General features: G+C 73.2%; 54 protein-coding genes and 1 pseudogene (1 of these 55 cut by a window edge). 29 read left to right on the top strand and 26 right to left on the bottom strand.

Features of this window, described 5'->3' with window-relative positions; all coding sequences use genetic code 11:
* The 3 genes from ACIRRH_RS06445 to ACIRRH_RS06435 all read left to right on the top strand — a co-directional run.
* Positions 1 to 1259 carry the 3' portion of an ABC transporter permease gene (locus tag ACIRRH_RS06445; RefSeq protein WP_403062624.1) on the top strand. It extends 7 nt beyond the left edge of the window, so 1259 of the gene's 1266 nt are visible here — the last part of the coding sequence; its start codon lies off the left edge, out of view; its stop codon occupies positions 1257 to 1259.
* Positions 1256 to 1666, top strand: a complete 411-nt coding sequence (locus ACIRRH_RS06440; protein WP_403062621.1) for a cytidine deaminase — start codon at positions 1256 to 1258, stop codon at positions 1664 to 1666. The genes ACIRRH_RS06445 and ACIRRH_RS06440 overlap by 4 nt, the downstream gene beginning before the upstream one ends.
* A gap of 96 nt (positions 1667 to 1762) precedes the next feature.
* Entirely contained in the window at positions 1763 to 3040 is a 1278-nt protein-coding gene (locus ACIRRH_RS06435; protein WP_403062618.1) for a thymidine phosphorylase, read from the top strand.
* Between the two features lie 30 nt (positions 3041 to 3070).
* Here ACIRRH_RS06435 and ACIRRH_RS06430 read toward each other — a convergent pair whose 3' ends face one another.
* Both ACIRRH_RS06430 and ACIRRH_RS06425 read right to left on the bottom strand, forming a co-directional pair.
* Positions 3071 to 3625, bottom strand: coding sequence for a Uma2 family endonuclease (locus ACIRRH_RS06430; RefSeq protein ID WP_403062615.1), 555 nt, complete (start codon positions 3623 to 3625; stop codon positions 3071 to 3073).
* A 26-nt stretch (positions 3626 to 3651) separates the two neighbouring features.
* Positions 3652 to 4938, bottom strand: coding sequence for an MFS transporter (locus ACIRRH_RS06425; RefSeq protein WP_403062612.1), 1287 nt, complete (start codon positions 4936 to 4938; stop codon positions 3652 to 3654).
* Between the two features lie 92 nt (positions 4939 to 5030).
* Between ACIRRH_RS06425 and ACIRRH_RS06420 the strand changes: the two genes are divergently transcribed.
* From ACIRRH_RS06420 to ACIRRH_RS06410, 3 genes are all read left to right on the top strand, one after another.
* Positions 5031 to 5999, top strand: coding sequence for a LysR family transcriptional regulator (locus ACIRRH_RS06420; protein ID WP_403062609.1), 969 nt, complete (start codon positions 5031 to 5033; stop codon positions 5997 to 5999).
* 130 nt (positions 6000 to 6129) lie between these two features.
* Positions 6130 to 7287: an adenosine deaminase gene (locus tag ACIRRH_RS06415; RefSeq protein WP_403062606.1), complete on the top strand. Its 1158-nt coding sequence runs from the start codon at positions 6130 to 6132 to the stop codon at positions 7285 to 7287.
* A gap of 229 nt (positions 7288 to 7516) precedes the next feature.
* Positions 7517 to 7888: an ATP-binding protein gene (locus ACIRRH_RS06410; protein WP_403062603.1), complete on the top strand. Its 372-nt coding sequence runs from the start codon at positions 7517 to 7519 to the stop codon at positions 7886 to 7888.
* A gap of 86 nt (positions 7889 to 7974) precedes the next feature.
* Here ACIRRH_RS06410 and ACIRRH_RS06405 read toward each other — a convergent pair whose 3' ends face one another.
* Positions 7975 to 8160 carry a PspC domain-containing protein gene (locus ACIRRH_RS06405; RefSeq protein ID WP_224285307.1) on the bottom strand — a complete coding sequence of 62 codons (186 nt, stop codon included), beginning with the start codon at positions 8158 to 8160 and terminating at the stop codon, positions 7975 to 7977.
* Between the two features lie 358 nt (positions 8161 to 8518).
* Between ACIRRH_RS06405 and ACIRRH_RS06400 the strand changes: the two genes are divergently transcribed.
* A complete protein-coding gene (locus tag ACIRRH_RS06400; protein WP_403062600.1) occupies positions 8519 to 9889 on the top strand; it encodes a hypothetical protein in 1371 nt (456 codons plus the stop codon).
* Positions 9890 to 10121: 232 nt separating this feature from the next.
* On the top strand, positions 10122 to 10802 hold the full coding sequence (locus tag ACIRRH_RS06395; protein WP_403062597.1) for a PhzF family phenazine biosynthesis protein: 681 nt from the start codon (positions 10122 to 10124) through the stop codon (positions 10800 to 10802).
* On the opposite strand, the gene ACIRRH_RS06390 is transcribed toward ACIRRH_RS06395, so the two are convergent.
* From ACIRRH_RS06390 to ACIRRH_RS06375, 4 genes are all read right to left on the bottom strand, one after another.
* Complete coding sequence (locus tag ACIRRH_RS06390) at positions 10772 to 11398, bottom strand: VanZ family protein (protein ID WP_403062594.1); 627 nt, start codon at positions 11396 to 11398, stop codon at positions 10772 to 10774. The genes ACIRRH_RS06395 and ACIRRH_RS06390 overlap by 31 nt on opposite strands.
* Before the next feature lie 87 nt (positions 11399 to 11485).
* Complete coding sequence (locus ACIRRH_RS06385; RefSeq protein ID WP_403062591.1) at positions 11486 to 11812, bottom strand: hypothetical protein; 327 nt, start codon at positions 11810 to 11812, stop codon at positions 11486 to 11488.
* Positions 11809 to 13350, bottom strand: a complete 1542-nt coding sequence (locus tag ACIRRH_RS06380) for an ATP-binding protein (RefSeq protein WP_403062588.1) — start codon at positions 13348 to 13350, stop codon at positions 11809 to 11811. The genes ACIRRH_RS06385 and ACIRRH_RS06380 overlap by 4 nt, the downstream gene beginning before the upstream one ends.
* Before the next feature lie 64 nt (positions 13351 to 13414).
* Positions 13415 to 14092 carry a response regulator transcription factor gene (locus tag ACIRRH_RS06375; RefSeq protein WP_030257458.1) on the bottom strand — a complete coding sequence of 226 codons (678 nt, stop codon included), beginning with the start codon at positions 14090 to 14092 and terminating at the stop codon, positions 13415 to 13417.
* A gap of 278 nt (positions 14093 to 14370) precedes the next feature.
* On the opposite strand from ACIRRH_RS06375, the gene ACIRRH_RS06370 reads away from it, so the two are divergent.
* On the top strand, positions 14371 to 15345 hold the full coding sequence (locus ACIRRH_RS06370) for a SigE family RNA polymerase sigma factor (protein ID WP_403062585.1): 975 nt from the start codon (positions 14371 to 14373) through the stop codon (positions 15343 to 15345).
* 230 nt (positions 15346 to 15575) lie between these two features.
* On the opposite strand, the gene ACIRRH_RS06365 is transcribed toward ACIRRH_RS06370, so the two are convergent.
* The 5 genes from ACIRRH_RS06365 to deoC form a co-directional block, all read right to left on the bottom strand.
* A complete protein-coding gene (locus ACIRRH_RS06365) occupies positions 15576 to 16214 on the bottom strand; it encodes an ATP-binding protein (protein WP_403062582.1) in 639 nt (212 codons plus the stop codon).
* A gap of 47 nt (positions 16215 to 16261) precedes the next feature.
* The gene (locus tag ACIRRH_RS06360) at positions 16262 to 16666 is read right to left on the bottom strand and encodes a hypothetical protein (RefSeq protein ID WP_403062579.1); all 405 of its coding nucleotides are present in this window, start codon (positions 16664 to 16666) and stop codon (positions 16262 to 16264) included.
* A 222-nt stretch (positions 16667 to 16888) separates the two neighbouring features.
* Entirely contained in the window at positions 16889 to 17791 is a 903-nt protein-coding gene (locus ACIRRH_RS06355; protein WP_224281480.1) for an aldehyde dehydrogenase family protein, read from the bottom strand.
* On the bottom strand, positions 17784 to 19280 hold the full coding sequence (locus ACIRRH_RS06350; protein WP_403062576.1) for an aldehyde dehydrogenase family protein: 1497 nt from the start codon (positions 19278 to 19280) through the stop codon (positions 17784 to 17786). The genes ACIRRH_RS06355 and ACIRRH_RS06350 overlap by 8 nt, the downstream gene beginning before the upstream one ends.
* 5 nt (positions 19281 to 19285) lie before the next feature.
* Positions 19286 to 20272, bottom strand: a complete 987-nt coding sequence (gene deoC / locus ACIRRH_RS06345; RefSeq protein WP_403062573.1) for a deoxyribose-phosphate aldolase — start codon at positions 20270 to 20272, stop codon at positions 19286 to 19288.
* A gap of 106 nt (positions 20273 to 20378) precedes the next feature.
* Between deoC and ACIRRH_RS06340 the strand changes: the two genes are divergently transcribed.
* Positions 20379 to 21059 carry a PH domain-containing protein gene (locus ACIRRH_RS06340; RefSeq protein ID WP_403062571.1) on the top strand — a complete coding sequence of 227 codons (681 nt, stop codon included), beginning with the start codon at positions 20379 to 20381 and terminating at the stop codon, positions 21057 to 21059.
* A gap of 59 nt (positions 21060 to 21118) precedes the next feature.
* Here the strand turns inward: ACIRRH_RS06340 and ACIRRH_RS06335 are convergent, their stop codons facing one another.
* Both ACIRRH_RS06335 and ACIRRH_RS06330 read right to left on the bottom strand, forming a co-directional pair.
* The gene (locus tag ACIRRH_RS06335) at positions 21119 to 22843 is read right to left on the bottom strand and encodes a phospho-sugar mutase (RefSeq protein ID WP_403062568.1); all 1725 of its coding nucleotides are present in this window, start codon (positions 22841 to 22843) and stop codon (positions 21119 to 21121) included.
* A 190-nt stretch (positions 22844 to 23033) separates the two neighbouring features.
* Positions 23034 to 23855, bottom strand: a complete 822-nt coding sequence (locus ACIRRH_RS06330; RefSeq protein ID WP_403062565.1) for a purine-nucleoside phosphorylase — start codon at positions 23853 to 23855, stop codon at positions 23034 to 23036.
* A 310-nt stretch (positions 23856 to 24165) separates the two neighbouring features.
* On the opposite strand from ACIRRH_RS06330, the gene ACIRRH_RS06325 reads away from it, so the two are divergent.
* Positions 24166 to 25035 carry a hypothetical protein gene (locus ACIRRH_RS06325; protein WP_403062562.1) on the top strand — a complete coding sequence of 290 codons (870 nt, stop codon included), beginning with the start codon at positions 24166 to 24168 and terminating at the stop codon, positions 25033 to 25035.
* Here ACIRRH_RS06325 and ACIRRH_RS06320 read toward each other — a convergent pair.
* Positions 25032 to 25469 carry a gamma-glutamylcyclotransferase gene (locus tag ACIRRH_RS06320; RefSeq protein WP_403062559.1) on the bottom strand — a complete coding sequence of 146 codons (438 nt, stop codon included), beginning with the start codon at positions 25467 to 25469 and terminating at the stop codon, positions 25032 to 25034. The genes ACIRRH_RS06325 and ACIRRH_RS06320 overlap by 4 nt on opposite strands.
* Before the next feature lie 99 nt (positions 25470 to 25568).
* On the opposite strand from ACIRRH_RS06320, the gene ACIRRH_RS06315 reads away from it, so the two are divergent.
* Together ACIRRH_RS06315 and ACIRRH_RS06310 are read left to right on the top strand one after the other, a co-directional pair.
* Positions 25569 to 27023, top strand: coding sequence for an NAD(P)H-quinone dehydrogenase (locus ACIRRH_RS06315; RefSeq protein WP_403062556.1), 1455 nt, complete (start codon positions 25569 to 25571; stop codon positions 27021 to 27023).
* A gap of 236 nt (positions 27024 to 27259) precedes the next feature.
* Positions 27260 to 28216: a DeoR/GlpR family DNA-binding transcription regulator gene (locus tag ACIRRH_RS06310; RefSeq protein WP_403063656.1), complete on the top strand. Its 957-nt coding sequence runs from the start codon at positions 27260 to 27262 to the stop codon at positions 28214 to 28216.
* Between the two features lie 93 nt (positions 28217 to 28309).
* On the opposite strand, the gene ACIRRH_RS06305 is transcribed toward ACIRRH_RS06310, so the two are convergent.
* From ACIRRH_RS06305 to ACIRRH_RS06280, 6 genes are all read right to left on the bottom strand, one after another.
* On the bottom strand, positions 28310 to 30085 hold the full coding sequence (locus tag ACIRRH_RS06305; RefSeq protein WP_403062554.1) for an acetyl/propionyl/methylcrotonyl-CoA carboxylase subunit alpha: 1776 nt from the start codon (positions 30083 to 30085) through the stop codon (positions 28310 to 28312).
* Positions 30086 to 30321: 236 nt separating this feature from the next.
* A complete protein-coding gene (locus tag ACIRRH_RS06300; protein WP_403062551.1) occupies positions 30322 to 31056 on the bottom strand; it encodes a hypothetical protein in 735 nt (244 codons plus the stop codon).
* A gap of 89 nt (positions 31057 to 31145) precedes the next feature.
* Positions 31146 to 31748: a nucleoside triphosphate pyrophosphatase gene (locus ACIRRH_RS06295; RefSeq protein WP_380767252.1), complete on the bottom strand. Its 603-nt coding sequence runs from the start codon at positions 31746 to 31748 to the stop codon at positions 31146 to 31148.
* A gap of 47 nt (positions 31749 to 31795) precedes the next feature.
* Positions 31796 to 31936: a morphogenic membrane protein MmpB gene (mmpB, locus tag ACIRRH_RS06290; protein ID WP_403062548.1), complete on the bottom strand. Its 141-nt coding sequence runs from the start codon at positions 31934 to 31936 to the stop codon at positions 31796 to 31798.
* A 130-nt stretch (positions 31937 to 32066) separates the two neighbouring features.
* A complete protein-coding gene (locus tag ACIRRH_RS06285) occupies positions 32067 to 32288 on the bottom strand; it encodes an acyl-CoA carboxylase epsilon subunit (RefSeq protein WP_224282709.1) in 222 nt (73 codons plus the stop codon).
* A gap of 29 nt (positions 32289 to 32317) precedes the next feature.
* On the bottom strand, positions 32318 to 33907 hold the full coding sequence (locus ACIRRH_RS06280; RefSeq protein ID WP_403062545.1) for an acyl-CoA carboxylase subunit beta: 1590 nt from the start codon (positions 33905 to 33907) through the stop codon (positions 32318 to 32320).
* Between the two features lie 233 nt (positions 33908 to 34140).
* Between ACIRRH_RS06280 and ACIRRH_RS06275 the strand changes: the two genes are divergently transcribed.
* The 4 genes and pseudogenes from ACIRRH_RS06275 (at position 34141) to ACIRRH_RS06260 (ending at position 38909) form a co-directional block, all read left to right on the top strand.
* Complete coding sequence (locus ACIRRH_RS06275) at positions 34141 to 35034, top strand: biotin--[acetyl-CoA-carboxylase] ligase (protein WP_403062542.1); 894 nt, start codon at positions 34141 to 34143, stop codon at positions 35032 to 35034.
* Between the two features lie 173 nt (positions 35035 to 35207).
* Positions 35208 to 36332 carry an adenylate/guanylate cyclase domain-containing protein gene (locus ACIRRH_RS06270; RefSeq protein WP_403062539.1) on the top strand — a complete coding sequence of 375 codons (1125 nt, stop codon included), beginning with the start codon at positions 35208 to 35210 and terminating at the stop codon, positions 36330 to 36332.
* Between the two features lie 339 nt (positions 36333 to 36671).
* Positions 36672 to 37829: pseudogene (locus ACIRRH_RS06265) on the top strand (diguanylate cyclase domain-containing protein); the annotation flags it as partial.
* A 750-nt stretch (positions 37830 to 38579) separates the two neighbouring features.
* Positions 38580 to 38909 (top strand): hypothetical protein, encoded by a 330-nt coding sequence (locus ACIRRH_RS06260; RefSeq protein ID WP_403062536.1) that lies wholly within the window; start codon positions 38580 to 38582, stop codon positions 38907 to 38909.
* On the opposite strand, the gene ACIRRH_RS06255 is transcribed toward ACIRRH_RS06260, so the two are convergent.
* Positions 38887 to 39510: a TetR/AcrR family transcriptional regulator gene (locus ACIRRH_RS06255; protein ID WP_403062533.1), complete on the bottom strand. Its 624-nt coding sequence runs from the start codon at positions 39508 to 39510 to the stop codon at positions 38887 to 38889. The genes ACIRRH_RS06260 and ACIRRH_RS06255 overlap by 23 nt on opposite strands.
* Before the next feature lie 123 nt (positions 39511 to 39633).
* Between ACIRRH_RS06255 and ACIRRH_RS06250 the strand changes: the two genes are divergently transcribed.
* Positions 39634 to 40800 (top strand): macrolide family glycosyltransferase, encoded by a 1167-nt coding sequence (locus ACIRRH_RS06250; RefSeq protein WP_403063653.1) that lies wholly within the window; start codon positions 39634 to 39636, stop codon positions 40798 to 40800.
* 118 nt (positions 40801 to 40918) lie between these two features.
* On the top strand, positions 40919 to 42496 hold the full coding sequence (hutH, locus tag ACIRRH_RS06245; protein ID WP_403062530.1) for a histidine ammonia-lyase: 1578 nt from the start codon (positions 40919 to 40921) through the stop codon (positions 42494 to 42496).
* A 28-nt stretch (positions 42497 to 42524) separates the two neighbouring features.
* Here hutH and ACIRRH_RS06240 read toward each other — a convergent pair whose 3' ends face one another.
* Entirely contained in the window at positions 42525 to 42950 is a 426-nt protein-coding gene (locus ACIRRH_RS06240) for a hypothetical protein (RefSeq protein ID WP_403062527.1), read from the bottom strand.
* 277 nt (positions 42951 to 43227) lie between these two features.
* Between ACIRRH_RS06240 and ACIRRH_RS06235 the strand changes: the two genes are divergently transcribed.
* Both ACIRRH_RS06235 and ACIRRH_RS06230 read left to right on the top strand, forming a co-directional pair.
* Positions 43228 to 44097 (top strand): MurR/RpiR family transcriptional regulator, encoded by an 870-nt coding sequence (locus ACIRRH_RS06235; RefSeq protein ID WP_224278798.1) that lies wholly within the window; start codon positions 43228 to 43230, stop codon positions 44095 to 44097.
* A gap of 73 nt (positions 44098 to 44170) precedes the next feature.
* Positions 44171 to 44491 carry a hypothetical protein gene (locus ACIRRH_RS06230; protein WP_359906104.1) on the top strand — a complete coding sequence of 107 codons (321 nt, stop codon included), beginning with the start codon at positions 44171 to 44173 and terminating at the stop codon, positions 44489 to 44491.
* Between the two features lies 1 nt (position 44492).
* Here ACIRRH_RS06230 and ACIRRH_RS06225 read toward each other — a convergent pair whose 3' ends face one another.
* A complete protein-coding gene (locus tag ACIRRH_RS06225) occupies positions 44493 to 45065 on the bottom strand; it encodes a Uma2 family endonuclease (RefSeq protein WP_403062522.1) in 573 nt (190 codons plus the stop codon).
* Positions 45066 to 45247: 182 nt separating this feature from the next.
* On the opposite strand from ACIRRH_RS06225, the gene hutU reads away from it, so the two are divergent.
* From hutU to hutI, 4 genes are read left to right on the top strand one after another with little or no spacing between them, the layout of a single operon-like run.
* A complete protein-coding gene (gene hutU, locus ACIRRH_RS06220) occupies positions 45248 to 46918 on the top strand; it encodes a urocanate hydratase (protein WP_403062520.1) in 1671 nt (556 codons plus the stop codon).
* 17 nt (positions 46919 to 46935) lie between these two features.
* Positions 46936 to 48117, top strand: coding sequence for an allantoate amidohydrolase (locus tag ACIRRH_RS06215; RefSeq protein ID WP_403063650.1), 1182 nt, complete (start codon positions 46936 to 46938; stop codon positions 48115 to 48117).
* Positions 48108 to 49484, top strand: coding sequence for a formimidoylglutamate deiminase (locus ACIRRH_RS06210; RefSeq protein WP_403062517.1), 1377 nt, complete (start codon positions 48108 to 48110; stop codon positions 49482 to 49484). The genes ACIRRH_RS06215 and ACIRRH_RS06210 overlap by 10 nt, the downstream gene beginning before the upstream one ends.
* A gap of 37 nt (positions 49485 to 49521) precedes the next feature.
* Positions 49522 to 50697, top strand: coding sequence for an imidazolonepropionase (gene hutI, locus ACIRRH_RS06205; protein WP_403062514.1), 1176 nt, complete (start codon positions 49522 to 49524; stop codon positions 50695 to 50697).
* A 61-nt stretch (positions 50698 to 50758) separates the two neighbouring features.
* Here hutI and ACIRRH_RS06200 read toward each other — a convergent pair whose 3' ends face one another.
* A complete protein-coding gene (locus ACIRRH_RS06200; protein ID WP_403062511.1) occupies positions 50759 to 50953 on the bottom strand; it encodes a DUF397 domain-containing protein in 195 nt (64 codons plus the stop codon).
* Positions 50946 to 51806, bottom strand: coding sequence for a helix-turn-helix domain-containing protein (locus ACIRRH_RS06195; protein WP_403062509.1), 861 nt, complete (start codon positions 51804 to 51806; stop codon positions 50946 to 50948). The genes ACIRRH_RS06200 and ACIRRH_RS06195 overlap by 8 nt, the downstream gene beginning before the upstream one ends.
* Before the next feature lie 294 nt (positions 51807 to 52100).
* Between ACIRRH_RS06195 and ACIRRH_RS06190 the strand changes: the two genes are divergently transcribed.
* From ACIRRH_RS06190 to ACIRRH_RS06175, 4 genes are all read left to right on the top strand, one after another.
* Entirely contained in the window at positions 52101 to 52463 is a 363-nt protein-coding gene (locus ACIRRH_RS06190) for an ATP-binding protein (protein WP_403062506.1), read from the top strand.
* The gene (locus ACIRRH_RS06185; protein ID WP_403062504.1) at positions 52460 to 52711 is read left to right on the top strand and encodes a hypothetical protein; all 252 of its coding nucleotides are present in this window, start codon (positions 52460 to 52462) and stop codon (positions 52709 to 52711) included. The genes ACIRRH_RS06190 and ACIRRH_RS06185 overlap by 4 nt, the downstream gene beginning before the upstream one ends.
* Entirely contained in the window at positions 52708 to 52830 is a 123-nt protein-coding gene (locus ACIRRH_RS06180) for a hypothetical protein (protein ID WP_403062502.1), read from the top strand. The genes ACIRRH_RS06185 and ACIRRH_RS06180 overlap by 4 nt, the downstream gene beginning before the upstream one ends.
* Before the next feature lie 278 nt (positions 52831 to 53108).
* On the top strand, positions 53109 to 54578 hold the full coding sequence (locus ACIRRH_RS06175) for a PKD domain-containing protein (protein ID WP_403062500.1): 1470 nt from the start codon (positions 53109 to 53111) through the stop codon (positions 54576 to 54578).
* Positions 54579 to 54760 lie beyond the last annotated feature (182 nt).

Here is a 54760-nt window from a genome sequence, read left to right as displayed (position 1 = left end):
CGGCCACCGCTGCCCGTCCGAAGGCGTCGGGCGCGCCCGCGAAGAAGTACAAGCTGTCCTGGCCGGTGGTGCTGCTGCTGATCGCGGGCGCCCTGGTGCTGTTCTCCGCCGTGGGCATGGCCACCGGCAACCACTCGCTGACCTCCTCCGGGCAGGTCACCGCCGCGCTCGGCGCCGCCGTGCCGATCGGCATGGCCGGTCTGGGCGGTCTCTGGTCCGAGCGGGCCGGTGTGGTCAACATCGGCCTCGAAGGCATGATGGTCGCCGGCACCTTCTGCGGTGCGTGGGCCGGTTACCTGGTCAACCCGTGGGTCGGCCTGCTGGCCGGCATGCTGGGCGGCGCGCTCGGCGGTCTGCTGCACGCGGTCGTCACCGTCACCTTCGGCGTCGACCACATCGTCTCCGGCGTCGGCATCAACCTGCTGATCCCCGGCATCTGCGCGTACGTCAACCGGATCTACTACAAGGACTACGTCGCGTTCGGTGCCGGCCAGAACCAGTCCCCGCCGGCGGACCCGCTGCCCTACATCACCGTCCCCGGGCTGTCCTCCGGGCTGAAGAGCATCGAGGGCCACCACTGGTTCTTCGTCTCGGACGTCGCGGGCGTGCTCGGCGGCCTGGTCACCAACATCTCGGTGGTCGTGCTGCTGGCCGGTGCGCTGATCGTGGTCAGCTACTTCGCGCTCTGGCGCACGGTGTTCGGCCTGCGGCTGCGCTCCTGCGGTGAGAACCCCACCGCTGCCGAGTCGTTGGGCGTCAACGTCTACAAGTACAAGTACCTCGCGGTCGTCGCCTCCGGTGCCTTCGCCGGCCTCGGCGGTGCGTACCTCTCGCTGGTCGCGGCGCACTTCTACAAGGACGGCCAGACGGCGGGCCGCGGCTTCATCGGCCTCGCCGCGATGATCTTCGGCAACTGGATGCCCGGCGGCCTCGCCATGGGCGCGGGCCTGTTCGGCTTCACCGACAGCCTCCAGCTGCGCGACCCGGAGTCGGTGCACGTGCTGATCCTGATCGTCGGCATCGCGCTGATCCTGCTCGCGCTCTGGCACCTGTACCGCCGCAAGTACCTCTCGACGGTGCTCACCGTCGCGGCGGCCGCGGGCCTGCTCTGCTGGTACGCGTTCACCGACGAGGTGCAGCGCCCGCTGATCGTCGCCACGCCGTACCTGATCACCCTGGTGGTGCTCTCGCTGGCCTCGCAACGACTGCGGATGCCGAAGGCGGACGGCCAGATCTACCGCAAGGGCCAGGGCAAGTGACCGCGCCCGTTCCTCCGGCGCCGTCCGCGATCGACTGGGAGCTGCTGCGCACGGCGGCGCGCGAGGCCATGGGCCACGCGTACGCGCCGTACAGCAGGTTCCCGGTCGGCGCGGCCGCGCTGGTGGACGACGGCCGGGTGGTCACCGGCTGCAACGTCGAGAACGCCTCGTACGGGCTGGGGCTGTGCGCCGAGTGCGGGCTGGTGTCCGCGCTGCACGCCTCCGGCGGCGGCCGGCTGGTCGCCTTCACCTGCGTGGACGGCGCCGGCGAACTGCTGATGCCGTGCGGGCGCTGCCGCCAGCTGCTGTACGAGCACGGCGGGCCGGGGCTGCTGATCGAACTGGCCTCGGGCGTGAAGCCGATGAGCGAGGTCCTGCCCGACGCGTTCGGGCCGGAGCGGCTCTAGCCTCTCTGTTTGTTACGCGCGTAGAGTGTCGCGAGTGGGCCGGAACCCGGTCATCTCGCGACACTCTTCGCTTTTGAAACCCCTCTTGGAGCACGCATGGACGCCATCTCCGTCATCAGGACCAAGCGCGATCGCGGAGAGCTGAGCGACGCTCAGATCGACTGGGTCATCGACGCCTACACCCGCGGTGAGGTCGCCGACGAGCAGATGTCCGCGCTGGCGATGGCGATCCTGCTGAACGGGATGCGGCCGCGCGAGATCAGCCGCTGGACCGACGCCATGATCCGCTCCGGCGTCCGGATGGACTTCTCCTCGCTGCCGCTGCCCACCAGCGACAAGCACTCCACCGGCGGCGTCGGCGACAAGATCACCCTGCCGCTCGCCCCGCTGGTCGCCGCCTGCGGCGCCGCCGTCCCGCAGCTGTCCGGCCGCGGCCTCGGCCACACCGGCGGCACCCTGGACAAGCTGGAGTCCATCCCCGGCTGGCGCGCCCTGCTCTCCAACGAGGAGATGATGGACGTGCTGCGCGGCGCCGGCGCGGTGATCTGCGCGGCGGGCGACGGCCTCGCGCCGGCCGACAAGAAGCTGTACGCGCTGCGCGACGTCACCGGCACCGTCGAGGCCATCCCGCTGATCGCCTCCTCGATCATGTCGAAGAAGATCGCCGAGGGCACCGGCGCGCTGGTCCTGGACGTCAAGGTCGGCTCCGGGGCGTTCATGAAGAACCTGGACGACGCCCGCGAACTCGCCCGCACCATGGTCGGCCTGGGCACCACCGCCGGGGTCAACACCGTCGCCCTGCTCACCGACATGTCCACCCCGCTCGGCCTCACCGCGGGCAACGCGCTGGAGGTCCGGGAGTCCCTGGAGGTGCTCGCCGGCGGCGGCCCGGCCGACGTCGTGGAGCTGACCCTCGCGCTCGCCCGCGAGATGCTCGCCGCGGCCGGCGTGCAGGGCAAGGACCCGGCGGACGCGCTGCGCGACGGCTCCGCGATGGACCACTGGCGCCGCATGATCGCCGCCCAGGGCGGCGACGTCGACGCCCCGCTCCCGGTCGCCCGCGAGCAGCACGTCATCCCGGCGCCCGCCTCCGGCGTGCTCACCGCGCTGGACGCCTACGCGATCGGCGTCTGCGCCTGGCGCCTGGGCGCCGGCCGCGCCCGCAAGGAGGACCCGGTGCAGGCCGGTGCCGGCGTCGAGATGCACGCCAAGCCCGGCGACACCGTGGTGGCCGGCCAGCCCCTGCTGACCCTGCACACCGACACCCCGGAGCGCTTCGACTACGCCGTCGAGGCCCTGGCGGGCGGCATCGAGGTCGCCCCGGCGGGCACGGCCTTCACCCCGAACCCGATCGTCCTCGACCGCATCGCCTGAGGGACCTGAGGTCTGCTCACGCGCGCCGAATCAGGCGTACGTGAGCAGACCGCTGGTGTCGAGGGTCCAGGGGCCGACGGTGACCTCGTCGCCGAAGACGAACTTCTCCCGGGCCCCGTAGCCGGGTTCCGAGTGCACGATGCCCGTGCCCGTACGGGGATCGACGAGCAGGTAGAACGGGATGCCCATGGCCGAGTAGTCGCGCACCTTGTCGTGGTAGTCGTTCTCGGGGTTGGACTTGGAGACGATCTCCACGACGAGCAGCACCTCGTGCGGGAGGACCGCCCGCTGTTCGCCCTCCAGGGTCGCCTCGGGGAACACCATCAGGTCGGGGTTGCGCAGTCGGCCGAGCCCCGCGTCCTGGAGATCCGCGCCATGGTAGGCGATGTGACCGGGGTGAGTGGTCGGCAACTGGGCGTTGAGCTGTCGGGAAAGGCGCAGCACGGCGAGTTCGTGGCGCTTCACGGGCGACATCATGATGACGATCTGGCCGTCGGCGATCTCGATCTTCCCTATCCCCGGCACCTTCGGCAGCTGATCCGCGATCTCGAGCAGCCGGGCGTACGCAGCAGGATCGATGCTCATGTTCCGGAGTGTATCCGCGGCGGCTGTCAAGCGTCCGCGACCGATCGCCGGACGACGTGGGCCCGGCGGGTGGCGTAGAGGGTGACGCCGGCGGCGAGGGCCATGGCGGTGAGGCCGACGGTGGCGGCGCCGGGCCAGCCGGTGGCGTGGTAGGCGTCGGCGCCGAGGGTGCCGCCGAGGCTGTTGCCGAGGTAGTAGGCGATCAGGTAGAGGGCGGAGGCCTGGGCGCGGCCCTCGGTGGCGGTGCGGCCGACCGAGGAGGAGGCGGTGGCGTGGCCGGCGAAGAAGCCGGCGGTGATCAGGACCAGGCCGAGCAGGGCGCAGACCAGGGACTCGGCGAGGGAGAGCAGCAGGCCGGCCGTGGTCACGCCGATGGAGACGTAGAGGGCGCCGCGCCGGCCGAGGCGGCCGGAGAGCCGGCCGGCCGCGGCGGAGGTGCCGGTGCCGACCAGGTAGACCACGAAGATCGAGGCGGCGATCGACTCCGGCAGGTGGAACGGCGCGGCGATCAGCCGGTAGCCGACGGTGTTGTAGACCGCGCCGAACACCGCCATGAACAGCATCCCGAGCGCGTACAGCCGTACCAGCAGCGGGTTGCGCAGGTGCCGTCCGACGGTCCGGGCGAGTGCGCGGGCGTCGACCCGGGCCGGGGTGAAGTGCCGGGCGGCGGGGATCAGCAGCCGGAAGGCGAGCGTGGCGAGCAGGGCGAGGACGGCGGAGGCGGCGAGCCCCCAGCGCCAGCCGAGCCCGGCGGCGGTCCAGCCGGAGAGCAGCCGCCCGCCCATTCCGCCGATGCTGTTGCCGGCCACGTACAGGCCCATCGCGGAGGGCAGCGCGCTGGGGTGGACCTCCTCGGCGAGGTAGGCCATGGCGGTGGCCGGGAGTCCGGCGAGGGCGACGCCCTGGAGGACCCGCAGGGCGACGAGGGCGGTGAGGCCCGGTGCGAAGGGCAGCGCGAGGGCGAGTGCGGAGGCGGCGAGGGTGGAGGCCGTCATCACCGCGGTGCGGCCGTACCTGTCGGAGAGCGCGCTGGCCGGGAGCAGTCCGAGGGCGAGGCCGAGGGTGGCGGCGGAGGCCGTCCAGCTGGCCTGGCCGGGGGTGAGATCGAGGTCGGCCGAGAGGATCGGCAGCAGGCCCTGGGTGGAGTAGAGCAGGACGAAGGTCGCGACCCCGGCGGCGAACAGGGCGAGGTTGGCGCGGCGGAAGGCGCGCTGGCCGGGGCGGTGGCGGTCGTCCGCGGTGGCGGCGGAAGAGGGGGCGGTGGCGGGGGCATCCGGGGAGGTCACGGATGCCCTGGTATCGGCGGGCTGCATGACGTCGACCGTAGGCCCGCCGCTGTTGATGCGTCCAATGCATGAAGCGTGGATGATCGATGCACTGGCGTATGAGTCGAGGTGGTGGTGCGATGTCCGGTCCGGAACAGGCGGACGGTGGCGAGCAGCGGTACCGGGCGGCCGAGTTGGGGCCGGAGGAGCCGGCCGTGCTGCTGGCGCCCCGGCTGGCCCAGTTCGCGGCGGTGGCCCGGCTGGAGCACGTGACCCAGGCGGCCGCGCTGCTCGGGGTGCCGCAGCCGACGCTGTCGCGCGCGGTGGCCCGGCTGGAGGAGGAGCTGGGGGTGGACCTGCTGGCCCGTCAGGGCCGGACCGTCCGGCTGACCAGGGCGGGCCGGCTGCTGCTGGCCTCGGTGGAGCGGGCGCTGGCCGAGGTCGAGCGCGGCGCGGCGGCGGCCCGGGCGGAGGCGGACCCGGCGGTGGGGCTGGTGGCCTTCGGCTTCCTGCACACGATGGGGCCGGACGCGGTGCCGGCGCTGCTGCGCGGCTTCCGCGCGGCGCACCCGCGGGTGCGGTTCCAGCTGGTGCAGGACTACGGTGCGGCGATGCTGGAGCGGCTGCGGGCCGGGGAGCTGGACCTCTGCCTGGTCGCGCCGCTGCCGGACGACCCGGCGTTCGCCGCCCGCCCGCTGGACGAGCAGCGGCTGCACCTGGTCGTCCCGGCGGACCACCGGCTGGCCGGGCGGCGGCGGATCCGGCTGGCCGAGGTGGCGGAGGAACCGTTTGTCGGGCTGGAGCGGGGGTACGGGCTGCGCGTGATCACGGACGGCTTCTGTGCGCAGGCCGGGTTCGTCCCCCGGCTGGCGTTCGAGGGGGAGGAGGCGGAGACGCTGCGCGGGCTGGTGGCGGCGGGGCTCGGGGTGGCGCTGCTGCCGCCGGCGCTGGTGCCGCGGCCGGGGGTGGTGGAGCTGGAGGTGACGTCGCCGCGCACCCGGCGGGCGATCGGGCTGGCGTGGGCGGCCGGGCGGCCGCTGACCCCGCCGGCGGAGGCGTTCCGGGACTTCGTGCTCTCCCGGCGCGGGCGGTTGTTGCAGCACGACTGACGGCGCCGCTCCGGCCGACTGACGCTTTGGTGGATCGTATGGACCGAGCGGTCGAATTCCGGGTGGAGTTTGGACCATCCGGCGGTGTTCGCAGTGGTCGGTCTACGCGCGTAGGGGCTATATTTCCGCAATGGAACAGCAGATCCCCGTCACCACCGCGGGCACCGGCCCGCGCATCCCCACCCCCGACCAGATCCGCCGCGCGCCGAAGGTCCTCCTGCACGACCACCTGGACGGCGGGCTGCGCCCGGAGACCGTGGTCGAGCTGGCCGCCGCCTGCGGCTACCAGGGCCTGCCCACCACCGACCCCAAGGAGCTCGGCGAGTGGTTCCGTGAGGCCGCCGACTCCGGCTCGCTGGTCCGCTACCTGGAGACCTTCGCGCACACCTGCGCCGTGATGCAGACCCGTGAGGCGCTGATCAAGGTCGCCGCGGACTGCGCCGAGGACCTGGCCGCCGACGGCGTCGTGTACGCCGAGGTCCGCTACGCCCCCGAGCAGCACCTGGAGGCCGGGCTGAGCCTGGACGAGGTCGTCGAAGCCGTCCAGGAGGGCTTCCGCCTCGGCGAGGCCAACGCCCGCAGGGCCGGCCACCGGATCCGCGTCGGCACCCTGCTGACCGCGATGCGGCACGCCGCCCGCTCCACCGAGATCGCCGAACTGGCCAACCGCTACCGGGACCGGGGCGTGGTCGGCTTCGACATCGCCGGTGCCGAGGCCGGCTACCCGCCCACCCGCCACCAGGCCGCCTTCGACTACCTCAAGGGCGAGAACAACCACTTCACCATCCACGCGGGCGAGGCCTTCGGCCTGCCGTCGATCTGGGAGGCCCTGCAGTGCTGCGGCGCCGACCGGCTCGGCCACGGCGTGCGGATCGTCGACGACATCACGGTGGGCGAGGACGGCGCGGTCGAGCTCGGCCGGCTGGCCGCCTACGTGCGCGACAAGCGCATCCCGCTGGAGATGTGCCCGACCTCCAACATCCAGACCGGCGCCGCCTCCTCGTACGCCGAGCACCCGATCGGGCTGCTCAGCCGGCTGAAGTTCCGGGTCACCGTGAACACCGACAACCGGCTGATGAGCGGCACCAGCATGAGCCGGGAGTTCGGCCACGTGGTGGAGGCCTTCGGCTACACCCTGGGCGACCTGGAGTGGTTCACGGTGAACGCGATGAAGTCCGCGTTCCTGCCCTTCGACGAGCGGCTGGCGATGATCAACGACGTGATCAAGCCGGGCTACGCCGAGCTGAAGGCGGAGTGGCTGTTCAGCGTGGGCGCCGGCTCCAACTGAGCCGCCGGGGCGGTGCGGCCGGGCCTTGCGGTCGGATGAACGCCACGTTCCTGCAATGGAGTTGTCGTTCATCCGACTACTCACTCGGGTGAGTGAACGCTCTTTGGCTCCCGCGCGGTCGGCTCACTACGGTGTGCCCGTCATTGCCGACACGTCGCGGCGGCGGTCGCCCGTCCGCCGCTCCCGTGCGTGAAGTCGGCCACCGACGAGGACCCGAAGAGGACCAACCATGAAGCAGGCTCTCAAGGCCGCAGGCACCGCGGCGCTCGGCATCGCCATCGCGGCGGTCGGCGCCGGTACCGCCTCCGCGGCCGACGGCCAGGCGGCCGGCGGCCTCGGGCTGCCCACCGGCGCGTTGACGAACCCCGCGGTGACCGGCGCGGTCACCGACACCGCCGCCAAGCTGCCCGCCGCCGACAAGGTCACCAGCACGCTGGGCACCCTCGCCCCGACCGTCGGCAAGGCCGTCCCCACCGGCGACACCCCGCTGGCCGGCGTCACCCAGCAGCGCGCCGCCGTCCCGACCATCCCGGGCCTGGACAAGACCCCGATCGGCGGGCTGACCGGCATTCTCCCGGGCCTCCCCGGCCTGACCGGCTGAGCCGGAGCCGACGGCACGGCGACGGGCCGCCCACCCCGGGATCTCCGGGGCGGGCGGCCCGTCGCCGTCTTGCCGGGCCGCCCGGCTCACGGCTCCTGGGGGAGCAGCAGCCAGAGGGCCAGGTAGAGCAGGAACTGGGGGCCGGGCAGCAGGCAGGAGAGCAGGAAGATCAGCCGGACGGTCCACGAGGTCAGGCCGAAGCGTCGGGCGATCCCGGCGCAGACGCCGGCGATGACGCGGTCGTTGCGGGGGCGGGCGAGGCGCGCACTCATGATCAGCTCCGTGTGGTGGCGGCCCGGTCCGGCCGGTCCGGCGGGCTGCTTCCATACTCCGCCGTCGGCGGCTCCGGGTCCTCCGTCCGGCAGGTGATTCTCCGCCCCGAAGGGTCACCGGGTAGTCGTAGCCGGACCTCGGGGTCGTCCTCGGGGTGACCCTGAGGACCAAGGGCCGTCCCGGCCGGGTCGAAGGCGACGGCCTCCCGTCGCGGCCGGGCGGAACGGGCTCGGTATGATGCCGCAGTCGCTGTTGGTCGGGGGGCGGACATCGGCACGCTTTCGCCATGAAATGGCCTCTCACGCAAGCGATTTCACGTTCTGTTGGGTTCTGTCCGAATTCTCTCGTGAGGTTGAATTGCTCTTTCGGCATCGCAGGTTCCTGGCCGCGGCCGCCGCCGTCACGCTGGCCTCCGGCCTGGCCGTCTTCGAGGCCCCGGCCGTTTTCGCCGCCTCGGGGGCCGCCGCGGCCGCGCAGGGCGTCCAGGCCCAGCCCTCGCCGGTCACGGTCACCTTCGGCGGCCTTCCCGGCTCCGTCAAGGCGGGTGGCGCGCCGGTGGAGTTCACCGCGACGCTCAAGAACACCGCCGACCATCAGATGGACGTGCCGTCGTCCGTCTTCGTCATCGGGGACACCGGAACCGGCACCAGGCAGAGCCAGTTCACGCTGGAGTACCAGTCGCCCGGCGGCACGCAGTGGCAGGACGCCAAGGTGAACGCCGCGAGCGTCGGCGCCGTCTGGGAGATCGACCGGCCGGCCACGCTGCACCTGGCGGCGGGCGCCGAGGCGGTCTACCGGCTGCGGCTCACCGTCGCCCCCGACGCCCCGGCCGGTCGGGTGACACCGGGCTTCAACGCCAACGTCGCGGACCCCACCCTGCCGCCGGAGCAGCGGATCTCCTTCGCCACGAGCGGCTTCCCGGACCTGGTCATCACCCCGGCGGTCACGCCGACCACCCCGGCGCCCACGCCCGCGGCCACGGCCGACGTCAGGCTCGACGGTGTGCCCACCAGTTTCACGGCGGGCGGCGAGGCGAAGCCGTTCAGACTGGTCTTCACCAACAATAGCGGCAAGGACCTCCGGATCACGCCCGCGATCGTGTTCCAGGGGGCGGCCGAACTTCCCTTCGAGACGGTCAGGTTCGAGTACCAGGGGCCGGACGGGGCCTGGCTGCCGGGCGGTCCCGGGTTCAGCTCGGCACACCCGACCTGGCTCTACATGGACCTGCGGCCGGGTAACAAGGACTCCGACGTGATCGCCCTGCCGAAGGGCGAGACCCGTGCGATCAACGCCCGGCTGGCCTTCACCAAGGACGCGTCGGCCCGCACCGAGTCCCTGGTGGCCCTCGCGGGCAGCCTGCCCGGCGCGGGCGAGAGCGGGACCGAGGTCTCCAGCCCGAAGGCCGACTTCACGATCGTGGCCGCGGAGGGTTCCACCGAAACCCCGGCCCCCGCTTCCTCGCCCACTCCGGCGCCGACCGTGCCCCAGCCCTCCAACGCCCCGGTCGTCCCGGTCGTGCAGGCCACCGGCGCGTCGCCGAGCCCGGTGGCGGTCGGCTCGCAGACGGTCGTCGCCGCGGCCCCGGCCGGGGACACCCGGCTTGCCTCCACCGGTGGCGGCTCCGCCGCGGAACCGATGGCGATCACCGGTGCGGTCGCGATCGCCCTCGGCATCGGCATGGTGGTGGTGGCTTGGCGCCGCGACCGTGTGCGGGGCGGCGGCAGCTGACCCCGGAGGACGGGCCCCGGTCCGTACCGTGGCAGCCGTGCGGCGGTGCGGCGCGGCCGACGAGTGCCTTCACCGAGGCGGTGATCACCAGGACCGGCAGGACGGACACCCCGGAGTGGTGCCGCCCGGGGACGAGGGCGGCGCACAGTGCCGGAGGCGGCCGACAGCCGTTGCCGCCCTTGTGTCACGGTGTCATCGTGCTGTGCCGGCGCGGTAGTCGACGAGGTGGGAAATGACGGAATTCGAGGTGCTGCGGGTCTTCTGCGGGCCCGACGGGAGCCACGGGAACGGACTCGGCGTGGTGCGCGACGGCGCTGCCGTGCCGGAGCGTGCGGACCGGCAGCGGATCGCGCGCGAACTCGGCTTCAGCGAGACGGTGTTCGTCGACGACCCGGAGCGCGGGGAGATCGACATCTACACCCCGTCGGTGCGCCTGCCGTTCGCCGGCCACCCGTGCGTGGGTGCCGCCTGGCTGCTCGGGGTGGACCGGCTGGTCACGGCGGCAGGCGAGGTGGCCGTGCGGCGCGAGGACGGGCTGACCCGGATCGAGGCCCGGCCCGAGTGGGCCCCGGGGCGCACGCTGCGGCAGTACGGTTCGGCGGCCGAGGTGGAGGCGCTGGAGGTGCCGCCGCCGGGGGAGTGGGTCTACGCCTGGGCCTGGCAGGACGAGGCGGCCGGCACCGTACGGGCCAGGGCCTTCCCCGGGCGGGGCGACGGGATCGACGAGGACGAGGCGACCGGTGCGGCCGCCCTGCTGCTGGCCGCGCACCTCGGCCGGGCGCTGACCGTCACCCAGGGCCTGGGCTCGCAGCTGCTGGCCGGGCCGCGCCCGGGCGGACTGATCGAGGTCGGCGGCCGGGTGGTCCGGGCCCCGGGAGCGGCTCAGCCGGCCGGCGGCGTCGGCTCGGCGTAGGCGCGCCGGCGGGCGGCGGGCGCGACGGTCGCGACCGGGGCCACGGCCGCGACCGAGGTGACGGCGGCCACCGGCGGCACGGAGAGCACCGCCATCCGGGGCGCCCGCGGCCGCCGGTCCCGCAGCAGGTGCCGCAGACCGGGGACGAGCGCGAGGTGGGCGACGGCCACGCCGACCACGGCGAGCAGGATGTGGTCCACGTTGAGGATGTGCCCGGGCGCCCAGGAGGAGAGGAACTCCAGCGCGGTCGCCAGCAGCGCGGAGACGCCGGTGGTGCGCAGGAAGGACGGCAGCCACGGGGCCCGGAGCCGACCGCCGGCCAGCGGCAGCAGGACTCCGAGCGGGGCCAGCAGCAGGAGCTCGCCGAGCACCTGCCAGCCGGTGGAGGAGCGGAGCGAGGCGAACGGCGTCAGGTTGGCGTCGTACACCCAGGCCACCGGCAGTGGTCTCAGCACCAGCCAGAGCACCAGTGCCAGGTGGCCGGTGAGACCCGCCAGCCCGGCCAACCGGAGGGGACGGTGGACGGCCGCCGCCGGGCTGCTCTCGGTCCCCGCGCCGGAACGCTCGTGGCGTGTCCTGGTGCCATCTCGCTGCACGGGGGGAAGGACGTGAGTCGACGGCACGTCGGTTCCACACCGGGCGTGAACATTCCAGAACGCGCCCCCCTGACCCCTCCCCGGCGGCTACTTGCAGGGCGAGGCCGTCGGTACCGCGCCGAACACGTTGTCCGGCGGCGGGCTGCCCGGCGCCACCGGGGTGGGCGAGGGACTCGGGCTCGCGGACGCCTTGGCGCCGCGGGCCGGGGTCGCGGTCGGGCCCGGAGGGGTGACCAGGGCCGCCGGTATGTGCGGGGTGGTCGGGCAGGCCGTCCGGCTGGCGGGCGCGCCGGCGTCGACCGGTACGGCGGTCGGCCGGATGCCGCAGCCGGAGGCCAGTGCGAGCAGCAGCAGCACACCGGCTCCTCGGAGCAGGGCAGTGCGGGTGGCAGTGGTGTCGGCGCGGGCGGTCACGTGGCGTCCTTGTCCTCGGCGTCGCCGACGGGGCCGCCCTCGGCCTCGCCCGCGGACGGCGGAGGCGGCGGGGCCAGCGGCAGGGTCAGGGTGAACACCGCGCCGACCTCCCCGTTCGCCGCCGTGATCGTCCCCCCGTGTATCTGTGCGTTGGCCATGGCGATCGACAGGCCGAGGCCGCTGCCCTCCGAGCGCGCCCGCCCCCGGTCCGCCTTGTAGAAGCGGTCGAAGACGTGCGGCAGCACGTCCTCCGGGATGCCCGGGCCGCTGTCGGAGACCTCGACCACGACCGACTCCCCGTCCTGCCGGACCTTCACCCGCACCGGTGAGCCGCCGTGCTTCAGCGCGTTGCCGATCAGGTTGGCGAAGACCACGTCGAGCCGGCGCGGGTCGACCACGGCCAGGATGCCGCGCGGGGCGTCCACCTCGACCGCGTCGTACCAGGCCCGCCCGTCGATGCAGGACATGATCAGGTCGGCGACGTCCACCTCGTCGGCGACCAGCTTGGCGGTGCCGGCGTCGAAGCGGGTCACCTCCATCAGGTTCTCCACCAGGTCGGACAGCCGCCGGGTCTCGCTGACCACGAGCCGGACGGCCGGCTCGATCATCGGGTCCAGCGATTCGGCCTCGTCCTCCAGGATGTCGGTCACGGCGGTCATCGCGGTCAGCGGGGTGCGCAGCTCGTGCGACATGTCGGCGACGAACCGCCGGCTCTGCGCCTCGCGCGCGCTCAGCTCCTCGACCTGCTCGTGCAGCGACTCCGCGGCCCGGTTGAAGGTCCGTGCCAGGTCGGCGAGTTCGTCCGAGCCCTCGACCTCCAGCCGGGTGTCCAGGTGCCCCTCGCCGAGCCGCCGGGCGGCGTCCCCGAGCCGCTTGACCGGCCGCAGCACGGTCGCCGAGGCGGCCTGGGCGAGCAGCGCCGAGCCGATCAGCGCGAGCAGCGTGGCGATGGCCAGCGACCAGCCCAGCGTGTTGAGGTCGGCCCGCTCGTTCTCCAGCGACTTGAACATGTACGCCGTCGGGCCGTTCGGCACCACCTTGGTGCCGCCGATCACGAACGGCCGCCCCTCCAGGTTCTGCCGCTGCCAGTACAGGTGGTACGGGTACGGGTTGCTCTCGCTGACCTCGCGCGGCTTGGCGACGGTGGACTGCAGCGCGGTGGGGACGTCGGCCAGCGTGAAGTGCGCCGGGTCGGAGGAGGCCGCGCACTCCGGGTGCGCCGGGTCGACCACCACCACGTCGTACGTCAGACCGGAGCTGGCCACGCTGGACGCCAGCGAGGCCAGTTCCGGGCAACTCGCGTTCAACGGCAGCTCGGAGACGTTGCGGGTGAGCGAGACCCGGAAGTCGTTCAGCGCGGTGTCCTGGGCGCGCTTGAGCACCGCGTCGCGGTTCAGCCAGTACGCGATGCCGGAGGCCGAGACGGCGGCGAGCAGCGCGACGGCCGCGAACACCGCGATCAGCCGCACCCGCAGGGAGCGCAGCCGACGCCACCGGCCCGTCGAGAACCGCCGGGCAGTCGTCTGATGGTCAGTCACAAGAGCCTGTCGTGGTACGGGAGTTCAGAGGTCAGGGAGGGGCCGGCGGCCGAGGGGTGCGGGGTCAGGCCGGCGGGTCCAGCCGGTAGCCCACCCCGCGGACGGTGCGGATCAGCGTCGGCGCGGACGGCACGTCCTCGACCTTGGCCCGCAGCCGCTGCACGCACGCGTCCACCAGGCGGGAGTCACCGAGGTAGTCGTGCTCCCAGACCAGCCGCAGCAGTTGCTGGCGGGAGAGCGCCTGGCCGGGGCGCCGGCTGAGTTCCAGCAGCAGCCGCAGCTCGGTGGGGGTCAGCTGGAGGTCCTGTCCGTCCTTGGTGACGGTCATCGCCGCGCGGTCGATCACCACACTGCCGTAGGCCGAGGAGTCCGAGCTCTCCCGCTCTCCGCGCCGCAGCACCGCCCGGATCCTGGCGTCCAGCACGCGTGGCTGCACCGGCTTCACCACGTAGTCGTCAGCGCCGGACTCCAGGCCCACCACCACGTCGATGTCGTCCGAGCGTGCGGTCAGCAGGATGATCGGCAGTTGGTCGGTGCGGCGGATCCGGCGGCACACCTCGAAGCCGTCGATCCCGGGCAGCATCACGTCCAGCACGATCAGGTCGGGCCGCTGCTCCTTGAAGAGCCTCAGACCGTCCTCGCCGGAGGCGGCGGTGGCCACGCGGTGGCCCTGGCGGGTGAGGGCGAGTTCGAGGCCGGTCCGGATGGCGTCGTCGTCCTCGATCAGTAGGAGGAAAGGCACGGCCCCATTTTGGCCCACCCGCAGCGCCGAATCACCCCCCGGACCGCTCACCGTCCCCCCGGGAACCGGAACGGATGCCACCGGCGTCCGGTACGGAGGGAGGCGGACCGGGACATTCGGCCCGCTCCTGTGACACCCCTGTGACAGTCGGCGGACAGCGCCATCACAACCGGCGGGCAGGATTTTCCATGTCGCCGCAGGACAGCGGGCCGCAAGGCCGGCTGAAGGGCGGCTACCGGAACCGCTCGTACCGACCCAGGGGGCGCACGATGAACGCCATGCTTCAGACCCGGACCAACCCGGCTGTCCGCACCGCGCGTTCGTCAGCCACGTCCCACCGGACCCGGTACGAGGTCAGGACCGACGAGAACTCCGGTGCCGTGACCGTGCGGGGATGCGCGCACAGCACCGGTGGAAACCCTGGCGCCCGTCGGGTGAGCGGCGGCGGCAGGACGGGGGAGCTGTACGGGATCGGTCGGCTGGGGAGTTCGACCGACTCCGCCAACACCCTCACGCTGCGGGGGATCCTCCCCGTCCGCGTCGAGGGCAAGGACGCCCCGGGGGGCAACCGGGGGACCGGGGGGAACGGTCTGCGGACGGTCGGTTCGGGGGAGCCGGCCGGTCGCGAGGCCGCCGGTGCGACGCTGCTGCGGCTGAACCCCGCCGCGGCCCGCACCACCGAGGCCGGGCAGGGAGGCGCGCAGGGGGAGCACCCGGCCGTCGCGGAGGACCACATCACGGAGTTCACCGCGTACGTGCGCGAGCGCCGCGCCTCCCTGTACGCCACGGCCTACCACCTGACCGGTGACCGCTACGAGGCCGAGGACCTTCTGCAGAGCGCGCTCTTCAGCACCTACCGGGCCTGGGGCCGGATCACCGACAAGGCGGCGGTCGGCGGGTACCTCCGCCGCACCATGACCAACCTGCACATCTCCGCCTGGCGGCGCCGCAAGGTCAACGAGTACCCGACCGAGGAGCTGCCGGAGACGGCCGGCGACACCGACGCGATGGGCGGCACCGAGCTGCGCACCGTGCTCTGGCAGGCGCTGGCGAAGCTGCCGGAGAACCAGCGCACCATGCTGGTGCTGCGGTACTACGAGGGCAAGACCGACCCGGAGATCGCCGACGTGCTGGGGATCAGCGTCGGTACGGTCAAGAGCAGCATCTGGCGCGCCCTGCGCCGGCTGCGCGAGGACGAGCACCTGAACAAGTCGGGTGACACCGTCCGGGCGTTCGGCGAGCTGGTCGCCTGACGAGGACTCCCGTCGGGGGACGGGAAGCGGACGGTCACGGTCCGGGGGCAGCGGCTCGGGGGAGCATGCCCGTGGGGGAGCCGAGGACCGTTCGGGGAAGGCGAAGGGCCCGGTGCGGGGGAGACGCACCGGGCCTTCGTCGTGCCCTGGGGTCCGGACGAGGTGTCGGGCGGTGGTTCCGGGCGACCGGCCCGGACCGCGGTGTCGCGCGGCGGTTCCGGGCGGCGGTCTCAGGCGGCGGAGAGCTCGGTGGTCCGGGCCGCGGCGCGGATCCGCCGCTCGGCCTCCGGGCCGGCGCACGCGTACGAGCCGAGCGCGACCTGCCGTCCGACGATGGACCGTTCGGCCCGCATCAGCCGCAGACCCCGGCGCAGCAGCACCGGCAGCGACTTGCGGCCCTCCCGGACGTCCCGGCGCAGCCGGCGCCAGGCCGTGGTGAGCGCGCCGTTGCGCAGGCACAGGGCGTCGCCGAGCAGGCCCTGGTCGGCGCACTCGGCGGTGATCTCGGCGGCGAAGATGCCCTCCGCTATGAACGCGCCCGCCCCGTCCAGCTCCAGGCCGCGGGTGCCGATCCGGCCGTTGTCCGGGATCGAGTACACCGGCACGTCCGCGCGGCCGTGCTCGTGCAGGGCGCGGATCGCGGCGACGGCCTGGTCGCGGTGCCAGGCCAGCGGGGAGTCCCAGTCGACGGCGCCGTCCGGCAGCCGCGGCAGGGTCGGGTCGTCCCCGTCCTTGTAGAAGTCGTCGAGCTGGAGCACCGGCAGGCCGCTGCGCTCGGCCAGCGAGGACTTCCCCGACCCGGAGGGCCCGGAGAGCAGGATCACCCGGGCATGCCCGGTCGGTGCGGGGTTCATGGGGGAGTCACTCACGGGACACCAGTCTGACGCATCCCGGCCGGTTGCCGAAACCGGTCGGTTCAGGCCTTCTGCGGCGGCGGGCCGGCGAGGGCGGCCCGGACCATCGGCAGGCAGCGGCTGTCCACCTGGAGGTACACCGGCTCCCCGGTGCCGGGCGGCCGGTACGCCGTGGCGGCCCAGTCCTGGTCGTGCCAGGTGTCGGGCTCGGGCTCGTGGAAGGTGCCCCCGACGGGCAGTTCGAGCGGCTCGGCGCCGCGCGCGCGGAAGCACGCGGTGGCGGCTCCGGGGGTGATCCCCAGCTTCCCGTTGACGTAGCCGGGCCGTCGGCCCGGCCGGTCGGACCTCGCCGAGCAGGGCAGCCGCACCGCCTTCCCGGCGGTCAGCCGGCGGCGGGCCCGGGCCACCTGCCACCGGCGCAGCACGCCGTCCGTGACGAGTGCCATCAGCTCGCCCAGTTCTTCCATCGCGCCCCCTCGGCCGGTCCCGTACCGGCGATTCTGGTCCGGACGCACACCGGCCGGGAGCCCCCGAAAGTCGGCCCGGGCAGCGACGAAAGTCGCCGGAAGGGCGACGGACCCGCGCCAGGGGGGGAGAGGCGCGGGTCCGTCCGATGACCGTCCGGGCCCTGGGGGGTGAGGGCGCTGGGGACGGCCAGTCTGTGGAGTTGTTGCTCGGAGCGGCGGAGGTCAGATCCCCTTCGGGTGCCAGACCGTCTTCGTCTCCAGGAACGAGAGTAGCCGGTTCGTACCGGGCGCATTGGTCCAGTCCTGGGCGAACGGGTCCAGCACCGGACGGACCACCCTCTTCAGGGTATCCGCGGCGGCCGCTTCGAGTGCCTGCGCCGCGCCGGGGCCGTCGGCGGCGATGGCCCCGGTGAGGTCCAGCGCGTTGACGTCCTGGTGCGAGGCCAGGGTCGGGGCGATGTCCGCGGTGTTGCCCGAGATGATGTTGACCACGCCACCCGGGACGTCCGAGGTGGCCAGCACCTCGCCCAGCGACAGCGCGGGCAGCGGGGCGTCCGCGGCGGCCGCGACCACGACCGTGTTCCCGGTGGCGATCGCCGGGGCGATCACCGAGACCAGGCCGAGCAGCGAGTGCCCGTACCCGGCCTGCGGGGCGACGATCCCGACCACGCCGGTCGGCTCCGGGGTGGAGAGGTTGAAGTACGGCCCGGCGACCGGGTTGGCGCCGCCCGCGATCTGGGCGACCTTGTCGGTCCAGCCCGCGTACCAGACCCAGCGGTCGATCGCGGCGTCCACCAGCGCGGCGGCCTTCTTCGGGCCGATGCCCTCGGAGACGGCCACCTCGGCGGCGAACTGCTCGCGCCGGCCCTGGAGCATCTCGGCGACCCGGTACAGCACCTGGCCGCGGTTGTACGCGGTGGTGCCGGCCCAGCCCTTGACCGCCTTGCGGGCGGCCACGACGGCGTCGCGGGTGTCCTTGCGGGTGCCCAGCGGGGCGTTGGCGAGCCACTCGCCCTTCGAGTCGGTCACTTCGTACACCCGCCCGCTCTCGGAGCGCGGGAACTTCCCGCCGACGTACAGCTTGTAGGTCTTGAGGACGTCAAGACGCGTTGCGACGTCAGACATCTCGGGCCTCGACATTCAGGTAGGGCTCCAGACCGTGGCGGCCGCCCTCGCGGCCGTAGCCCGACTCCTTGTAGCCGCCGAACGGCGAGGCCGGGTCGAACTTGTTGAAGGTGTTGGCCCAGACCACGCCGGCCCTGAGCCTGTCGGCCATCCAGAGGATGCGAGAGCCCTTCTCCGTCCAGATGCCGGCGGAGAGGCCGTACGGGGTGTTGTTGGCCTTCTCGACCGCCTCGGCGGGGGTGCGGAAGGTCAGCACCGACAGGACCGGGCCGAAGATCTCCTCCTGGGCGATCCGGTGGGCCTGGCTCACGCCGGTGAACAGGGTCGGCTTGAACCAGAAGCCGGTGCCCGGGAGTTCGCACGCCGGCGACCACCGCTCCGCGCCCTCGGCCTCGCCGGCCTCGGTCAGCGCGGTGATCCGGGCCAGCTGCTCGGCCGAGTTGATGGCGCCGATGTCGGTGTTCTTGTCCAGCGGGTCGCCGACCCGCAGGGTGGCCATCCGGCGCTTCAGGGCGTCCAGCAGCTCGTCCTGGACGGACTCCTGGACCAGCAGGCGCGAGCCCGCGCAGCAGACGTGGCCCTGGTTGAAGAAGATGCCGTTGACGATGCCCTCGACCGCCTGGTCGATCGGCGCGTCGTCGAAGACGATGTTCGCGGCCTTGCCGCCCAGCTCCAGCGAGAGCTTCTTGCGGGTGCCGGCCAGCTGCTTGGCGATGGCGCGGCCGACCGGGGTGGAGCCGGTGAAGGCGACCTTGTTGACGTCCGGGTGCGCGGTCAGCGCGGCGCCGGTGCGGCCGTCACCGGTGACGATGTTGACGACGCCCTTCGGCAGACCGGCCTGGCGGCAGATCTCGGCGAAGCGCAGCGCGGTCAGCGGGGTGGTCTCGGCCGGCTTCAGGACGACCGTGTTGCCGGTCGCCAGGGCGGGCGCGATCTTCCACGCCAGCATCAGCAGCGGGAAGTTCCACGGGATGACCTGGCCGGCCACGCCCAGCGGCTTCGGGTTCGGGCCGAAGCCGGCGTAGTCCAGCTTGTCCGCCCAGCCCGCGTAGTAGAAGAAGTGCGCGGCGACCAGCGGCAGGTCGACGTCACGGGTCTCGCGGATCGGCTTGCCGTTGTCGATCGACTCCAGCACGGCCAGCTCGCGGCTGCGCTCCTGGATGATCCGGGCGATCCGGAACAGGTACTTGGCGCGCTCGCTGCCGGGCAGCGCCGACCAGTCGGCGAAGGCCTTGCGGGCGGCGGCGACCGCGCGGTCCACGTCCTCCTCGGTGCCCCGGGCGAACTCGGCGAGCACCTGCTCGGTGGCCGGGTTGACCGTCTTCAGGGCCTCGTTGCCGGAGGAGTCGACGAACTCGCCGCCGATGAAGTGGCCGTAGGAGGTGGCGATGTCGCCCGCGGCGGCCGGGGACTCCGGGGCCGGGGCGTAGGCGAAGAGGCCGCCGGCGGGCTTGGCCACGGGCTCCTCGGTGTTCTTCTTCTTGGCCATGGTGATCAGTCCACCGTCACGTAGTCGGGGCCGGAGTAGCGGCCGGTGGCCAGCTTCTGGCGCTGCATCAGCAGGTCGTTGAGCAGGCTGGAGGCGCCGAAGCGGAACCAGTGCGGGGTCAGCCAGTCGTCGCCGAGGGTCTCGTTGACCATCACCAGGTACTTCATGGCGTCCTTGGTGGTGCGGATGCCACCGGCGGGCTTGACGCCGACCTGGACGCCGGTCGCCGCGCGGAAGTCGCGGACCGCTTCCAGCATCAGCAGGGTGACCGGCGGGGTCGCGTTGACGGCGACCTTGCCGGTGGAGGTCTTGATGAAGTCGGCGCCGGCCAGCATCGCCAGCCAGGAGACCCGGCGGACGTTGTCGTAGGTCTGGAGCTCGCCGGTCTCGAAGATCACCTTGAGGTGGGCGGCGCTGCCGTCGGGGCGCTTGCACGCCTCCTTGACCGCGACGATCTCGTTGAAGACGTCGAGGTAACGGCCGGAGAGGAAGGCGCCGCGGTCGATCACCATGTCGATCTCGTCGGCGCCCGCGGCCACCGCGTCGGCGGTGTCGGCGAGCTTGACCGGGAGGGCGGCGCGGCCGGCCGGGAAGGCGGTGGCCACCGAGGCGACCTGGATGCCGGTGCCCTTCAGGGCGGCCTTCGCGGTGGCGACCATGTCCGGATAGACGCAGATGGCGGCGACGCGGGGGGTGGTCGGGTCGGTCGGGTCGGGGGTCCTGCCCTTGGCGCACAGTGCGCGCACCTTGCCGACCGTGTCCGCGCCCTCCAGCGTGGTCAGGTCGATCATCGAGATCGCCAGGTCGATGGCGTACGCCTTCGCCGTGGTCTTGATCGAGCGGGTACCGAGAGCGGCGGCACGCGCCTCCAGGCCGACCTGGTCGACGCCGGGCAGGCCGTGCAGGAAACGGCGGAGCGAGGCCTCGGACGCCGCAACGTCCTGAAGGCCGCTGCCCGCAACGCCGAGGGCATTGGCTGCAACAGTGGACATAGTCACCAGAGCAGCATATCTACGCGCGTAGTGGGCCGCCAGGGCACCCACCATTCGTGGCCGGACCGAGACCTCAGGGCGAGGGGCATGGGGCAGAATCGATGCCATGACCGATTCCGACGGCAAGCCCCACCAGGGCCCAGCCGCCCCCGACGGGGACCCCGAGTACGCGGACCGCGTGTACCGCTCTGTCCCCGGTGTGATCTCCGGAGTGCTGCTGCTGGTCGTCGCGGCCTGGCTGATCGGCGACGCGGTGGTGAGCGGGACCGGGAAGACCCCGTACGTCTCGCTCGCGGCGGTGCCGGTGTTCGCCTTCCCGGTGATCGCGTACACGCTGCGCCCGGCCGTGACGGCCGGCCGCGACCGGCTGGTGGTGCGCAACCCGTGGCGGACCATCGTCGCGCCGTGGGCCTCGGTGGACGCGCTGCGCGCCGGGTACTCGGTCGAACTGCTCGCGGAGGGTAGGAAGTACCAGGTCTGGGCGGTGCCGGTGTCGCTGCGGCAGCGCAAGCGGGCCACCCGGGGGCAGGGGGCCGGCGCTGCCGGACACGCCTCCCGGATCGGCCTGGGAACGGGGCAGGCCAAGCGCACCAACCCGGTCGTCCAGGGCTCGCCCGATCCCACCCGCGCCTGGTCCGACCAGGTCACCGCCGTCCTCCAGGACATGGCCGAACGCAACGCCGGCCGCCCCACCGCCGCCGGCCCGGTCGAGGTCCGCTGGTGCTGGTGGATCATCGCCCCCACCCTGGCCGGCCTGATCGCGCTGATCACCGTCATCGCGGTCTGAGTACGAGCGAAGGGCCCGCCGGTCGGTGACCGGCGGGCCCTTTCACGTGTCCGCGGGCGTCAGGGGGTGATGCCGGCGGCCCGGGCGAGGTCCTGCTTGATGGTGGCGAGGAGGGCGGCGGCGCGGTCGCGGGTGGGGGCGAGGTCGGCGGCGGAGGCGACCGGGAGGACGACCTCCAGGTAGCACTTGAGCTTGGGCTCGGTGCCGGAGGGGCGGACCACGATGCGGGCGGAGCGGACGTCCTCGCCGGCCAGGTGGTAGCGCAGGCCGTCGGCGGGCGGCAGGTCGGCGGAGCCGGCCGACAGGTCGTCGGCGCGGGTGACCTGGAGGCCGGCCAGGACGGTCGGCGGCTGCTCGCGCAGGCGGCGCATGGCGTCGGCGATCAGCGCGAGGTCCTGGACCCGGACGGAGAGCTGGTCGGTGGCGTGCAGGCCGTGCTCCAGCGCCAGGTCGTCCAGCAGGTCGGACAGGGTGCGGCCGGACTTCTTGAGGGTGGCGGCGAGCTCGGCGACCAGCAGGGCCGCGGTGATGCCGTCCTTGTCCCGGACGCCCTGCGGGTCGACGCAGTAGCCGAGCGCCTCCTCGTAGCCGTAGCGCAGGCCCTCGGCGCGGGAGATCCACTTGAAGCCGGTCAGCGTCTCGGTGTAGCCCAGGCCCGCCGCCTCGGCGATCCGGCCCAGCAGGGTGGCGGAGACGATGGTGGTGGCGAAGGTGCCCTCGGCCTTCTTCGCGACCAGGGCCGAGCCGAGCAGCGCGCCGACCTCGTCGCCGCGCAGCATCCGCCATCCGGCCGAGCCGCTGCCGCTGCCGGCCGCGTTGCCGTTGGCGGGGACGGCCACGGCGCAGCGGTCGGCGTCAGGGTCGTTCGCGATCACGATGTCCGGGCCGACCGAGGCGGCGGTGCGGAAGGCGAGGTCCATCGCCCCCGGCTCCTCCGGGTTGGGGAAGGCCACGGTCGGGAAGTCCGGGTCGGGCTCGGCCTGTTCGGCGACCACGGTGGGCGCGGGGAAGCCGGCCCGGCGGAACGCGGCGACCAGGGTGTCGCGGCCGACGCCGTGCATCGGGGTGTAGACCACCTCCAGGTCGCGCGGGCCGTGCTCGTCCACGATGGAGACGGCCCGGGCCAGGTAGGCCTCGACGACCTCCTCGCCGAGCACCTCCCAGCCGTCCTCGGCGCGCGGGACCTCGTCCAGCGAGCCGATCGCGTCGATCTCGGCGGCGATCCCGGCGTCGGCCGGCGGGACGATCTGCGAGCCGTCGCCCAGGTAGACCTTGTAGCCGTTGTCCTGCGGCGGGTTGTGGCTGGCGGTGACGGTGACACCGGCGGCCGCGCCCAGGTGGCGGACGGCGAAGGCGAGCACCGGGGTCGGCAGCGGGCGCGGCAGCAGCGCGGCGCGCAGACCGGCGCCGACCACCACGGCGGCGGTGTCGCGGGCGAAGTCGTACGACTTGTGGCGGGCGTCGTAGCCGATGACGACCAGGTCGCCCAGGCCCTGCTGCTTGACGTACGAGACCAGGCCGGCGGCGGCCCGGATCACCACGGCGCGGTTCATCCGCATCGGCCCGGCGCCGAGTTCGCCGCGCAGGCCGGCGGTGCCGAACTGGAGCCGGTCGGAGAAGCGGGCGGCGAGCTCCGCCCAGGCGAGCTTGCTGTCGGTCTCGGCCTCCGGGCCCTCGGCCCGGGCCAGCAGGGCGCAGAGCTCCTCGCGGGTCTGCGGGTCGGGGTCCTCGGCCAGCCAGGTCCGGGCCCGGGCGAGGAGGTCGGTGGTGGGTGCCTGCGTCATGCCAGCTCCATCGGGAAGTGCGTCGGTGTGTCGGCCGGAGGTTCCGCTGCCGGTCGGGAGGGTTCCGCTGTGACCGGAGGATTCCGCAGAGTAGGGGGTCGCGCATGCGGACGGGGCCCACGGGAAGGTGTGATCAGCGGATCACACCGCCCGTGGGCCCCGTCAGTCATGATTCTGCGCCTCGCGGGCGTCAGATCCGCTCAAGGACCTTCGCGAGCAGCTCACCCATGCGCTCGGCGGAGGCCTTGCCGGCCTCCAGCACCTCTTCGTGGTTGAGCGGCTCGCCGGTCATGCCGGCGGCCAGGTTGGTGACCAGGGAGATGCCGAGCACCTCGGTGCCGGCCTCGCGGGCGGCGATGGCCTCCAGGGTGGTGGACATGCCGACCAGCTCGCCGCCGATCACCCGGGTCATGTTGACCTCGGCCGGGGTCTCGTAGTGCGGGCCGCGGAACTGGACGTAGACGGCCTCGTCCAGGGACGGGTCGACCTCGCGGCAGAGCGCGCGCAGGCGCTTGGAGTACAGGTCGGTGAGGTCGACGAAGTTGGCGCCGACGATCGGGGAGTCCCCGGTCAGGTTGATGTGGTCGCTGATCAGGACCGGCTGGCCCGGGGTCCAGCCCTGACGCAGGCCGCCGCAGCCGTTGGTCAGCACGATGATGCCGCAGCCGGCCGCGGCGGCGGTGCGCACGCCGTGGACGACGGTGGCCACGCCGTGGCCCTCGTAGTAGTGGTTGCGGCCGAGGAAGATCAGGGCGCGCTTGTCGCCGATCTTCACCGAACGGATCTTGCCGGCGTGGCCGGCGACGGCGGGGGCGGGGAAGCCCGGGAGCTCGGTGACCGGGAACTCGGCCACGGTCTCGCCCAGGGCGTCGGCGGCCGGCACCCAGCCGGAGCCCATCACCAGGGCGACGTCGTGCCGCTCGGCACCGGTCAGCTCGCGCAGGCGCTCGGCGGCGGCCTGGGCGGCGGCGTAGGGGTCGGCGGAGACGACCGACTGAGGAGAAGCGTTCACGGGTCCGAGGATAGACGGGTTTCGGCTACGCGCGTAGAAATTCAGCCGCAGCATGCCGGATCGTTACCCGGCTCACCCGAAAACACAGCTCGGTGGGGCTTTCCGGGTGCGCGGGCCGTCGGATCGCACACAACCGGGATGCCGCGCGGGGCCGGTTCCCGCCGGGCGGTCCTTTCGCGTACGTGCCGTCGTCGTCCGGCTCCGAACGGCCGGTGGGCGCCGGCGGCGGTACGGTGACGGTCGGGGGCCGACCCGTCGTCAGCCGGTCTGGTTCACGGCTCCGGCGGACGACAGGAGGGGTTCGACCGCCATGGGGAGCCGTGGCAGACGACACCCGCCGCCCGCGGCGCCGTCCGCGGCCGCGCCGGTGGACCTGGCGGCCCGGGTGGACGCGTTCATCGCGGGCTTCCGCCCGAGCGGCCGCTACACCGCGCCGGACCCGGCGCAGCGCCGGGCGGTGGCCGACGGCGTGCTCGGCGCGCTGGACGGCCGGACCGGGGAGGCCGAGCGGACGCTGGCCCGGGTCGGGTACCGGACCACCGAGTTCACCGAGGCCGTGACCGGTCGCCGGGTGGCCGAGATCGCCGCCGACGACGGCGCCGGGGACGGGCGCGGCTGGGGCTGGATCTACCTGGACCGCTCGACGCGGCCCGGCTGGTCCGTGCAGGTGCCCCACCCGGCCTCGGACGCCCGCACCGAGGTGCTCGGGGTGGAGCTGTTCCGGGCCGTGCCGGGCGGTGTGCTGGTGATCGCCGGAGCACACCGCCGGGCCGGGGCGGACGGCTGCGCGGACGTCGCGCACCGGCGCGACACCGTCTTCGCCGCCGTGGTCGAGGCACTCACCGGGCGCGGCCTGCCCGGCATCCAGGTGCACGGCTTCGGCGCGGCCGGCCTGCCCGGGCGGGACGCGATGGTCTCCAGCGGCGCCGGGCGGCCGGGCCCGGCCGCCGAGCTGACCGCCGCGGGGCTCGACGGGGCCGGCCTCGCGGTCTGCCGGGCCTGGCGGGAGCCGGGCGTGCGACTGGCCGGCACCACCAATGTGGCGGGCCGGTTCGCGGCCGGGCTCGGGGTGCCGTGGCTGCACGTCGAACTGGTGTACCGGGTGCGCGCCGAGCCGGCCCGGCGCGCGGCGGTGGTGAAGGTGCTCGCGGAGACCGTGCGCAGCTGGAGCGGTCGCTAGCAGGGGCGGCGGCGCAGGTCCATCACGTAGTCGTGCGGGGCGCCGGCGCTCTCCGCGGCGTCGGCGATCAGGCCGAGGTAGCGGGCCGCGGGCAGGCCGCCCTCGTAGTCGTTGAGCACGTACGTCCAGACCGGGATGTCGCCGTCCAGGGTCTGCGCGCGCAGCCTGATCTTGCGGTAGATGCCGAGCTGGACGCCCTCCCAGCGGTCCAGGCCCTCCTCGTCCATCGGCGCGACGTCGTACAGCGAGACGAAGACCTGGTCCTTCTCGTCCTCGACCACGGTGGCCAGCGAGCCCTCCCAGCCGAGCTGCTCGCCGCCGAAGGTGAGCCGCCAGCCGGCTAGCCACCCCGTGCCGCGCAGCGGGGAGTGCGGGGCTCGGCGGGTCATCTGCCGGGCATCGAGGTTGGTGGCATACGCGGCGTAAAGGGGCATGGGGGCCAGCGTAGCCCGGGCGGCGGGCGGGCCGGGGCGACTGGACGAAGCTACGGAAGCCCGGACCCCGGCGTGGCCGCGTTCCCGGCGTGCGGGACAATGGGGAACGTGACTCGGATCGTGATCATCGGTGGCGGACCCGGCGGCTACGAGGCGGCCCTGGTCGCCGCACAGCTCGGCGCGGAGGTGACCGTCGTCGACACCGACGGTCTGGGCGGATCGGCGGTGCTCACGGACTGCGTTCCGTCGAAGACCCTGATCGCGACCGCGGAGGTGATGACCACCTTCGACAGCTCGTACGAGGAACTGGGCATCCTCGTCGCGGACGACACCCCGCCGATCGAGCAGGCGGCCCGGGTGATCGGCGTGGACCTGGGCAAGGTCAACCGCCGTGTGAAGCGCCTGGCCATCGCGCAGTCCCACGACATCACCCAGTCCGTCACCCGGGCCGGCGTCACCGTGCTGCGCGGCCGCGGCCGGCTCGGCGCCGGCGGGCAGGCCGTGGACGGCTCCCGCGAGGTGCTGGTGGACGCGCCCGACGGCACCGTGCAGTCGCTGCGCGCCGACGCGGTGCTGATCGCCACCGGCGCCCACCCGCGCGAGCTGCCGGACGCCCAGCCGGACGGCGAGCGGATCCTCACCTGGACCCAGGTGTACGACCTGGAGGAGCTGCCCCGCGAGCTGATCGTGGTCGGCTCCGGTGTGACCGGTGCCGAGTTCGCCGGCGCGTACCAGGCGCTCGGCTCCAAGGTGACCCTGGTGTCCAGCCGCGACCGGGTGCTGCCGGGCGAGGACCCGGACGCCGCCGAGGTGCTGGAGGACGTCTTCCGCCGCCGCGGCATGAACGTGATGGGCCGCTCGCGGGCCGAGAGCGTCAAGCGGATCGGCGACCGGGTCGAGGTCATGCTGGCCGACGGCAAGGTGATCGAGGGCACCCACTGCCTGATGGCGGTCGGCTCGATCCCCAACACCTCCGAGATGGGCCTGGAGGAGGCCGGGGTCAAGCTCAACGACTGGGGCCAGATCCAGGTCGACCGGGTCTCCCGCACCAGCGCCCCCGGCGTGTACGCGGCGGGCGACTGCACCGGCGTCTTCATGCTCGCTTCGGTGGCGGCCATGCAGGGCCGGATCGCGATGTACCACGCGCTCGGCGACGCGGTGCAGCCGCTGAACCTGAAGACCGTGGCCTCCAACGTCTTCACCGACCCGGAGATCGCCACCGTCGGCTACACGGCGGCCGACGTGGAGTGCGGCAAGATGGACGCCGTCGTGGTCAAGCTCCCGCTGCGCGGCAACCCGCGGGCGAAGATGCAGGGCATCCGGGACGGCTTCGTGAAGCTGTTCTGCCGCCCGGGCACCGGCATCGTGGTCGGCGGCGTGGTCGTCGCCCCGCGGGCCAGCGAGCTGATCCACTCGATCTCGCTCGCGGTGGACGCCAATCTGACGGTCGAACAGGTGGCCAGCGCCTTCACCGTCTACCCGTCCGTCTCCGGCTCGACCGCCGAGGCCGCCCGGCAGCTGCACATCCGCAAGCGGGCCGACGGCGAATCCTGAGCGTCCGGCGCACAGTTGAGGGCGGCTGCCGATCGGCGGCCGCCCTTTGCGTGGGCATGGCCGTCACCCGGACGGCGGGCGCAGTTCCTGGCCACTGGCGGCGCGTATTGTACGGTCACGCGCCGCTCGTGCGTGAGCAATTCCCGCTACTAGCTGCAAACGCCTGAAAGCAGACGGTCACGCAGGTTACCGTCGGTTCTGTGTTTGCAGCAGAACGTCGCCAGTTGATCCTCGAAATGGTGCGCGCCAACGGAGCCGTCTCGCTCCGGGAGTTGGCCCGCGTCGTCCAGACCTCCGAAGTGACCGTGCGCCGTGACGTGCGGGCGCTGGAGGCAGAAGGGCTCCTCGACCGCCGGCACGGCGGCGCGGTGCTCCCCGGCGGCTTCAGCCGCGAACCCGGATACCCGCAGAAGACCCACCTCTCCGCGGCGGAGAAGAGCGCCATCGCGGACTTCGCCGCCGGCCTGGTGGAGGAGGGCGACGCGGTGGTGGTCGGCGCCGGCACCACCACCCAGGAGCTGGCCCGCCGGCTGGCCCGGGTGCCCGGGCTGACGGTGGTCACCAACTCGCTGCTGGTCGCCCAGGCGCTGGCGCACGCCAACCGGGTCGAGGTGGTGATGACCGGCGGCACCCTGCGCGGCTCCAACTACGCGCTGGTGGGCAGCGGCGCGGAGCAGTCGCTGCAGGGGCTGAGGGTCACCAAGGCCTTCATCTCCGGCAGCGGGCTGACGGCCGAGCGCGGGCTGTCGACGGCGAACATGCTGTCCGCGAGCGTGGACCGGGCAATGGTGCTGGCGGCCGCCGAGGTGATCGTCCTCGCCGACCACACCAAGCTCGGCGCGGCCGGCATGTTCCAGACCGTCGCCACCGAGACCATCACCCGGCTGGTCACCGACGAGCAGGCCACCGCGGACGACACCACCGCCCGCGAACTGGACGCGCTCGCCGACTGCGGGGTGCAGGTCGACCTGGCCCCGCTGGGCGCGGCCCCGAGCGGCGACGCCCCGGTGCACGGCACCGGCAGCGGCCCGGTCCACCAGACCCAGCCCGGCCCGATGGCCCGCCGCGGCGGTCCGCCCGTCGGCGCCGCCCCGCTGCCGGGCCAGCGCCGCCCCGGTGCGCACGGCGGGCCGGCCGCTCCGGGCGGCATGCCGGCCCGGCTGGCCGAGCTGGGCCTGCCGCGCGGGCGCTGAGCCCGTACGGACCTCGGAAACGCGACCGGTCCGCACACCCCCGAAGGGCGTACGGACCGGTCCGAGGGGCGAGGCCCGTCCCAGGGGACGGCGTCAGTCCTTGATCTCGCAGAGCGCGGCGCCGCTGCTGACGCTCGCACCCACCTCGGCCTTGAGGCCGGAGACGGTGCCCGCCTTGTGGGCGTTCAGCGGCTGCTCCATCTTCATCGCCTCCAGGACCACGATCAGCTCGCCCTCGGCGACGACCTGGCCCTCCTCCACGGCGACCTTGACGATGGTGCCCTGCATCGGCGAGGCCAGGGTGTCACCGCTGACGGCCGAGCCGGCTTTCTTGGCGCCCACCCGGCGCTTGGCCTTGGCGGCACCCGTCGCACCGGCCGCCGGGGCCGTCGAGACGCCCAGCGAGGACGGCAGCGAGACCTCGATCCGCTTGCCGCCGACCTCGACCACCACGGTCTCCCGGGTCTCGGCCTCCTCGCCGTCACCGGCCGCGCCGGCGAACGGCGGGATGGTGTTGTCGAACTCGGTCTCGATCCACCGGGTGAAGACCTTGAACGGCTCGTCGCTGCCGTGCACCTCGGGCGCGAACGCCGGGTCGGTGACGACCGCCTGGTGGAACGGGATGGCGGTGGCCATGCCCTCCACCTTGAACTCGTTCAGCGCACGGCGGGCCCGCTCCAGGGCCTGCTTGCGGTCGCGGCCGGTGACGACCAGCTTGGCCAGCAGCGAGTCCCAGGCCGGGCCGATGACCGAGCCGGTCTCCACGCCGGAGTCCAGGCGCACGCCCGGGCCGGACGGCGGGGCGAACAGCGTCACGGTGCCGGGCGCGGGCAGGAAGTTGCGGCCCGGGTCCTCGCCGTTGATGCGGAACTCGAAGGAGTGGCCGCGCACCTCGGGGTCGCCGTAGCCGAGCTCCTCGCCGTCGGCGATCCGGAACATCTCGCGGACCAGGTCGAGGCCGGTGACCTCCTCGGTGACCGGGTGCTCCACCTGGAGACGGGTGTTGACCTCCAGGAACGAGATCGTGCCGTCCAGCGCGACCAGGAACTCGCAGGTCCCGGCGCCCTCGTAGCCGGCCTCCTTCAGGATGGCCTTGGACGCCCGGTACAGCTCGGCGTTCTGCTCGGCGGTCAGGAACGGCGCGGGCGCCTCCTCGACGAGCTTCTGGTGGCGGCGCTGGAGCGAGCAGTCACGGGTGGAGACGACCACCACGTTGCCGTGCTTGTCGGCCAGGCACTGGGTCTCCACGTGCCGCGGGTTGTCCAGGTAGCGCTCGACGAAGCACTCGCCGCGGCCGAAGGCGGCGACGGCCTCGCGCACCGCGGACTCGTACAGCTCGGGGATCTCCTCCAGCGTGCGGGCGACCTTGAGGCCGCGGCCGCCACCGCCGAAGGCCGCCTTGATGGCGACCGGCAGGCCGTGCTCCTGGGCGAACACGACGACCTCGTCGGCACCCGAGACCGGGTCCGGGGTGCCGGCCACCAGCGGGGCACCGGCCCGCTGGGCGACGTGCCGGGCGGTCACCTTGTCGCCGAGGTCGCGGATGGCCTGCGGCGGCGGGCCGATCCAGATCAGACCCGCGTCGATGACGGCCTGGGCGAAGTCGGCGTTCTCCGACAGGAACCCGTAGCCGGGGTGGACGGCGTCGGCGCCGGAGTCGGCGGCCGCCTTGAGGACCTTGGTGATGTCCAGGTAGCTGGTAGCGGGGGTGTCACCACCCAGCGCGTAAGCCTCGTCGGCCGCGCGGACGTGCAGCGCATCCCGGTCCGGCTCGGCGTAGACGGCGACGCTGGCGATACCGGCGTCCGAGCAGGCCCGGGCGACGCGGACGGCGATTTCCCCGCGGTTGGCGATGAGCACCTTGCGCACTGTGGCTCCCTTCTTGAACCTCGTTGAGTTTATGGATTCCCGGGCAGTACCGGCGAGTAGCCCCCGGTTGTGAACTATCCCACACGCTCGGTGATGGCTTTCACGGCCCGCCGGGCGGCTCCCCGGACGACGCCGCAGGTCGGCGCGGGTCCGCCCGGATCGGGAGGGGGCCACGGCGGGTGACCGGCCGGCGGCGTGGCGGGAGGTGGCATGGGCCACAGTGTCGCGCGGACCGCTCAAACGGTGCTGGAGCGGGCACCGGGGCGCCGCAGCGCCTCGGCCGTCACGTCGGCCGCCACCTCGACCATGTCCGGCCCGTACGCCTCCGGGTTGACCACCCGCAGGACGAGCGCGAAGGTGCCGTCCTGCCCGTACTTCCGGGCGAGAGCGCGGTGGTGCGCGACCAGGTAGCGCACCCCGGCCTGGTTGGCGGTGCCGGTCTGGCCGGAGACCAGGAACACCGGGCGGCCGCCGTCCGGGGTGGCGACCCGGGCCAGCAGGGTGTGCGCCTGGTCGTGGTCGGCGGTGTAGTCGCGCTCGCCCACCACGATCACGTTGCTGCCCGGGCCCGGTCCCGAGGTGACGAGCACGCCCGGCAGGCCCCAGGCCAGGTGCGCGGCCATCCGCTCGTTGCTGACCGGACCGCCCAGGCACAGCTCGGTCTTGGCGCCCAGACCGCGGTGCGCGGCGTCGTGGGCGACCAGTTCGGGCCGCGCCCCGCACTCCTCGACCAGCCCGGCCAGCCACATCAGCGCGTAGGCGTCGCGCCGGGTCACGGTGTGGGCGTGCGAGCCCGTTCCGATGCTGCGCGGCACCACGATCAGGCACTCGCTGCCGTTCGGCAGCCCGAAGAACGCCCGAACCCGCTCGACCTTGCGGCGCCGCCGCAACATCTGGGCCAGCCAGCCGAGGCCGGCGCTGATCGCGCTGGCCACCAGGCCGAGCACCACGTTGAGCACGCTGTCGGTCATCTGCCGCGTCCCCTCCCCGTTCGAACGCCGGTCAGCCTAGGGCCCGTCTGCAAACTCGCGTCTGCGGGGCGACGCCGGGGTGCGGCAGGTCAGTCGGTCCACAGGTCCGTGATGCGCAGGTCCAGGTCGGCGAGCAGCCGGCGCAGCAGTGGCAGGGAGAGGCCGATGACGTTGCCCGGGTCGCCGTCGATGCCGTCGACGAACGGCGCCGAGCGGCCGTCCAGGGTGAACGCCCCGGCCACGTGCAGCGGTTCACCGGAGGCGACGTACGCGGCGATCTCCGCGTCGTCCGGGGTGCCGAAACGGACGGTGGTGGAGGCGGTGGCCGAGGACTGCCGGCCGGTCGTGGTGTCGATCACGCAGTGGCCGGTGCGCAGCACGCCGGCGCGCCCGCGCATCGACTGCCAGCGGGCCAGCGCCTCGGCGGCGTCGGCGGGCTTGCCGAGGGCCTGGCCGTCCAGCTCCAGGACGGAGTCGCAGCCGATCACCAGCTCGCCGTCGGCGAGTTCGGCGGCGACGGCCTTCGCCTTGGCCTCGGCCAGCACGAGCGCGAGCTCGGCGGGGGTGGCGGCGGTGATCGCGTCCTCGTCGACGCCGCTGACCACCACGCGCGGGTCGAGTCCCGCCTGGCGCAGCAGCCCGAGGCGGGCGGGGGAGGCGGAGGCGAGGACGAGGGTGCGCTGGTCGGTCATGCCCACCAGCGTAGGGGGTGCAGGTGTCCGCCATTCGGGTGAACGGGTCAGGTGAACGAGCGGGCGAGCATCATCAGCACGGCGCCGACCAGCACCAGGGTGGCGAGCACCTTGCCGGCCCGCTGCATCCGCTCCTGCATCCGACGGGCCTCGGGCGAGGGCTCGTCGCGGGGGTCTGACCAGAGCACCCGTCCAGAGTGCGCCGGGAGGGGGTGCGGGCGCCTGAGTATCCGTACTCAGGTTTCGGGCAAAGCGGGCGGAGAAAGCCGCGTGGAGCGGGACGCCGGCGGGCCGACCTCCCGCTCCACGCAGCGGACTTCAGTGCGCCCAGCCCGAGGTCCGCCAGGCGTTCACGCCCGGGTGGACGGCGGGGCGGAGCAGGCGGGCGCGGTCGTTCCAGGGGGAGGCCGGGCCGACACCGGCCAGACGCGCCGCCTCGGCGGCGGCCTGCGCGGCGGCGGCCCGGGCCTGGACCACCGCCAGGACGGTGGCCAGCTCCTCGGGGGTCGGCTGCCCGTGCAGCACGTGGATCGGGGACATGGCTGGTTCTCTCCCGACAGGGACGGGGCCTACAGGGGGATGTTGCCGTGCTTCTTCGGCGGCAGCACCTCGCGCTTGCCGCGCAGCGCCCGCAGGCCGCGGACGATGTGCCGGCGGGTCTCGCTCGGTGCGATCACCGCGTCCACGTAGCCGCGCTCGGCCGCCAGGTACGGGTTCAGCAGGGTGTCCTCGTACGAGGCGATCAGCTCGGCCCGCTTCTCCTCGACGGTGCCGGCCGCCTCGGCCTCGGCGATCTCCCGGCGGTGCAGGATGTTGACCGCGCCCTGCGCGCCCATCACGGCGATCTGCGCGGTCGGCCAGGCCAGGTTGAGGTCGGCGCCCAGGTGCTTGGAGCCCATGACGTCGTACGCGCCGCCGAAGGCCTTGCGGGTGATCACGGTGATCAGCGGGACGGTGGCCTCGGCGTAGGCGTAGATCAGCTTTGCGCCGCGCCGGATGATGCCGTCCCACTCCTGCTCGGTGCCGGGCAGGAAGCCGGGCACGTCCACGAAGGTCAGCACCGGGACGTTGAAGGAGTCGCAGGTGCGGATGAAGCGGGCGGCCTTCTCGCTGGCGTTGATGTCCAGGCAGCCGGCCAGGTCCATCGGCTGGCTGCCGACGATGCCGACGGACTGGCCCTCGACCCGGCCGAAGCCGGTGATGATGTTGCCCGCGTACAGCGGCTGGGTCTCCAGGAACTCGCCGTCGTCGACGATGTGCTCGATCACCTTGCGCATGTCGTACGGCTGGTTCGCCGAGTCCGGCACGATGGTGTCGAGTTCGAGGTCCTCGTCGGTGATCGACAGGTCCGCCTGCTCGGGGTAGGACGGCGGGTCGCTCAGGTTGTTGGAGGGCAGGTACGAGAGCAGGCTCTTGACGTACTCGATCGCCTCCTTCTCGTCCGAGGCCAGGTAGTGCGCGTTGCCCGACTTGGTGTTGTGGGTGCGCGCGCCGCCCAGCTCCTCCATCGCGACGTCCTCGCCGGTGACGGTCTTGATCACGTCCGGGCCGGTGATGAACATGTGCGAGGTCCGGTCGGCCATCACGACGAAGTCGGTGATCGCCGGGGAGTAGACCGCGCCGCCCGCGCAGGGGCCCATGATCAGCGAGATCTGCGGGATGACGCCGGAGGCGTGCACGTTGCGCCGGAAGATCTCGCCGTACAGGCCGAGCGAGACCACGCCCTCCTGGATCCGGGCGCCGCCGGAGTCGTTGATGCCGATGACCGGGCAGCCGGTCTTCAGCGCGAAGTCCATCACCTTGACGATCTTCTCGCCGAAGACCTCGCCGAGCGAGCCGCCGAAGACGGTGAAGTCCTGGGCGAACACGGCGACCTGGCGGCCGTCCACGGTGCCGTAGCCGGTCACCACGCCGTCGCCGTACGGCCGGTTCTTCTCCTGGCCGAAGTTGGTCGAGCGGTGGCGGGCGAACTCGTCGAACTCCACGAAGGAGTCCTCGTCCAGCAGTTCCACGACCCGCTCGCGGGCGGTCAGCTTGCCCTTGGCGTGCTGCTTCTCCACGGCCTTCGCGGAGCCGGAGTGCACCGCCTCGTCCAGCCTTCGCCGCAGGTCGGCGAGCTTGCCGGCGGTGGTGTGGGGGTCGTACGGCGCCTCGGTCATCCGGTGGCTCTCCCTGATCCATGGCCGCGACCTGTTCGAGTGCGCGCGGGGCCGGGTGGGTGGGCCCGCGCATGAGGGCAGGGCGGCGCTACGAACTACCGCTGGGTAGCGTAGCCAGCGCAGAGGGCAATGCGTCATGTCCTGGCGTTATGGCCATCGACACAGTTTTGTCGGCGGCCTTTCTGCGGGACGATGGGGCGGCCTGCATCCCGTACCCGATCTAGTGTTTTCCCATGACCGCACCCGAGACCCCCCGCCGCAGCGGACTGCGCGGCTTCGGCCACGCCGGACCGTCGCCCTGGACCGACCTGGACCGTCCGCCGCTGGACGAGGAGGCGCTGCGCCACGACCTGCTCGTCCCGGGCGGGCTGTGGACCTCCCTGGACGTCGTCGCCGAGACCGGCTCCACCAACAGCGACCTCGCGGCCCGAGCCGCGGCGGGTGCCGGGCAGGGCGCGGTGCTGGTGGCCGAGGCGCAGAGCGCCGCCCGCGGCCGGCTGGACCGGCAGTGGACCGCCCCGCCCCGCTCCGGGCTGTTCCTGTCCGTCCTGCTGCGCCCCGAGGAGGTGCCGGTCGAGCGGTACGGCTGGCTGCCGATCCTGGTCGGGGTGGCCGCGGCCAGCACGCTCGGCCGGGTCGCCGGGGTCGAGGTGGGGCTGAAGTGGCCCAACGACCTCCAGACGGAGATCGACGGCGCGGAGCGCAAGCTCGGCGGCATCCTCACCGAGCTGGCCGGCGGCGCGGTGGTGGTCGGCATGGGCCTCAACGTCTCGCTGCGCGCGGAGGAGCTGCCCGTCCCCACCGCCGCCTCGCTCGCGCTGGCCGGTGCCTCGACCACCGACCGGGGCACCTTGCTGCGCGCCCTGCTGCGCGAGTTCGCGGTGCTGTACCGGGAGTGGACGGCCGCCGCGGGCGACCCGCACGCCAGCGACCTGATGCGCGCCTACGTGGACCGCTGCACCACGCTCGGCCGCCAGGTGAAGGTGCACCTGCCGGGCGACCGCGAGCTGGTCGGCGAGGCGGTGGCGGTGGACGGCGACGGGCGGCTGGTGGTCCGTACGCCCGACGGCGTACGCCGGGCGGTCGGTGCCGGGGACGTCGTCCACGTGCGCCCCGAGCCCCGCTGAACGGCAGTCTTCACCTCCCCTTGACCCGGGCTGATGCCCCGGATCCGACGATTCCGTGCGAACATTCCACCTGGCAGCGGTGTGAGGCGCGCCACTGCCCGCCCGGGTGGCGGACGGCGCGCCCGGACAGGTAGGACACGAGGCGAGTGCGGCGATCGCACGGGGACGGACCGGTGGCAGAGGACGGCAGCAGCGGCGCGACGGCGGGCAGCAACGACCCCACGGTCGCGCTCGAACTGGAACGCCTGATCCTGGACGCGCCGCGCCGCTACACCCCGTACCAGGCCGCGCGCGCCGCCGACGTCCCGATGGAGCTGGCCACCCGGTTCTGGCGGGCCATGGGCTTCCCCGACATCGGCCAGTCCCGGGCGCTCACCGACGGCGACGTGATCGCGTTGCGGCGCCTGGCCGGACTGGTCGAGTCCGGGCTGCTCAGCGAGTCGATGGCGATCCAGGTGGCCCGCTCCACCGGCCAGACCACGGCCCGGCTGGCCGGCTGGCAGATGGACACCTTCCTGGAGAACCTCACCCAGTCCGCCGAGCCCGGGCTGACCCGTGCCGACGTCGCGTACCCGCTGGTCGAGCTGCTGCTGCCGGAGCTGGAGCAGTTCCTGGTGTACGTCTGGCGGCGCCAGCTGGCGGCCGTCACCGGCCGGGTGGTGCAGGCCGCCGAGGACAACGAGATCACCAGCGGGCGGCTCGCCGTCGGCTTCGCCGACCTGGTCGGCTTCACCCGGCTGTCCCGGCGGCTGGAGGAGGAGGAGCTCGGCGAGCTGGTCGAGACCTTCGAGAACACCTGCTCGGACCTGATCGCCGGCCAGGGCGGCCGGGTGATCAAGACGCTCGGCGACGAGATCCTCTACGTCTCCGAGGACCCGGCGACCGCCGCCGAGATCGCGCTGAGCCTGATCGAGGCGCTGGCCGGGGACGACACCATCCCGCCGCTGCGGGTCGGCATGGCCTTCGGCACGGTCACCTCACGGATGGGCGACGTCTTCGGCACCACCGTCAACCTGGCCAGCCGGCTCACCTCGATCGCGCCCAAGGACGCGGTGCTGATCGACGGCGAGTTCGCCGCCGCGCTGGAGCAGAACGGCAGCGTCGCCCCGGCCGACTCGGAGGGGCCGGGCCTGGCCGAGGCGCTGTCGGTCGCGGCCGGGATGCCCGCCTCCGGGCTGCCGGTGCCGGGCCCGGAGGCCGGGGCCAGGTTTCACCTGCAGCCGATGTGGCGGCGGCCGGTGCGGGGGCTCGGCCTGGTCGAGCCGTGGCTGCTTACCCGGCGGCTGACGGCCGAGTAGCGCCGGGCGCGCGGGGCGCGCTTCCGTGCGGCGAGTACGACCTTCCGGGTGCCGAACGGTTGAAACCCGTACGGTCTGCTGCGGGTCCATCCGGGCAAACGGGGCATAACCGAACGAAACCGCCATAGTCTTGGTGCAAGCGGCCGGAGTCTTGGTGCAAGCGGCCGGGCGGGTGCGGCCGGCCGACGGGGGTCTGGCAGGACCGAGCACAGGGAGCGAGGCGAGCCGGTGAGCAGTGAGGCGATCATGACGGACCGCGACTGCGACTGCGGCGGCCGGCGGCACCCCGACCCGCTGCCCGACCTGAGACTGCAGTCCGTGGTCGAGCTGGCCCAGGACATGGCCGCCGCGATCACCCCGCTGGAGGCCGTCCGGGCCGCCGCCGCCCGGGCCACCGAGGCACTCGGCGCCACCATGGCCGCCGTCTCGGTCTGGGACCGCGAGTCCGGTCGGCTGCGGGTCCTGGTCAACCACGGCGAACTCGCCCCGGGCGAGGAGGAGCTGCCCGAGGACGAGTCGTACCCGGTCGCCGACTTCCCCGAGATCGTCACCTACCTGGAGGAGCGCTGGAGCACCGGGCGGCTGCCGCGCGCCTGGCTGCAGAGCGCCGAGAACAGCGAGCCGCACGCCGGGCACCTACACCCGACCGCCGGCGCGTACTGCCAGGAGCGCGCTGCGGCGCTGCGCCGGCGCGGGCGGGCCTGCTGCGTGGTCGCGCCGATCGTGCTGCACGGCCAGGCCTGGGGCGAGCTGTACCTCGCCCGGTCGGCCGGGATGCCCGAGTTCACCGAGGCCGACGCCGACTACGCGACCCTGCTCGCCGCCCAGGTCTCGGCCGGGCTCGCGCAGACCGAGCGCCTCGCCGACCTGCGCAAGCTCGCCTTCTCCGACCCGCTCACCGGCCTGGCCAACCGGCGCGCCGTCGACGCCCGGCTGGAGAGCTCGCTGGAGGCCCACAACCGGGACGACACCGTGGTCTCGCTGGTGGTCTGCGACGTCAACGGGCTGAAGCGGGTCAACGACCAGCTCGGCCACGAGATGGGCGACCGGCTGCTGGAGCGCTTCGCCCACCAGCTCTCGCTGGCCGCCGCCAAGCTCCCCGGCAGCCTCGCCGCCCGGCTCGGCGGCGACGAGTTCTGCCTGCTGGTGGAGGGCCAGAAGGCCGACGAGGTGGTCGCCGTCGCCGAGGAGCTGTGTGCCCGGGCCCTCGCGCTCTCCGAGGGCGAGGGCGTGGCCTGTGGCGTCGCCTCCACCGGGGACTCGATCGGGCCGGTCACCACCCCCGACCGGTTGTTCCGGCTCGCCGACGCCGCCCAGTACCGGGCCAAGGCGGCCCGGGCGGCCCACCCCGTCGTCGCCGGGCGCAGCCACGGCCCCGGCTTCTCGCCCGACCCCACCGTGCTGCTCGCCGACGCCGCCGACCCGCACCACCGGGCGGACGGGCGGCGCGGGCCGAACGGCCGGGCCGGGGCGGGCGACCGGCGGCGCTTCCGCGGCGCCGCCCACAGCGCCGACCCGGGGCAGCTGCTCACCGCCGTGCTCGCCTCGCTGGACCGGACCGCCGGGGCCCGGGCCGTCCACCCGGCGGACACCCTGGGCAAGCTGGTCGTGGTCGCCGAGTCCTCCGCCCGGCTGCTGGACGCCGTCGGCTGGTGGGTCTCGTACGTCCCGCCCGGCTCCCACCTGATGCGCACCGCCCAGCACGCCGTCTACCGGATGACCAGTGGCCCCAGCAGCACCCGCGCGGAAACCCAGCGGGCCCAGATCGAGGCCCCCGACGCGGTCTTCGACCTCCGGCACTACCCGATGACCCGCCGTGCCGTCCGCGGCGGTGCCTTCGCCCTGCGGGCGGGTGCGGCCGGCAACGATCCGGCGGAGGAGGCGATGCTCGTCGTCTCCGGTTACCGGGGCATGGTCGCCGCCGGTGGTCAGAACCCGGCCGGCGGCTGGCTGGTGGAGCTCTTCGCCGACGACGCCACCCTGCCGCTGGGCCAGGCGGCCTGCGCCATGCGCGCCCTGGTCGCGGTCGCCCTGGCGGGGCCGGCCTCGCCGCCGGTGGTCTGAGGCGGCCGCCCCGTCCGGTGTCCGGGCGGCCGGGGCGGACGGATCGGTTCGGTCGCCCGCGCCGTGTGCGGATTCGGTGACCGGGGTGTCCCGGGTGGGTCGCGGTTGCCGACCGGGGGTGCCTCGCGCGGGCGGGGTGGTGGAAGGTGGGGCGACGGTCTTCGGGAGGGCGGGGGGTTCGGCGTGGGCGGACGGTTGACGGGTGCGGCGGTGGCCGGGGTGCTGATGCTCGGGGGCGCGGTGGCGGGTGCCGCCCCCGCGTCGGCGGCGCCGCTGGTGCGGACGGCCGGGGCGGTGCGGACGGTGTCCGAGCGGACGCCCCAGCTGCGGACCGCCGCCGGGGTGCACCAGGTCACGGAGTCCGCGCTGTCCGGGTCGAAGAAGCGCAGGGCCCGGCACGGCTCCCACGGCGGGTTCGGCGGGCTGTTCACCTGGTTCGCCGTCGTGCTGCTGCTCTGCGCGCTGGTCGCGGTGGTGGCCGTGCTCTGGTTCAGGCGCCGGGGCCGCCGCTGACGCCGGCGGGCGGGTTGAGTGCCCGGAGGGCGGCGTCGACCAGGCGGTCGGCGTGCTCGTGGGTGAGCGGGCCGAGCCGGTACTGCCAGCGGTAGTAGAGCGGGCCGTAGACGAGTTCGACGGCCAGGTCGAGGTCGGCGTCGGGGGCGATCTGGCCGGCCTCGCGGGCGCCGCGGAGGCGGTCGCGGGTGACCTCCAGCAGCGGGTCCAGCAGGCGGGTGCGGTACTCGGCGTGCAGTGCCGGGTCGTTGAGGATCTCGGCGACGAGCGCTCGGTAGGTGCGGTCGGTGCCGGGGTCGCCGAGTTCGTCGCTGGTGGGGCGCAGGACGGCGCGCAGGTCGGTGGCGAGGTCACCGGTGTCGGGCAGCGCGAGGCCGCCGTCGTGCTCGCCGGCGGCGAGGAAGGCGTCGAAGACGACGGCGCCCTTCGAGGGCCACCACCGGTAGATGGTCTGCTTGCCGACGCCGGCCCGGGCGGCGATCGCCTCGATGGTCAGCTTGCCGTAGCCGACTTCGGCGATGAGTTCGGTGGCCGCGGTGAGGACGGCGGCGCGTGCGCGCTCGCTGCGGCGGGCGGGGTCCGGGGCGGTTCTGGAAGCCATGGAAAAATTCTATGCGAAACGGCGAGACGAGACGTATTGTCTTCTCAAGACATCGCGAGACGGTCCGTCTCGCCTCAGTCGCTATCCCCGGAGGTGCCCGTGAACCGCCCCGCACACATCCTGATGGTCTCCGTCCCGGCCCACGGGCACGTCAACCCGAGCCTCGCCGTGATCACCGAGCTGGTCGCCCGGGGCCACCGGGTCAGCTACGTCAACGACCCCTCTTTCCGGGAGATCGTCGAGTCCACCGGCGCGGCCTTCGTCCCGTACCCGACGAAGCTGCCGCTCGCCGACGACCCGGACGGCTGGCCGGAGGACCCGGTGGCGATCCAGGACGTCTTCCTGGACGACACCCTGTCGATGTGGTCCGCCATGCTGGAGGTCTTCGAGGACGACCGCCCCGACCTGGTGCTCTACGACATCGCGGGCTTCGCCGGACGGGCGCTCGGCGAACGGCTGGGCGTGCCGGTGGTGCAGCTGTCCTCCACCTTCGTCGGCTGGGAGGGCATCGAGGAGGACCTGGCCGCGGTCTTCGAGGCCACCCGCAACGGCCCCGGCGGCCCCGAGCACTACCGTCGGTTCGCCGACTGGCTGGCCGAGGCCGGCACGGTGGAGCGCGACGTGGAGGCCTTCAAGGGCCGCCCCGGCCGGTGCGTCGCGCTCGTCCCGCGCGCGCTCCAGCCCAACGCCGACCGGGTCGACGACCGGCGCTTCACCTTCGTCGGGCCCTGCTTCGGCGATCGGGCCCACCAGGGCCGGTGGCAGCGGCCGGCCGGCGCCGAGAAGGTGCTGCTGGTGTCGCTCGGCTCGGCGTTCACCCACCATCCGGCGTTCTACCGGGCCTGCGTCCAGGCCTTCGGCGAGCTGCCGGGCTGGCACACCGTGCTCCAGATCGGCAAGCACACCGACCCGGCCGAGCTCGGCGAGGTGCCGGACAGCGTCGAGGTGCACCGGTGGGTGCCGCAGCTGTCGGTGCTCTCCCAGGCGGACGCCTTCGTCACCCACGCGGGCATGGGCGGCTCCAGCGAGGGGCTGTTCCACGCCGTGCCGATGATCGCGGTGCCGCAGGCCGCCGACCAGTTCGCCAACGCGGACGCCCTGGTGGGCCTCGGGGTCGCCCGCCGGCTGGACACCGAGCAGGCCACCGCGGAGGCGCTGCGCGCCGCCCTGCTGGAGCTGGTCGGCGACCCGGCGGTGGCCGAGCGGCTGCGCGGGCTGTCCGCCGCCGGGCGGGCCGAGGGGGGCACTGCCCGGGCGGTGGCCCTGATCGAGGCCGAGCTGGCGGGGTGACGGGCGCAGGGGCGGCCGGGGGTCGCGGTGTGCGGCGCCGGTCCGGAGGGCGGAGAATCCGGATGGCGAGCACCTGTTGTCATATCTTCATTCACCTGATGTGATGGTGTATATGGATATGCACAGTGCTGTGGCCCCCGACGCTCCGCTGGTCCTGGTCGGCAAGGCCGACGTCAGCGCCGAGGACGTCCTTGCCGTCGCCCGGGGCAACGCCCGGGTCGAGATCGGTCCCGACGCCCAGGCCGAGATGGCGGCCGCCCGTGCGCGGATCGACGCCCTCGCGGCCGAGCCGCGCCCCGTCTACGGCGTGTCGACCGGCTTCGGCGCGCTCGCCGTGCGCCACATCAGCCCCGAGCTGCGCGCCCAGCTGCAGCGGTCGCTGGTGCGCTCGCACGCCGCCGGCATGGGGCCGGTCGTCGAGCGCGAGGTGGTCCGCGCGCTGATGTTCCTGCGGATGAAGACGCTGGCCTCCGGCCGCACCGGCGTCCGGCCGCTGGTCGCGCAGACCATGGCCGCCCTGCTCAACGCGGGCATCACCCCGGTGGTGCGGGAGTTCGGCTCGCTCGGCTGCTCCGGCGACCTCGCGCCGCTGTCGCACTGCGCGCTGGTCCTGATGGGCGAGGGCACCGCCACCGGCCCGGACGGCGTGGAGAAGCCCGCCGCCGAGCTGCTCGCCGCCGCCGGGATCGAGCCGGTCGAGCTGCTGGAGAAGGAGGGCCTCGCCCTCATCAACGGCACCGACGGCATGCTCGGCATGCTGGTGATGGCCATCGCCGACCTCCAGCGGCTGTTCACCACCGCCGACATCACCGCCGCGATGAGCCTGGAGGCGCTGCTCGGCACCGACAAGGTGCTCGCCCCCGAGCTGCACGCCCCGATCCGCCCGCACCCGGGCCAGGCGCTGAGTGCCGCCAACATGCTCGCCGTCCTCAAGGGCTCCGGCCTCACCGGCCACCACCAGGACGACGCCCCGCGGGTCCAGGACGCGTACTCGATCCGCTGCGCCCCGCAGGTGGCCGGCGCCGGCCGGGACACCCTCGCGCACGCCCAGCTGGTCGCCTCGCGCGAGCTGGCCGCCTCGGTCGACAACCCGGTGGTGCTGCCGGACGGCCGGGTGGAGTCCAACGGCAACTTCCACGGCGCCCCGGTCGCGTACGTGCTGGACTTCCTCGCCATCGCCGCCGCCGACCTCGGCTCGATCTCCGAGCGCCGCACCGACCGGCTGCTCGACAAGGCCCGCTCGCACGGCCTGCCGGCCTTCCTGGCCGACGACCCCGGCGTGGACTCCGGTCTGATGATCGCCCAGTACACCCAGGCGGCGCTGGTCAGCGAGAACAAGCGGCTCGCCGTCCCGGCCTCGGTCGACTCGATCCCGTCCTCCGCGATGCAGGAGGACCACGTGTCGATGGGCTGGTCGGCCGCGCGCAAGCTGCGCCAGGCGGTGGCCAACCTCGGCCGCATCCTGGCCGTCGAACTCACCGCGTCCGCCCGCGCGCTGGAGATCCGTCAGCAGGCCGACGGGGTCGCCGGGCTCGCCCCGGCCACCGCGGCCGCGCTGGCCGCCGCCCGGGAGGCGGGGGTCGGCGGCGCCGGCCGCGACCGCTTCCTCTCGCCGGACCTGGAGGCGGCCGCGGAGCTGGTCGCCTCCGGCGAGCTGGTGCGGGCGGTCGAGCGGGTCACCGGCCCGCTGGCCTGAGCCGGTGCCGCCGCGGGGTGACGGGGGCTCAGTCCCAGTCGCTCCGCGGCGAGCGCTCGCCGCGGTTCCCGCGGTTGCGCAGCTCGCCCAGGGCAGCGGCGATGTTGACCCCGACGATGCCCGCCCAGCAGACCACCAGGCCGGCGAAGCCACCGCTGTCCGGGCTGCCCGCGATCGCCGTCAGCGGGATGCCGAGGACCAGCGAGGTCACCGCGAGCCCGGTGTTGGAGCGCTTGCCGAAGCCCGAGCGGCGCGGGTGGTCCCGGTGGTGGGACCGCGGCTCGTAGTCGTCCATCCGCTCGGCCACCGACCGCTTGACCCGGGCGTCCAGGCGGTCGTCGAGCCGCTTCATGAAGGAGTCGACGAGTGCGTCCTCGTACTCCTTGCCGAGCTCCTTGCGGGCCTGGAGGGTGGCGTCGAGGTCGCGGCGCAGTTCGTCCTGACGAGTGTCCATGCAACCAGAGTGGGGCCGCCGGGGCGTCCGGTCCATCCGTTCGCAGGAGGAATCCGGGCGGGCTCAGGGACAAATCAGGGTTACCCCGACCCCGGCGCGGCCCTCCACCGGCGGTCCACCGGCCGTCGGAGCCCGTCCGAACCCGTCCCGATCCGTCCGATCCGTCCGATCCGTGGGGCGTCTCACCCGGCGTCCCGTCGTACGAGACGTCTTTGCCAGGTGCGGCGCGCTGCTGCACAGTCGTCGTCCGAACCGCTCGCACCCGGAGGTACCGCTGATGACCGCCACCGACGAGACCGGCAGCGTCGGCCCCTCCGCCCGACTGCTCCAACTGTTCGAGGGGCACCGGCTGACGCCGACCCAGCGCCGGATCGCGCACTCGCTGGTGCGGCACGCCACCGAGGCGCCGTTCCTGTCCAGCGTGGAGGTCGCCGAACTCGCGGGCGTCAGCCAGCCGTCCGTCACCCGCTTCGCGGTCGCGCTCGGGTACGACGGCTACCCGGCGCTGCGCAAGCAGCTGCGCGAACTCGGCGGCGGCGAACAGGCCGCGCCGGAGACCCCGGACGACGCGGTGCGCAACGAGCACCAGCAGGCCGTGCTCGCCGAGATCGCGCACCTGCGCCACCTCGCCGAACTCCTCGCCGACCCGGAGCCGATCACCCGGGCCGCCCGGCTGCTCGCCGCCTCCCGCCCGCTGCCGGTGCTCGGCCTGCGGGCCGCCTCGGCGCAGGCACGCGGCTTCGCCTACTTCGCGGCCAAGGTGCACCCGGACATCCGGCTGCTGGACGAGGGCGGCAGCATGCTCGCCGACCGGCTGGAGCAGGCCCGGGCGGCCGGGGCCAGCGCGCTGCTCTGCTTCGCGCTGCCGCGCTATCCGCGGGAGCTGATGGATGCGCTGACGGTGGCCCGCGAGTGCGGGCTGACGGTGCTCACCGTGGCCGACAGCGCCTTCGCGCCGGTCGCCAAGCTGTCCGACCTGATGCTGCCGGCGGCCGTCGGCACCGGGCTGGTCTTCGACACCGCGTGCGCGCCGATGATGCTCGGCCGGGTGCTGCTGCAGTCCATGTGCGACGAACTCCCGGGCGCGGAGGCCCGGTTGGAGGCGATCGAGCAGTCCGCGGCGGCGCGTGGGCTCTTCCTGGAATAGGCGCAGCTCGGAATGACGGTGGGGGAGTAGCCGTCACCAGCCCGGGCATCCCCTCCTACAGGGGGTGTCACCCATGCACGTGATCCACGAGATGAAGTTCGTCGCCCGGCTTTCCTCGGGCGCCGACGAATGGTCCTGCCCCGCCTGCGGACGCCGCGTCACCCTGCGGCGCCTGCCCGAACCCGAACTGACCGTCCTCGACCCGGGCGACGAGTCGGCCGTCCACGTCGGCGTCATCGAACCCGACGCCCGCGCCGTCGCGGCCGCCGAGAAGTACGGCCTCGGCCCCGTCCAGAACATCCCCCGCCCGCCGTCCCCGCCCGCCCCCGACGCCGACGACCGCCGCTGGCTCGCCGAGATCGGCATCGACTGGGACGGCGGCGCGGCGGCCTGACTCAGCCGCGCGGCGCGTACAGCGGAAGACCGGAGGTGTCCAGTTCGGCGGGCAGTGGTGAGGGCAGCGGGACGGGCTCGCCGTACTTGCCGTGCAGGACGCCCTGGTACGCGCCGTCGCGGGGGTGGGTGTGGAGCGTCCAGGTGCCGTCGCGCGGATCCAGTGCGAGCAGAACGGGAGCGCCCGCGCTGGCGTACCAGTCGGTCTTGGTGGCGACGGCCTTCACACCCTCCGAATTGGAGATCACCTCGATGGCCAGGGCCGCCTCGTGCGGGTCCGCGAGCCATCTGTCGTCGTTCTCCCAGTCGACCGGGAGGACGATCAGGTCCGGGGTGACGTAGTCCTCGTCATTGCCGGGCATGTAGATGGACGACACCTCGTAGGCGCCGAGATCGGCCGGCAGCCTGGGATCCAGCTGAGTGCGCAGCCGTCGTACGGTCCCCGCGTGCTTGCCGCGAGGAGTCGGGGACATCACCAGGGTTCCTCCGATGATCTGGACGCGGAGGCCGGTGCTCCGCTCGATCTCCTCCGCCGCATCCCGGAGTCTGCCGGGCCGCACGGTGATGGCCGTCATCGTGTCCTCCGCTCCCTGGCGCTGGGCCGAGTGGCTGGTGTTCGCCGGGTTCAGGCTAGCGCGCCAAGTCGACCGGTGCCGTGGCTGATCGGATTGTTTCGGGGTCTGGCCGGAAGCCGGTTGTTTAGTTATATTCAACCGAACCGAGCTTGAATGAATCCATCCGCAGGGAGGCCGGGACTATGGTGCAGCAGCAGGCGAGCGGGCCGCGCGAGGTGCGCGCGGCGCGTGGGACGGGGCTGACGGCGCAGGGGTGGCAGCAGGAGGCCGCCCTGCGGATGCTGATGAACAACCTCGATCCGGAGGTGGCCGAGCACCCGTCGAAGCTGGTGGTGTACGGCGGTACGGGCAAGGCCGCGCGGGACTGGCGGTCCTTCGACGCCATGGTGAAGACGCTGCAGGGGCTGAAGCAGGACGAGACCATGCTGGTCCAGTCCGGCCGCCCGGTCGGCGTGATGCAGACCCACGAGTGGGCGCCGCGGGTGCTGATCGCCAACTCCAACCTGGTCGGCGACTGGGCCAACTGGGAGGAGTTCCGCCGGCTGGAGAGCCTCGGGCTCACCATGTACGGGCAGATGACCGCCGGCTCGTGGATCTACATCGGCACCCAGGGCATCCTCCAGGGCACCTACGAGACCTTCGCCGCCGTCGCCAACAAGCGCTTCAACGGGTCGCTGGAGGGCACCATCACCCTCACCGCCGGCCTCGGCGGAATGGGCGGCGCCCAGCCGCTGGCCGTCACCATGAACGGCGGCGTGGCGATCTGCATCGACTGCGACCCGTCCCGGATCGCCCGCCGGATCGAGCACCGCTACCTGGACGTCGAGGCCAAGGACCTCGCCCACGCGCTGGAGCTCGCCACCGAGGCCCGCGACAAGAAGCGGCCGCTCTCCATCGGCGTGCTGGGCAACGCCGCCGACCTGGTCCCGCAGCTGCTCGCGATGGACGCGCCGATCGACATCGTCACCGACCAGACCAGCGCCCACGACCCGCTCAGCTACCTGCCGGTCGGCGTCGCCTTCGAGGACATGGCGGACTACGCGGCCGCCAAGCCCGCCGAGTTCACCCAGCGGGCGCGCGAGTCGATGGCCCGGCACGTCGAGGCGATGGTCGGCTTCCTGGACCGCGGCGCCGAGGTCTTCGACTACGGCAACTCGATCCGCGGCGAAGCACAACTGGCCGGCTACGACCGCGCGTTCGCCTTCCCGGGCTTCGTCCCGGCGTACATCCGCCCGCTGTTCTGCGAGGGCAAGGGCCCGTTCCGCTGGGCGGCGCTGTCCGGCGACCCGCAGGACATCCACAAGACCGACAAGGCCGTCCTCGACCTCTTCCCGGAGAACGAGTCGCTGGCCCGCTGGATCAAGATGGCCCAGGAGAAGGTGCACTTCCAGGGCCTGCCGGCGCGCATCTGCTGGCTCGGCTACGGCGAGCGCGACAAGGCCGGCGAGCGCTTCAACGACATGGTCGCCTCCGGTGAGCTGTCCGCCCCGATCGTGATCGGCCGCGACCACCTGGACTGCGGTTCGGTCGCCTCCCCGTACCGGGAGACCGAGGCGATGCTGGACGGCTCCGACGCGATCGCCGACTGGCCGCTGCTCAACGCCATGGTCAACGTCGCCTCCGGCGCCTCCTGGGTCTCCATCCACCACGGCGGCGGGGTCGGCATCGGCCGCTCGATCCACGCCGGCCAGGTCACCGTCGCCGACGGCACCGCGCTGGCCGGGGAGAAGATCCGCCGGGTGCTCACCAACGACCCGGGCATGGGCGTCATCCGGCACGTGGACGCCGGGTACGACCGGGCCACCGAGGTCGCCGCCGAGCGTGGCGTCCGCGTCCCGATGGGCGAGCTGTGAGCTCGACGTTCGAGGAGATGTGGGCGGAGCTGCTCCCCGTGGGCCGCTCCGCCGCCTCCGGCGGCTACCGCCGCTTCGCCTGGAACTCCGCCGACGCCGAGTGCCGGGCCTGGTTCGAGCAGCAGGCCCGCAGTCGCGGCCTGGCGTACGAGCTGGACCGCAACGGCAACCAGTGGGCCTGGCTGGGCGATCCGCAGGCCGCCGGGGCCGTGGTGACCGGCTCGCACCTGGACTCCGTCCCGGACGGAGGCGCCTTCGACGGCCCGCTCGGCGTGGTCTCCTCCTTCGCCGCGCTGGACGAACTGCGCGCCAGGGGAGCCGAGTTCAGCAAGCCCCTGGCGATCGTCAACTTCGGTGACGAGGAGGGCGCCCGGTTCGGCGTGGCCTGCATCGGCTCCCGGCTGACCGCCGGGGTGCTGTCGCCGGAGCAGGCGTACGAGCTGCGCGACGCCGACGGCGTCCGGCTGCCCGACGCGATGGAGCGGGCCGGCTACGACCCGACCGCGATCGGCGCGGACGACGACCGGCTGGCCCGGATCGGCGCGTTCGTCGAGCTCCACGTCGAGCAGGGCCGCTGCCTCGCCGAGGGGCAGCCGGTCGGCGTGGCCGGGGCGATCTGGCCGCACGGCCGCTGGCGGTTCGACTTCCACGGCGAGGCCAACCACGCCGGCACCACCCGGATCGAGGACCGCCGCGACCCGATGCTGACCTACGCCAACACCGTGCTCGCCGCCCGCAAGAAGGCGAAGCAGGCGGGCGCGCTGGCCACCTTCGGCAAGGTCGCGGTCGAGCCCAACGGCACCAACGCGATCGCCTCGCTGGTGCGCGGCTGGCTGGACTCCCGGGCGGCGGACGAGCACACCCTCACCGCGCTGGTCGCCGAGATCGAGCGGGCCGCCGCCGAACGCGGCGAGCGCGACGGCGTCCGGGTCGAGCTGACCCGCGAGTCCTACACCCCGGTGGTGGACTTCGACGGCCCGCTGCGCGACCGGCTGGCCAAGCTGCTGGACGCCCCGGTGCTGCCCACCGGCGCGGGACACGACGCCGGAATCCTGGCGTCCGCGATCCCGACCGCCATGCTGTTCGTGCGCAACCCCACCGGCGTCTCGCACTCCCCGGCCGAGCACGCCGAGGAGGCCGACTGCCTGGCCGGGGTCGCCGCCCTCGCCGACGTACTGGAGGACCTGGCGTGTCATTGACCCCATCCGAAGGGGCCGGTCCGGTGCGCTACTGGGCGCAGTACGCCTGGCTGCCGCACGACGACGGGCCGGTGGTCGAGCAGGACGTGCTGATCACCACCGGCCCCGGCGGCCGGATCACCAGCGTGACCCCGGACAGCGGCCCCTGCCCGCCCGGCGCCGTCCGGCTCGACGGGCTGCTGCTGCCCGGCCAGGCCAATGCCCACTCGCACGCCTTCCACCGGGCGCTGCGCGGGCACGTCCAGGTCGGCTCCGGCACCTTCTGGACCTGGCGCGACACCATGTACCGGTTCGCCGGCGCGCTGGACCCGGACCGCTACCTGGAGCTCGCCACCGCCGTCTACGCCGAGATGGCGCTGGCCGGCATCACCGCCGTCGGCGAGTTCCACTACCTGCACCACGCGCCCGGCGGCGCCCGGTACGCCGACCCGAACGCGATGGGCGAGGCGCTGATCGAGGCCGCCGCCCGGGCCGGCATCCGGATCACCCTGCTGGACACCTGCTACCTGTCCTCCGGCTTCGGCGCCGAGCCGACCAGGCCGCAGCAGCGGTTCAGCGACGGCGACGCGGAGGCCTGGGCCGAGCGGGCGGACGCGCTCAAGCCGCGCGAGCACGCCCGGATCGGCGCCGCCATCCACTCGGTGCGGGCCGTCCCGGCCGAGCAACTGGGCACCGTCGCGCACTGGGCGGCGATGCGCGGGGCGCCGCTGCACGTCCACCTGTCCGAGCAGACCGCCGAGAACGACGCCTGCCTGGCCGCGCACGGCGTCACCCCGACCCGGCTGCTCGCCGACCACGGCGCGCTCGGCCCGCGCACCTCGGCCGTACACGCCACCCACCTGACCGACGAGGACGTCCGGCTGCTCACCGACTCCTCCACCACGGTCTGCATGTGCCCCACCACCGAGCGGGACCTCGCGGACGGCATCGGCCCGGCCCGCCGGCTCGCCTCGGCGGGCTCCCCGATCACCCTGGGCAGCGACAGTCACGCGGTGATCGACCCGTTCGAGGAAGCCCGCGCGCTGGAGCTGGACGAGCGGCTGCGCACCCGCACCCGCGGCCACTGGACGGCGGGCGCCCTGCTGCGGGCCGGTACCGAGGACGGGCACGCCTCGCTCGGCTGGCCCGAGGCGGGGCGGATCGAGGCCGGGGCACTCGCCGACTTCACGGTGATTGCGCTGGACACCGTCCGTACGGCGGGCCCGCCGCCCCGGCTCGGCGCCGAGATCGCGGTCTTCGCGGCCTCGGCGGCGGACGTGCGGCACGTGGTGGTCGGCGGCCGGCACGTCGTCCGGGACGGCGTGCACCAGCTGGTGGCCGACGTGCCGGGGGCGCTGAGCGCCTCGATCGGCGCGCTGGGCCACTGACTTCGAGAATCCTCAACTCCCTTCGGAAGGCCTTGTCTTGAACACCAGGACCACCTTGATCACGGGCATCGGCAGCCTGGTCACCAACGACCTCGGGCAGGGCGCCGGGCCGCTCGGCGTGGTGACCGACGCGGCCGTGGTGGTCGAGGGCGACACCGTCGCCTGGGTCGGCCCGGCGGCCGGCGCCCCGGCGGCGGACGAGCGCTTCGACGCCGAGGGCCGGGCCCTGCTGCCCGGTTTCGTCGACTCGCACGCCCATCTGGTGTTCGCGGGCGACCGCACCGCCGAGTTCAACGCCCGGATGTCCGGGCAGTCGTACACGGCGGGCGGCATCCGGACCACGGTGGCGGCCACCCGGGCGGCGAGCGACGCCGAACTGGACGCCAACCTGGCCCGGTTCGTCCGGGAGGCGCTGCGCCAGGGCACCACCACCATCGAGTGCAAGTCCGGCTACGGACTGACGGTGGAGGACGAGGCGCGCGCCCTGCGGATCGCCGCCGGGCACACCCCGGAGACCACCTACCTGGGCGCCCACGTGGTCGCCCCCGAGTTCGCCGAGGACCCGGCCGGGTACGTCGACCTGGTCACCGGCGAGATGCTGGACGCCTGCGCCCCGTACGCCCGTTGGGTGGACGTGTTCTGCGAGAAGGGCGCCTTCGACGGGGAGCAGGCCCGGGCGGTCCTGACCGCCGGCATCGAGCGCGGCCTCACCCCCCGGGTGCACGCCAACCAGCTCTCGTACGGGCCCGGCGTGCAGCTGGCCGTCGAGCTGGGGGCCGCCTCGGCGGACCACTGCACCCATCTGACGGACGAGGACGTGGCGGCGCTGGCCGGCTCGGCGACGGTGGCCACCCTGCTGCCGGGGGCGGAGTTCTCCACCCGGGCCGAGTACCCGAGCGGGCGCCGGCTGCTGGACGCGGGCGCGGTGGTGGCGCTGTCCACCGACTGCAACCCGGGCTCCAGCTTCACGAGTTCGATGGCGTTCTGCATCGCGGTGGCGGTGCGGGAGATGGGCATGACGCCGGACGAGGCGGTGTGGGCGGCTACTGCGGGTGGCGCGCACGCGCTGCGGCGCAGTGACGTGGGGATGGTCGCGGTCGGCTCGCGGGCGGACCTGCTGCTGCTGGACGCTCCCTCGCACGTCCACCTGGCCTACCGGCCGGGCGTGCCGCTGACGGCGGCGGTCTGGCGGGCGGGGGTCCGGGAGGTCTAGGACCTGGTCCGGACGGCGGGAGGCCCCCGCGCCCCGGGGTGGCGGGCGCGGGGGCTTTTCGCTACCCCATGAGGTGGTCGAACTCGCCGGCCTTGGCGCCCTGGAGGAAACCGGCGAACTTGAGGCGGGTGGTGCGGACGATGACGTCGCCCTCGTCGGACTCACGGAGTTCGATGATCCCGTCGCCAGCCCGCACCTCAACGCATGCGTTGCTGGAGCCGGAGTAGCTGGACTTCTGCCATTCGGGGCTACTCATGACTGCCCTCTATCTCCTTCTTGATCGATCGGATGAAGTCTCGCGAGTCATCTTCGGAGAGGGCTACAGATGCCATTCGATCGAGGATCTCGCGGTAACTTGCAAGGTCGGAGGGCGCATCGAAGAGTGGACATCCGAAGCTGATGTCGATCTGCACCGTGTCCAACTCGGGCACCGGACCGGCGATATAGACGAAGTTCTCGCTGGGGCCGGGCAGCGATTCGATCTTGAACGGCACGACGCGAACTGAGATGCCAGGGCTCTCGGAATGGTCGATGAGGGCGCCGAGTTGCTCGGCGAGCGCCGCCGGTCCGCTGAACTGCATGCGGAGTGCGGCTTCATGGATGAACGCCGTGTAAGGCGTGGCGCCGTTCCGGACGACCTGCTGCCTCTGCAGACGGAACGCCAGCCGGAGATCGACGTCGGACTGTGGCAGTGGCGGGATGGCGCGCGCGAACACCGAAGCGGCGTAGGCCGGGGTCTGAAGAAGCCCCGGCAGGAAGGTGATCGAGTAGGTGGAGATCCGCCGGGCATGGGCTTCGATCGCCGCCACATCGAGCAGATCGGTGTTCAGGTTCGGGCTGTACTCCTCCCACCAGCCGGTCTCTCGCTCCCGAGTCATGTCAGCAAGCGCATCGATCAGCGGTTCGTTGCCGCACGCGCAGGCCGTCGCGATCTCACGCAGACGCCCCTCGGCGACGGCCGACTTCCCGTTCTCCATCTGACTCACCAGGGCAGCAGTCACCCCGAGTAGACGGGCAAGGTGGCTGCCGCCGAAGCCGGCTTGCTCTCTCATCCTTCGCAGTTCGGCGCCGAGGCGTCGCTGACGAAGAGTGGGGATTCGAAGGGCCATGGCGTCCTCTCTGCTGGTGCAGAGGCCAGTGTGCCGTGCTGGTCGATGGCGGATCCATTCGGGCTCTTGGCGGCGCGTGTCCCCCGCGCGGAGGAACCTTCTCCCGTTCGAATTTAATTAAAGAGCAGATGCGCTATCGTCGCTCTCAGCTCGACCCGACGGGTCGTCAGTAATGCCCGCATCCAGGGCAGTAGGCGCCTACTGCCCGCGTGCCGAAGAGCAGCCATGCGTGGCCTGGCTCACGGCGACGACCGTCGTCACCCCTCTCCACACCACAGCCTCACGGAGGTTCCCGTGTGCACCCGTAACACCCCCTCGCTCACCCTCTCCCGGCAGGCCCTGCGGGACGCCATGACCCGCAGCGGCTGGGACGCCGAGACCATCTTCAACGCCGAACTCGCGCTGATGGAGCTCATCACCAACGCCTGGCGGCACGGCGACACCCCCGCGCCCGTCGTCTGGTTCTCCCTCCTCAACGGCACCCTGCGGGTCGCCGTCTCCGACGAGAGCGACGCCCTGCCCCAGCCGCGAACGTCCGCCGACCTCGCCGAAACCGGGCGGGGCCTCCAGCTCGTGGAGGGCCTCACCCACCGCTGGGGCGTCGACCCGCAGAAGCGCGGCAAAACCACCTGGTACGAGCTGGACTCCCTCGCGTGACCCGCGACCCCATCGCGCCGGACGACCCCCGGATGCGCGACTACACCGAGCCCCAGATCACGACGCTCCTGGGCGAGTTGCACCGGCGCGGCCTGCCGCACGGGCTCCTCTGGGGCTCCGCCTCGGCCGGCGAAACGACCCTCGACGGCCGCATCCTCGTCGACTTCGGGAACGCGCCGGTCAGCACTCTGCTCAACCTCCTCCACCTGCTCCGCGACCTGGACCGGAACGAGGCCTGGCCCCCGTGAAGTTCTTCGTCGGCGCGATCCTCGTCGCCCTCCTCACCCTCGCGATCGCCACCGTCGCCCTCGGTGTCATCGCGACCCTCAAGATGCCCCGCCCCGAGGGGCGCGACGAGCGGCACTGAGAACACGCGAAGGCCCTCGCCCACCCAGGGCGAGGGCCTTGCGGGCGCCCGTGAGCACCCTAGGGACAGCCTTGAGCGTGAGCTCATTTGATGCTTTGCCAGCTTCGTTCGCAGTACTCGGCTCCTTGCGCACGCACGGGACGTCGACAGGGCCACGCCCCGTATTTGGCAGTCACATAAAGTGAAGTGACAAGTGTGAAGATCGAGAGGAGGATGTGCGCGGCTTCCTGTGGCATGCGCAGGAAGCCTCCAGCATCCGGTCCACAGGGGGGTCTTCCGTGCGCCATCATCTCGCCAGCCTCGCCATCGCCACCGCACTAGGGGCTGGGCTGCCCGCACCCGCGACTGCGGTCGCCGACGGCGCCACGCTCTTCGTCAACCCGGTCACGGGCTGCACCGACACGGGCGGCGGCTCCCAGGCCGCGCCGTTCTGCACCGTCCAGGCCGCCGTCGACGCCGCACGGCCCGGCCAGACCGTCCAGGTGGCCGCAGCGTACTACCGCGAGCAGGTCACACTCAGCCACTCGGGCGAGCCGGGCAAGCCGATCACCCTTCGGGGCGGCAGCAATCGCAACGGCCTCAAGACACTTCCGATCGTCGGGGTCAACCTGGGCGGCACGAACCCGGACTACGGCTTCGTCCTCAACGGCGTCCACGACGTCACGATCACGGGTTTCGGCATCGGGGGCTCCCTCGGATCCGTCCAGCTGACCGACACCCAGCAGGTGACGCTGGACGGCAACCAAATGGGCGGCGTAGCGGCCGGCCCGCAGACCGTCCGCGTTCACCTCGGCGGGACAACCCGGGCCACCACGATCAGCCGAAACATCATCGGGGGTGATGCCCAGATCGCCATCGCCGTCGACGCAGGTGTGACCGGCACCGTGCTCACCACCAACGCTGTGGACAACCACGCGGGCGGCGCCGGCATCCAGGTCACCGACGCCCCGGGGACGGTGATCACGAGCAACACCGTCAGCTCGGTCTGCGGCCCGGCCATCGGCCTGCTGGGCGACTCGTCCGGGGCCGTGGTCGAGAACAACGTCCTCGCCACCGCCTCCGACACCGGCCATAACGCCCCTGTCTGCGCCCCGGAGCAGAGCACGGCCAAGCTCTCCGTCTCAGCCGGCTCGGTACCGGGCACCGTCGCCGACTACAACCTGGCCGACGCCTTTGCCAACGGGCCGATCTACAGCTGGGCGGGCAGCAGCTACGCCATCGCGGCCGACTTCACCAAGTCCGTCCCGCAGCAGGGCGCGCACGACATCACGGCCGATCCACACTACTCGGGGAACGCCGACACGGGACTTCCCATCGGCTCGAACTCCCCGGCCATTGACTCGGCCGACGCCAACGCACCCGGCGAGCTCAGCACCGACCTCTACGGCTACCAGCGGATCGACGACCCCTACGTCGCCAACACCGGTACCGGTTCGAAGATTTACGACCGGGGCGCATTCGAGTACACGACCTCGTCCCGCTGGATCGGGGTCCTGAGCCAGCCGCAGGCGATTCCAGCCGGGGCGTCGACCACCTTCACGATCCGCGACCAGGACACCTGGTCACCGGTCGTCTCCTACAGCCTTGACTTCGGTGACGGAACTCCGACCGTGACGACCACGCAGCTCGCGGTCCAGCACACCTACCAGACCGCGGGTTCCTACCGGATCACGGTCGTCGCCACCGAGCAGAACGGCGACACCACCACCGGTGACGACACGGTGGACGTCGGGCCGCCCGCCCCTTAGCTGACGTCCTCGCCGAACGGGCTTCCGCTCGGGTGCAGCTTCTCGGGCTCCGGCTCCACGTCCACGTGATCGCTGAAGGGGCGCGGGCGGGGGCCCCCCGGGCCGGCGCGCCCCCCCCCCCCCCCCAACCACCGCCAAAACCACCCCCCCCACCCCCCCCGGGGGGCGCAAAACCCCCACCC

Origin of the sequence: Kitasatospora sp. NPDC101235 (assembly GCF_044767505.1) — a bacterium.
Lineage (GTDB): Bacteria > Actinomycetota > Actinomycetes > Streptomycetales > Streptomycetaceae > Kitasatospora.
Note: the sequence above shows the minus strand (reverse complement) of the source record. Positions and strands in the feature narration are given on the sequence as shown.

What these genes read in the sequence shown, in the direction of transcription:
- ACIRRH_RS06225 (WP_403062522.1), bottom strand. Translation starts at nt 45,065, where the DNA reads ATGACGGCCATCACCGTGCGGCCCGGCAGACTCCGGGATGCGGCGGAG.
- ACIRRH_RS06395 (WP_403062597.1), top strand. Translation starts at nt 10,122, where the DNA reads ATGACGGAATTCGAGGTGCTGCGGGTCTTCTGCGGGCCCGACGGGAGC.
- ACIRRH_RS06425 (WP_403062612.1), bottom strand. Translation starts at nt 4,938, where the DNA reads ATGCAGCCCGCCGATACCAGGGCATCCGTGACCTCCCCGGATGCCCCC.
- ACIRRH_RS06320 (WP_403062559.1), bottom strand. Translation starts at nt 25,469, where the DNA reads ATGCCCCTTTACGCCGCGTATGCCACCAACCTCGATGCCCGGCAGATG.
- ACIRRH_RS06360 (WP_403062579.1), bottom strand. Translation starts at nt 16,666, where the DNA reads ATGGAAGAACTGGGCGAGCTGATGGCACTCGTCACGGACGGCGTGCTG.
- ACIRRH_RS06415 (WP_403062606.1), top strand. Translation starts at nt 6,130, where the DNA reads ATGGAACAGCAGATCCCCGTCACCACCGCGGGCACCGGCCCGCGCATC.
- ACIRRH_RS06235 (WP_224278798.1), top strand. Translation starts at nt 43,228, where the DNA reads ATGACCGCCACCGACGAGACCGGCAGCGTCGGCCCCTCCGCCCGACTG.
- ACIRRH_RS06335 (WP_403062568.1), bottom strand. Translation starts at nt 22,843, where the DNA reads ATGACGCAGGCACCCACCACCGACCTCCTCGCCCGGGCCCGGACCTGG.
- ACIRRH_RS06300 (WP_403062551.1), bottom strand. Translation starts at nt 31,056, where the DNA reads ATGACCGACAGCGTGCTCAACGTGGTGCTCGGCCTGGTGGCCAGCGCG.
- ACIRRH_RS06250 (WP_403063653.1), top strand. Translation starts at nt 39,634, where the DNA reads ATGGTCTCCGTCCCGGCCCACGGGCACGTCAACCCGAGCCTCGCCGTG.
- ACIRRH_RS06240 (WP_403062527.1), bottom strand. Translation starts at nt 42,950, where the DNA reads ATGGACACTCGTCAGGACGAACTGCGCCGCGACCTCGACGCCACCCTC.
- ACIRRH_RS06435 (WP_403062618.1), top strand. Translation starts at nt 1,763, where the DNA reads ATGGACGCCATCTCCGTCATCAGGACCAAGCGCGATCGCGGAGAGCTG.
- ACIRRH_RS06285 (WP_224282709.1), bottom strand. Translation starts at nt 32,288, where the DNA reads ATGTCCCCGATCCACGTGCTGCACGGGCAGCCGACCCCCGAGGAGCTG.
- ACIRRH_RS06355 (WP_224281480.1), bottom strand. Translation starts at nt 17,791, where the DNA reads ATGTCTGACGTCGCAACGCGTCTTGACGTCCTCAAGACCTACAAGCTG.
- ACIRRH_RS06215 (WP_403063650.1), top strand. Translation starts at nt 46,936, where the DNA reads ATGTGGGCGGAGCTGCTCCCCGTGGGCCGCTCCGCCGCCTCCGGCGGC.
- ACIRRH_RS06315 (WP_403062556.1), top strand. Translation starts at nt 25,569, where the DNA reads ATGGGGAACGTGACTCGGATCGTGATCATCGGTGGCGGACCCGGCGGC.
- ACIRRH_RS06275 (WP_403062542.1), top strand. Translation starts at nt 34,141, where the DNA reads ATGACCGCACCCGAGACCCCCCGCCGCAGCGGACTGCGCGGCTTCGGC.
- deoC (WP_403062573.1), bottom strand. Translation starts at nt 20,272, where the DNA reads ATGTCCACTGTTGCAGCCAATGCCCTCGGCGTTGCGGGCAGCGGCCTT.
- ACIRRH_RS06405 (WP_224285307.1), bottom strand. Translation starts at nt 8,160, where the DNA reads ATGAGTGCGCGCCTCGCCCGCCCCCGCAACGACCGCGTCATCGCCGGC.
- ACIRRH_RS06295 (WP_380767252.1), bottom strand. Translation starts at nt 31,748, where the DNA reads ATGACCGACCAGCGCACCCTCGTCCTCGCCTCCGCCTCCCCCGCCCGC.
- ACIRRH_RS06325 (WP_403062562.1), top strand. Translation starts at nt 24,166, where the DNA reads ATGGGGAGCCGTGGCAGACGACACCCGCCGCCCGCGGCGCCGTCCGCG.
- ACIRRH_RS06200 (WP_403062511.1), bottom strand. Translation starts at nt 50,953, where the DNA reads ATGAGTAGCCCCGAATGGCAGAAGTCCAGCTACTCCGGCTCCAGCAAC.
- ACIRRH_RS06280 (WP_403062545.1), bottom strand. Translation starts at nt 33,907, where the DNA reads ATGACCGAGGCGCCGTACGACCCCCACACCACCGCCGGCAAGCTCGCC.
- hutU (WP_403062520.1), top strand. Translation starts at nt 45,248, where the DNA reads ATGGTGCAGCAGCAGGCGAGCGGGCCGCGCGAGGTGCGCGCGGCGCGT.
- ACIRRH_RS06255 (WP_403062533.1), bottom strand. Translation starts at nt 39,510, where the DNA reads ATGGCTTCCAGAACCGCCCCGGACCCCGCCCGCCGCAGCGAGCGCGCA.
- ACIRRH_RS06420 (WP_403062609.1), top strand. Translation starts at nt 5,031, where the DNA reads ATGTCCGGTCCGGAACAGGCGGACGGTGGCGAGCAGCGGTACCGGGCG.
- ACIRRH_RS06430 (WP_403062615.1), bottom strand. Translation starts at nt 3,625, where the DNA reads ATGAGCATCGATCCTGCTGCGTACGCCCGGCTGCTCGAGATCGCGGAT.
- ACIRRH_RS06340 (WP_403062571.1), top strand. Translation starts at nt 20,379, where the DNA reads ATGACCGATTCCGACGGCAAGCCCCACCAGGGCCCAGCCGCCCCCGAC.
- ACIRRH_RS06370 (WP_403062585.1), top strand. Translation starts at nt 14,371, where the DNA reads ATGCTTCAGACCCGGACCAACCCGGCTGTCCGCACCGCGCGTTCGTCA.
- ACIRRH_RS06350 (WP_403062576.1), bottom strand. Translation starts at nt 19,280, where the DNA reads ATGGCCAAGAAGAAGAACACCGAGGAGCCCGTGGCCAAGCCCGCCGGC.
- ACIRRH_RS06195 (WP_403062509.1), bottom strand. Translation starts at nt 51,806, where the DNA reads ATGGCCCTTCGAATCCCCACTCTTCGTCAGCGACGCCTCGGCGCCGAA.
- ACIRRH_RS06230 (WP_359906104.1), top strand. Translation starts at nt 44,171, where the DNA reads ATGCACGTGATCCACGAGATGAAGTTCGTCGCCCGGCTTTCCTCGGGC.
- ACIRRH_RS06310 (WP_403063656.1), top strand. Translation starts at nt 27,260, where the DNA reads ATGGTGCGCGCCAACGGAGCCGTCTCGCTCCGGGAGTTGGCCCGCGTC.
- hutH (WP_403062530.1), top strand. Translation starts at nt 40,919, where the DNA reads ATGCACAGTGCTGTGGCCCCCGACGCTCCGCTGGTCCTGGTCGGCAAG.
- ACIRRH_RS06410 (WP_403062603.1), top strand. Translation starts at nt 7,517, where the DNA reads ATGAAGCAGGCTCTCAAGGCCGCAGGCACCGCGGCGCTCGGCATCGCC.